Annotated in this window: 48 protein-coding genes and 4 tRNA genes (2 of these 52 cut by a window edge); 44 read left to right on the top strand and 8 right to left on the bottom strand. The window is 68.6% G+C overall.

Features of this window, described 5'->3' with window-relative positions:
- From HLB44_RS16760 to pbpG, 7 genes are all read left to right on the top strand, one after another.
- On the top strand, window positions 1-12 hold the 3' end of the coding sequence (locus HLB44_RS16760) for an acetolactate synthase 3 catalytic subunit (protein WP_173124559.1). 1,767 nt of this gene lie to the left of the window's left edge; only the last 12 of its 1,779 coding nucleotides appear in the window; the start codon falls outside the window, past its left edge; the stop codon is at window positions 10-12.
- A 163-nt stretch (window positions 13-175) separates the two neighbouring features.
- A complete protein-coding gene (gene ilvN / locus HLB44_RS16755) occupies window positions 176-667 on the top strand; it encodes an acetolactate synthase small subunit (protein WP_173124557.1) in 492 nt (163 codons plus the stop codon).
- A gap of 32 nt (window positions 668-699) precedes the next feature.
- The gene (ilvC, locus tag HLB44_RS16750; protein WP_173124555.1) at window positions 700-1,716 is read left to right on the top strand and encodes a ketol-acid reductoisomerase; all 1,017 of its coding nucleotides are present in this window, start codon (window positions 700-702) and stop codon (window positions 1,714-1,716) included.
- Window positions 1,717-1,791: 75 nt separating this feature from the next.
- Window positions 1,792-2,625: a CDP-diacylglycerol--serine O-phosphatidyltransferase gene (gene pssA, locus HLB44_RS16745; protein WP_173124553.1), complete on the top strand. Its 834-nt coding sequence runs from the start codon at window positions 1,792-1,794 to the stop codon at window positions 2,623-2,625.
- 189 nt (window positions 2,626-2,814) lie between these two features.
- Window positions 2,815-4,500: a 2-isopropylmalate synthase gene (leuA, locus tag HLB44_RS16740; protein WP_173125538.1), complete on the top strand. Its 1,686-nt coding sequence runs from the start codon at window positions 2,815-2,817 to the stop codon at window positions 4,498-4,500.
- Between the two features lie 43 nt (window positions 4,501-4,543).
- Window positions 4,544-6,085 (top strand): 2-isopropylmalate synthase, encoded by a 1,542-nt coding sequence (locus HLB44_RS16735; protein WP_173124551.1) that lies wholly within the window; start codon window positions 4,544-4,546, stop codon window positions 6,083-6,085.
- Window positions 6,086-6,199: 114 nt separating this feature from the next.
- Window positions 6,200-7,207, top strand: a complete 1,008-nt coding sequence (gene pbpG, locus HLB44_RS16730) for a D-alanyl-D-alanine endopeptidase (RefSeq protein ID WP_173124549.1) — start codon at window positions 6,200-6,202, stop codon at window positions 7,205-7,207.
- Between the two features lie 20 nt (window positions 7,208-7,227).
- On the opposite strand, the gene HLB44_RS16725 is transcribed toward pbpG, so the two are convergent.
- The 4 genes from HLB44_RS16725 to hpnC all read right to left on the bottom strand — a co-directional run bounded on the left by HLB44_RS16725 (window position 7,228) and on the right by hpnC (window position 11,080).
- Window positions 7,228-7,998, bottom strand: a complete 771-nt coding sequence (locus HLB44_RS16725; RefSeq protein ID WP_173124547.1) for an IclR family transcriptional regulator — start codon at window positions 7,996-7,998, stop codon at window positions 7,228-7,230.
- A 78-nt stretch (window positions 7,999-8,076) separates the two neighbouring features.
- The gene (gene hpnE, locus HLB44_RS16720) at window positions 8,077-9,387 is read right to left on the bottom strand and encodes a hydroxysqualene dehydroxylase HpnE (protein ID WP_173124545.1); all 1,311 of its coding nucleotides are present in this window, start codon (window positions 9,385-9,387) and stop codon (window positions 8,077-8,079) included.
- A complete protein-coding gene (gene hpnD / locus HLB44_RS16715; RefSeq protein ID WP_173124543.1) occupies window positions 9,384-10,235 on the bottom strand; it encodes a presqualene diphosphate synthase HpnD in 852 nt (283 codons plus the stop codon). Before hpnD ends, hpnE begins: the two co-directional genes overlap by 4 nt.
- Window positions 10,232-11,080, bottom strand: a complete 849-nt coding sequence (gene hpnC, locus HLB44_RS16710; RefSeq protein WP_173124541.1) for a squalene synthase HpnC — start codon at window positions 11,078-11,080, stop codon at window positions 10,232-10,234. Before hpnC ends, hpnD begins: the two co-directional genes overlap by 4 nt.
- A gap of 94 nt (window positions 11,081-11,174) precedes the next feature.
- Here hpnC and HLB44_RS16705 point away from each other — a divergent pair, with 94 nt between their 5' ends.
- The 10 genes from HLB44_RS16705 (at window position 11,175) to HLB44_RS16660 (ending at window position 22,195) form a co-directional block, all read left to right on the top strand.
- Window positions 11,175-12,335, top strand: coding sequence for an efflux RND transporter periplasmic adaptor subunit (locus HLB44_RS16705; protein WP_173124539.1), 1,161 nt, complete (start codon window positions 11,175-11,177; stop codon window positions 12,333-12,335).
- A 23-nt stretch (window positions 12,336-12,358) separates the two neighbouring features.
- On the top strand, window positions 12,359-15,511 hold the full coding sequence (locus HLB44_RS16700; RefSeq protein ID WP_173124537.1) for an efflux RND transporter permease subunit: 3,153 nt from the start codon (window positions 12,359-12,361) through the stop codon (window positions 15,509-15,511).
- An 83-nt stretch (window positions 15,512-15,594) separates the two neighbouring features.
- Window positions 15,595-15,681: transfer RNA gene (locus HLB44_RS16695), tRNA-Leu, on the top strand.
- A 31-nt stretch (window positions 15,682-15,712) separates the two neighbouring features.
- Window positions 15,713-17,029, top strand: a complete 1,317-nt coding sequence (tig, locus tag HLB44_RS16690) for a trigger factor (RefSeq protein WP_173124535.1) — start codon at window positions 15,713-15,715, stop codon at window positions 17,027-17,029.
- A 158-nt stretch (window positions 17,030-17,187) separates the two neighbouring features.
- Window positions 17,188-17,796 carry an ATP-dependent Clp endopeptidase proteolytic subunit ClpP gene (gene clpP / locus HLB44_RS16685; protein ID WP_281375182.1) on the top strand — a complete coding sequence of 203 codons (609 nt, stop codon included), beginning with the start codon at window positions 17,188-17,190 and terminating at the stop codon, window positions 17,794-17,796.
- 110 nt (window positions 17,797-17,906) lie between these two features.
- Complete coding sequence (gene clpX / locus HLB44_RS16680; protein ID WP_173124533.1) at window positions 17,907-19,178, top strand: ATP-dependent Clp protease ATP-binding subunit ClpX; 1,272 nt, start codon at window positions 17,907-17,909, stop codon at window positions 19,176-19,178.
- A 103-nt stretch (window positions 19,179-19,281) separates the two neighbouring features.
- Complete coding sequence (lon, locus tag HLB44_RS16675; RefSeq protein ID WP_173124531.1) at window positions 19,282-21,708, top strand: endopeptidase La; 2,427 nt, start codon at window positions 19,282-19,284, stop codon at window positions 21,706-21,708.
- Window positions 21,709-21,796: 88 nt separating this feature from the next.
- Window positions 21,797-21,872: transfer RNA gene (locus tag HLB44_RS16670), tRNA-Gly, on the top strand.
- A 72-nt stretch (window positions 21,873-21,944) separates the two neighbouring features.
- Window positions 21,945-22,018 (top strand) — tRNA-Cys (locus HLB44_RS16665).
- Window positions 22,019-22,104: 86 nt separating this feature from the next.
- Window positions 22,105-22,195 (top strand) — tRNA-Leu (locus tag HLB44_RS16660).
- Window positions 22,196-22,203: 8 nt separating this feature from the next.
- Here the strand turns inward: HLB44_RS16660 and murI are convergent.
- Window positions 22,204-23,121, bottom strand: coding sequence for a glutamate racemase (gene murI, locus HLB44_RS16655; protein WP_246312313.1), 918 nt, complete (start codon window positions 23,119-23,121; stop codon window positions 22,204-22,206).
- 52 nt (window positions 23,122-23,173) lie between these two features.
- On the opposite strand from murI, the gene HLB44_RS16650 reads away from it, so the two are divergent.
- Genes HLB44_RS16650 through HLB44_RS16630 form a run of 5 tightly spaced genes read left to right on the top strand, consistent with a single transcriptional unit; the run spans window position 23,174 to window position 28,971 of the window.
- Complete coding sequence (locus HLB44_RS16650; protein ID WP_173124529.1) at window positions 23,174-23,929, top strand: electron transfer flavoprotein subunit beta/FixA family protein; 756 nt, start codon at window positions 23,174-23,176, stop codon at window positions 23,927-23,929.
- A 1-nt stretch (window position 23,930) separates the two neighbouring features.
- A complete protein-coding gene (locus HLB44_RS16645; protein WP_173124527.1) occupies window positions 23,931-24,863 on the top strand; it encodes an electron transfer flavoprotein subunit alpha/FixB family protein in 933 nt (310 codons plus the stop codon).
- 55 nt (window positions 24,864-24,918) lie between these two features.
- Complete coding sequence (locus HLB44_RS16640) at window positions 24,919-26,709, top strand: acyl-CoA dehydrogenase (protein ID WP_173124525.1); 1,791 nt, start codon at window positions 24,919-24,921, stop codon at window positions 26,707-26,709.
- Window positions 26,710-26,746: 37 nt separating this feature from the next.
- On the top strand, window positions 26,747-27,703 hold the full coding sequence (locus HLB44_RS16635; protein WP_173124523.1) for a nitronate monooxygenase: 957 nt from the start codon (window positions 26,747-26,749) through the stop codon (window positions 27,701-27,703).
- Between the two features lie 20 nt (window positions 27,704-27,723).
- A complete protein-coding gene (locus tag HLB44_RS16630) occupies window positions 27,724-28,971 on the top strand; it encodes a metal-dependent hydrolase family protein (protein WP_173124520.1) in 1,248 nt (415 codons plus the stop codon).
- 70 nt (window positions 28,972-29,041) lie between these two features.
- Here HLB44_RS16630 and HLB44_RS16625 read toward each other — a convergent pair whose 3' ends face one another.
- Window positions 29,042-30,619 carry an ABC transporter substrate-binding protein gene (locus HLB44_RS16625; RefSeq protein WP_173124518.1) on the bottom strand — a complete coding sequence of 526 codons (1,578 nt, stop codon included), beginning with the start codon at window positions 30,617-30,619 and terminating at the stop codon, window positions 29,042-29,044.
- A gap of 332 nt (window positions 30,620-30,951) precedes the next feature.
- On the opposite strand from HLB44_RS16625, the gene HLB44_RS16620 reads away from it, so the two are divergent.
- From HLB44_RS16620 to HLB44_RS16600, 5 genes are all read left to right on the top strand, one after another.
- A complete protein-coding gene (locus HLB44_RS16620) occupies window positions 30,952-33,810 on the top strand; it encodes a 2-oxoglutarate dehydrogenase E1 component (RefSeq protein WP_173124516.1) in 2,859 nt (952 codons plus the stop codon).
- Between the two features lie 77 nt (window positions 33,811-33,887).
- Entirely contained in the window at window positions 33,888-35,150 is a 1,263-nt protein-coding gene (odhB, locus tag HLB44_RS16615; RefSeq protein ID WP_173124514.1) for a 2-oxoglutarate dehydrogenase complex dihydrolipoyllysine-residue succinyltransferase, read from the top strand.
- Between the two features lie 10 nt (window positions 35,151-35,160).
- Window positions 35,161-36,588 (top strand): dihydrolipoyl dehydrogenase, encoded by a 1,428-nt coding sequence (gene lpdA, locus HLB44_RS16610; RefSeq protein WP_173124512.1) that lies wholly within the window; start codon window positions 35,161-35,163, stop codon window positions 36,586-36,588.
- 1 nt (window position 36,589) lies between these two features.
- A complete protein-coding gene (gene zapE, locus HLB44_RS16605) occupies window positions 36,590-37,684 on the top strand; it encodes a cell division protein ZapE (protein WP_173124510.1) in 1,095 nt (364 codons plus the stop codon).
- 14 nt (window positions 37,685-37,698) lie between these two features.
- Entirely contained in the window at window positions 37,699-38,322 is a 624-nt protein-coding gene (locus tag HLB44_RS16600; RefSeq protein WP_173124508.1) for a hypothetical protein, read from the top strand.
- 9 nt (window positions 38,323-38,331) lie between these two features.
- On the opposite strand, the gene HLB44_RS16595 is transcribed toward HLB44_RS16600, so the two are convergent.
- On the bottom strand, window positions 38,332-39,099 hold the full coding sequence (locus HLB44_RS16595) for a PP2C family protein-serine/threonine phosphatase (RefSeq protein WP_173124506.1): 768 nt from the start codon (window positions 39,097-39,099) through the stop codon (window positions 38,332-38,334).
- Between the two features lie 86 nt (window positions 39,100-39,185).
- Here HLB44_RS16595 and HLB44_RS16590 point away from each other — a divergent pair, with 86 nt between their 5' ends.
- Window positions 39,186-39,407: a YdcH family protein gene (locus HLB44_RS16590; protein ID WP_173124504.1), complete on the top strand. Its 222-nt coding sequence runs from the start codon at window positions 39,186-39,188 to the stop codon at window positions 39,405-39,407.
- Window positions 39,404-41,398, top strand: a complete 1,995-nt coding sequence (gene yoaA, locus HLB44_RS16585) for a DNA repair helicase YoaA (RefSeq protein ID WP_425500818.1) — start codon at window positions 39,404-39,406, stop codon at window positions 41,396-41,398. The genes HLB44_RS16590 and yoaA overlap by 4 nt, the downstream gene beginning before the upstream one ends.
- Window positions 41,399-41,402: 4 nt before the next feature.
- Here the strand turns inward: yoaA and HLB44_RS16580 are convergent, their stop codons facing one another.
- The gene (locus HLB44_RS16580) at window positions 41,403-42,215 is read right to left on the bottom strand and encodes an outer membrane protein assembly factor BamD (protein ID WP_173124502.1); all 813 of its coding nucleotides are present in this window, start codon (window positions 42,213-42,215) and stop codon (window positions 41,403-41,405) included.
- Window positions 42,216-42,282: 67 nt separating this feature from the next.
- On the opposite strand from HLB44_RS16580, the gene HLB44_RS16575 reads away from it, so the two are divergent.
- The 15 genes from HLB44_RS16575 to hflK all read left to right on the top strand — a co-directional run.
- A complete protein-coding gene (locus HLB44_RS16575; RefSeq protein WP_173124500.1) occupies window positions 42,283-43,251 on the top strand; it encodes an RluA family pseudouridine synthase in 969 nt (322 codons plus the stop codon).
- A 269-nt stretch (window positions 43,252-43,520) separates the two neighbouring features.
- Entirely contained in the window at window positions 43,521-44,267 is a 747-nt protein-coding gene (scpB, locus tag HLB44_RS16570; protein WP_173124498.1) for an SMC-Scp complex subunit ScpB, read from the top strand.
- Complete coding sequence (locus HLB44_RS16565; protein ID WP_173124496.1) at window positions 44,264-46,336, top strand: pseudouridine synthase; 2,073 nt, start codon at window positions 44,264-44,266, stop codon at window positions 46,334-46,336. The genes scpB and HLB44_RS16565 overlap by 4 nt, the downstream gene beginning before the upstream one ends.
- Window positions 46,337-46,425: 89 nt before the next feature.
- Complete coding sequence (gene ndk, locus HLB44_RS16560) at window positions 46,426-46,851, top strand: nucleoside-diphosphate kinase (RefSeq protein WP_173124494.1); 426 nt, start codon at window positions 46,426-46,428, stop codon at window positions 46,849-46,851.
- 25 nt (window positions 46,852-46,876) lie between these two features.
- The gene (rlmN, locus tag HLB44_RS16555; protein WP_173124492.1) at window positions 46,877-48,037 is read left to right on the top strand and encodes a dual-specificity RNA methyltransferase RlmN; all 1,161 of its coding nucleotides are present in this window, start codon (window positions 46,877-46,879) and stop codon (window positions 48,035-48,037) included.
- The gene (gene pilW, locus HLB44_RS16550; protein ID WP_173124490.1) at window positions 48,034-48,852 is read left to right on the top strand and encodes a type IV pilus biogenesis/stability protein PilW; all 819 of its coding nucleotides are present in this window, start codon (window positions 48,034-48,036) and stop codon (window positions 48,850-48,852) included. Before rlmN ends, pilW begins: the two co-directional genes overlap by 4 nt.
- Complete coding sequence (locus HLB44_RS16545) at window positions 48,845-49,723, top strand: helix-turn-helix domain-containing protein (protein WP_173124488.1); 879 nt, start codon at window positions 48,845-48,847, stop codon at window positions 49,721-49,723. The genes pilW and HLB44_RS16545 overlap by 8 nt, the downstream gene beginning before the upstream one ends.
- A complete protein-coding gene (ispG, locus tag HLB44_RS16540) occupies window positions 49,720-51,039 on the top strand; it encodes a flavodoxin-dependent (E)-4-hydroxy-3-methylbut-2-enyl-diphosphate synthase (protein ID WP_173124486.1) in 1,320 nt (439 codons plus the stop codon). Before HLB44_RS16545 ends, ispG begins: the two co-directional genes overlap by 4 nt.
- 100 nt (window positions 51,040-51,139) lie before the next feature.
- Entirely contained in the window at window positions 51,140-52,450 is a 1,311-nt protein-coding gene (gene hisS / locus HLB44_RS16535) for a histidine--tRNA ligase (RefSeq protein WP_173124484.1), read from the top strand.
- Window positions 52,451-52,489: 39 nt separating this feature from the next.
- Window positions 52,490-53,164, top strand: coding sequence for a YfgM family protein (locus tag HLB44_RS16530; protein WP_173124482.1), 675 nt, complete (start codon window positions 52,490-52,492; stop codon window positions 53,162-53,164).
- Entirely contained in the window at window positions 53,161-54,273 is a 1,113-nt protein-coding gene (gene bamB, locus HLB44_RS16525) for an outer membrane protein assembly factor BamB (RefSeq protein WP_173124480.1), read from the top strand. Before HLB44_RS16530 ends, bamB begins: the two co-directional genes overlap by 4 nt.
- Window positions 54,274-54,387: 114 nt before the next feature.
- Window positions 54,388-55,725: a ribosome biogenesis GTPase Der gene (gene der / locus HLB44_RS16520; protein WP_173124478.1), complete on the top strand. Its 1,338-nt coding sequence runs from the start codon at window positions 54,388-54,390 to the stop codon at window positions 55,723-55,725.
- An 83-nt stretch (window positions 55,726-55,808) separates the two neighbouring features.
- Window positions 55,809-56,051 (top strand): RNA chaperone Hfq, encoded by a 243-nt coding sequence (gene hfq, locus HLB44_RS16515; RefSeq protein WP_173124476.1) that lies wholly within the window; start codon window positions 55,809-55,811, stop codon window positions 56,049-56,051.
- 52 nt (window positions 56,052-56,103) lie between these two features.
- A complete protein-coding gene (hflX, locus tag HLB44_RS16510) occupies window positions 56,104-57,345 on the top strand; it encodes a GTPase HflX (RefSeq protein WP_343051400.1) in 1,242 nt (413 codons plus the stop codon).
- Window positions 57,323-57,516, top strand: the 5' portion of a protein-coding gene (hflK, locus tag HLB44_RS16505; protein ID WP_425500814.1) for an FtsH protease activity modulator HflK. It continues 1,075 nt past the right edge of the window; the window shows 194 of its 1,269 coding nt (coding positions 1-194); the start codon lies at window positions 57,323-57,325; its stop codon lies off the right edge, out of view. Before hflX ends, hflK begins: the two co-directional genes overlap by 23 nt.

The raw sequence follows: 57,516 nt of genomic DNA, 5'->3' as shown, positions 1-57,516 counted from the left end.
GAAGACCTGTGAACGCGCGAAGGCTGCGCGGGCTCGCCGTCGTTACCGCGGCGGCGGGCGCCGGCAGCCGGAGCACGTTGACGCTTCGAACCATTTTTTGAAACGCTTCTGAGGGCGTGGCCAAGGGCCGGCGGTTACCGCCGACGGTCTGAAGAGCGCGCCAGGACGAACGACCATGAAACACATCATTGCCGTGCTGCTCGAGAACGAGCCCGGCGCCCTGTCCCGCGTGGTGGCCCTGTTCTCCGCCCGCGGCTACAACATCGAGAGCCTGACGGTCGCCCCGACCGAGGACGCGTCGCTGTCGCGCATGACGATCGTGACGACCGGCTCCGACGACGTGATCGAGCAGATCACCAAGCACCTGAACCGGCTGATCGAGGTCGTCAAGGTCGTGGACCTGACCGAGGGCCACTACACCGAGCGCGAGCTGATGCTCATCAAGGTGCGTGCCGTCGGCAAGGAACGCGAGGAGATGAAGCGCATGGCGGACATCTTCCGCGGCCGCATCATCGACGTGACCGAAAAGAGCTACACCATCGAATTGACCGGGGACGCCGGCAAGCTCGACGCCTTCATCCAGGGCGTCGACCGCACCGCGATCCTCGAAACCGTGCGCACCGGCACCAGCGGGATCGGTCGCGGCGAGCGGATCCTCCGCGTCTGAACATCCCGCAAGCATCATCTTTAGGAGCATTCATGAAGGTCTATTACGACAAGGACGCGGATCTGAGCCTGATCAAGGGCAAGAACGTCACGATCATCGGCTACGGCTCGCAAGGCCATGCGCATGCGCAGAACCTGAACGACTCGGGCGTGCGCGTCACGGTCGGCCTGCGCAAGGGCGGCGCGTCCTGGACCAAGGCCGAGAAGGCGGGGCTGAAGGTCGCCGAGATCGCGACAGCGGTGACCGAAGCCGACGTCGTGATGATCCTGCTGCCGGATGAGCAGATCGCTGCCGTCTACAACGCCGACGTCGCGCCGAACCTGAAGCCGGGCGCCTCGCTCGCCTTCGCGCACGGCTTCAACGTGCATTACGGCCAGGTCGTGCCGCGCGAGGACGTCGACGTCTGGATGGTCGCCCCGAAGGCGCCGGGCCACACGGTGCGCAACACCTACACGCAAGGCGGCGGCGTGCCGCACCTGATCGCCGTGCATGCCGACAAGACCGGCAAGGCGCGTGACCTGGCGCTGTCGTACGCCGCGGCCAACGGCGGCGGCAAGGCCGGCATCATCGAGACCAACTTCCGCGAAGAGACCGAGACCGACCTGTTCGGCGAGCAGGCCGTGCTGTGCGGCGGCACCGTCGAGCTGATCAAGGCAGGCTTCGAGACGCTGGTCGAAGCGGGCTACGCGCCCGAGATGGCGTACTTCGAGTGCCTGCACGAGCTGAAGCTGATCGTCGACCTGATCTACGAAGGCGGCATCGCGAACATGAACTACTCGATCTCCAACAACGCGGAGTACGGCGAGTACGTGACCGGGCCGAAGATCGTCACCGAGGACACCAAGAACGCGATGCGCCAGGCGCTGAAGGACATCCAGACCGGCGAATACGCGAAGAGCTTCATCCTCGAGAACCGCGCCGGCGCGCCGACGCTGCTGTCGCGCCGCCGCTTGACCGCCGATCACCAGATCGAGGTCGTCGGCGAGAAGCTGCGCGCGATGATGCCGTGGATCAAGGCCAACAAGCTGGTCGACAAGAGCCGCAATTGAGGCCGCTGCGATGCCGCTGAAGGCCGCCGCAGGGCGGCCTTTTTCGTCTTCGACACTGCGCTATCCTCGCCGCCCATGAATGAAGCCCCCGACAGTGCCCACGATGCGGATGGACCGGAGCCGCCGGTGCGCCCGCGCCGCAAGGGCATCTACATCCTGCCGAACCTGTTCACGCTGGCAGCGCTGTTCGGCGGCTTCTATGCGATCGTGATGGCGATGAACGGCCGCTTCGAGCAGGCGGCGATCGGCGTCTTCTGCGCGATGGTGCTCGACAGCCTCGACGGCCGGGTCGCGCGGCTGACGCACACGCAGAGCGCTTTCGGCGCCGAGATGGACAGCCTGTCCGACATGGTCAGCTTCGGCGCCGCGCCGGCGCTGATCGTCTATGAATGGGCGTTGAAGGGCCTTGGCAAGCCGGGCTGGATCGCCGCCTTCGTGTATTGCGCCTGCGCGGCGCTGCGGCTGGCGCGCTTCAATACCAACATCGGCGTCGTCGACAAGCGCTACTTCCAGGGCCTGCCGAGCCCCGCCGCCGCGGCGCTGGTCACCGGCTTCATCTGGATCATGGACGACCTCGGCTTCAAGGAAGGCGTGCGCGACATCGGCTGGCTGGTCTGGCTGACCTTCGGCATCACCGTCTACGCCGGGCTGACGATGGTGACCAACGCGCCGTTCTACAGCTTCAAGGACCTGAGCCTGAAGCGCTCGGTGCCGTTCATCGTCATCGTCGCGATCGTGCTGTTCATCGCGCTGATCAACCTGCACGTGCCGCTGATGCTGTTTCTGCTGTTCGTCGCCTATGGCGTGTCGGGCTATGTGCTGTATGCATACCGGCGCATGAAGGGCAAGCCGGTCAGCGTGATCGCGACCTCGACCGACGAGCCCGACGAACACGGCTTGCATCACTGAGCCCCGCGTCGTGTACTATCGCGGCCTATGACGTTCACGACGACCCTCCTGCTACTAGGCGTGCTCCCGGCGCGCTGACTCGTCCACGTCTTCACTTTCGGATCGAACGGCCCGCCAGCGCAACGCAGCGGGCCGTTTGCATTTGCATGAACGCTGCGTGGCACCCCACCCACGGAGAAACCCATGCCGATGCTTCACAACCCCGCTTCCAAGTACCGTGCCTTCGCGCCGGTGCGCCTGACCGACCGCACCTGGCCCGACGCGGTGCTCGGCAAACCGCCGGTCTGGTGCAGCGTCGACCTGCGTGACGGCAACCAGGCGCTGATCGAGCCGATGGATCCGGCGCGCAAGCTGCGGATGTTCGAGCAGCTGGTGCGCATCGGCTTCAAGGAGATCGAGATCGGCTTTCCGTCGGCGTCGCAGGCGGACTTCGATTTCGCCCGCCTGTTGATCGAGCAGAACCTGATCCCGGCCGACGTCACCGTGCAGGTGCTGACGCAGGCGCGTGATCACCTGATCGAACGCACCTTCGAGGCGCTGCAGGGCGTGCCGCGCGCCATCGTGCACCTGTACAACGCGACGGCGCCGGTGATGCGCCAGGTGGTGCTGGGTCTCGACGAGGACGGCATCGTCGAGCTCGCGACGACGCATGCGCGTTTGGTCAGCGACCTGGCCGCGCGCCAGCCGGCAACGCAATGGACCTTTCAGTACTCGCCCGAGATGTTCTCCGGCACCGAGCTGGCGTTCAGCAAGCGCGTGGTCGATGCGGTCACCGCGGTCTGGCAGCCGACGCCCGAGCACAAGTGCATCGTCAACCTGCCGTCGACGGTCGAGCATTCGACGCCGAACATCTTCGCCGACATGGTCGAGTGGATGCACCGGCACCTGGATCGGCGCGACAGCATCGTGCTGTCGGTGCACCCGCACAACGACCGCGGCACCGGCACGGCGGCGGGCGAATTCGCGTTGATGGCCGGCGCCGACCGCATCGAAGGCTGCCTGTTCGGCAACGGCGAGCGCACCGGCAATGTCGATGTCGTCAACATCGCGCTGAACCTCTACACCCAGGGCGTGCATCCGCAGCTCGACTTCTCGGACATCGACGAGATCCGCCGCTGCGTCGAGCACTGCAACCAGCTGCCGGTGCATCCGCGCCATCCCTACGTCGGCGACCTGGTCTACACCTCGTTCTCCGGTTCGCACCAGGACGCGATCAAGAAGGCCTTCGCCGCGCGCCGCGAGACCGACCTCTGGGACATGCCCTACCTGCCGATCGATCCGAAGGACCTCGGCCGCAGCTACGACGCGGTGATCCGCGTCAACAGCCAGTCAGGCAAGGGGGGCATCTCGTACCTGCTGGAGACCGAGTACGGCCTCGAGCTGCCGCGGCGGCTGCAGATCGAGTTCTCGTCGTCGGTGCAGGCGGTGATGGACGCGCAGGGGCAGGAGCTGAGCGCCGGCGACCTGTGGGGCATCTTCGAGCGCGAGTACCGGCTCGGCGCCGGCGGCGTCACCGTCGACCACCTGGCGATCAACGAGCGCGACGACGGCCGCATCGGCCTGCAGGCAACGCTGCGCCAAGGCCACCGCGCGTTGCGTGTCGCGGGGGAGGGCGCCGGGCCGGTCGACGCCTTCGTCGACGGGCTGCAGCGCGCCACCGGCCATCAGATCAGCGTGCTCGACTACCACGAGCACGCCATCGGCGCCGGCGCGCAAGCCCGCGCGGCCGCCTACCTCGAGCTGCGCATCGGCGACACTCGCACGCTGTTCGGCGTCGGCATCGATGCCAACATCGTCACCGCGTCGATCAAGGCGGTCCTGTCCGGCCTGCAGCGCTGCGGCGTCGCGTGGTTCGCGACGACGGCCACGGCCTGACTTGAAGCCCATCGAGCGCGCGCACAACAAGGAGAGCACCACCATGGCCGATCGCCTGATCATCTTCGACACCACCTTGCGCGATGGCGAGCAGTCGCCCGGCGCCTCGATGACCAAGGAAGAGAAGCTGCGCATCGCGCGCCAGCTCGAGCGGCTGCGGGTCGACATCATCGAGGCCGGCTTCGCGGCCTCGTCGAACGGCGACTTCGAGGCGGTGAAGTCGATCGCCGACCACATCAAGGAGTCGACCATCTGCTCCTTGGCACGCGCCAACGACCGCGACATCTCGCGCGCGGCTGAAGCGTTGAAGGGTGCGCCGCGCTCGCGCATCCACACCTTCATCGCGACCAGCGCGCTGCACATGGAGAAGAAGCTGCGCATGTCGCCCGAGCAGGTGTTCGAGCAGGCGAAGCTGGCCGTGCGCTTTGCGCGCAATCTGTGCGGCGACATCGAGTTCTCGCCCGAGGACGGCTACCGATCGGATCCGGACTTCCTGTGCCGCGTGCTGGAGGCGGTGATCGAGGAGGGCGCGACGACGCTGAACATCCCGGACACCGTCGGCTACGCGATCCCCGAGCTCTACGGCGAGTTCATCCGCAACCTGCGCGAGCGCATCCCGAACTCGGACAAGGCGGTCTGGTCGGTGCATTGCCACAACGACCTGGGCATGGCGGTTGCCAACTCGCTGGCCGGCGTGAAGCTCGGCGGGGCGCGGCAGGTCGAGTGCACGATCAATGGCCTGGGCGAGCGCGCCGGCAACTGCTCGCTCGAGGAAGTGGTGATGGCGGTGAAGACGCGCCGCGACTACTTCGGCCTCGAGCTCGGCATCGACACCTCGCAGATCGTGGCCGCTTCGCGCATGGTCAGCCAGACCACCGGTTTCGTCGTGCAGCCGAACAAGGCCGTCGTCGGCGCCAACGCCTTCGCGCATGCCTCGGGCATCCACCAGGACGGTGTGCTGAAGGCGCGCGACACCTACGAGATCATGCGTGCCGAGGACGTCGGCTGGACGGCCAACAAGATCGTGCTCGGCAAGCTGTCGGGCCGCAACGCGTTCAAGCAGCGGCTGCAGGACCTGGGCATCGAGCTGGAGTCCGAAGGCGAGATCAACGCCGCCTTCGCCCGCTTCAAGGACCTGGCCGACCGCAAGAGCGAGATCTTCGACGAGGACATCCTGGCGCTTGTCGGCGACGAGAGCGTCACCGCCGAGCGTGAGCATTACCGGCTGCTGTCGCTGGCCCAGCACAGCGAAACCGGCGAGCGGCCGCAGGCGGCGGTGGTGTTCGCGGCCGGCGAAGTCGAGCACCGCGCTGAAAGCGACGGCAACGGGCCGGTCGACGCGAGCCTGAAGGCGATCGAGTCCAAGGTGCAAAGTGGGGCCGAATTGCTGCTCTATTCGGTCAATGCGATCACCAGCGGCAGCACAGAATCGCAGGGCGAGGTGACCGTTCGGCTGCAGCATGGCGGGCGCGTCGTCAACGGCGTCGGGGCTGATCCCGATATCGTGGTGGCGTCGGCCAAGGCCTACTTGGCGGCATTGAACAAGCTGCATTCCAAGTTGGAGCGCGTCGCAGCACAAGGTTGAGATCCGGCTCAGGCCGAGCTTCAAAAACCCCACGCAAGCTTTTGATATTGCGTAGGTTTTTCGGTGGCTCTACACTGGCGGCCGTTTCCACCCAGCTGTCCGCGTGGTGTCGCAATGAAAAAATCGCTATCTGCGCTGACGTTGGGTTTGAGCCTGGTGTGGGCTGCGGCATCGCCGGCCATGGCGGCTGATGCCGTCCGCAAGCCCTTGGCGCGCAAGCCCGCCACGTCGGTCAAATTCGTCGTTCGCAAGCCGGTGGTCAAGACACCGGTCATGCGCCGCCTGGCCTCCGAGCCGGTGCGCCTGTCGACGGGCCATCTGCTCGGCCTGCACGACGACGAAGACGCGCTCGACCTGAAGTCCAGCGTCGCGCTGGTGGTGGATCAGGAAACCAACGAGGTCCTCTTCAGCAAGAACCCGCAGGCGGTGCTGCCGATCGCCTCGATCACCAAGCTGATGACCAGCCTGGTCGTCAGCGAAGCCCAGCAGTCGCTCGACGAGGTGCTGACGATCACGCAGGACGACATCGACACCGAAAAGGGCAGCCGCTCGCGCCTGGCCGTCGGCACGCAGCTGACGCGCGGCGAGATGATGCACCTGGCGCTGATGTCGTCCGAGAACCGGGCCGCCAATGCGCTCGGGCGCCACTATCCCGGCGGCCTCGAAGCCTTCGTCGGCGCGATGAACCGCAAGGCCGCGGCGCTCGGCATGGGCGACACGCACTACGTCGAGCCGACCGGACTGTCGAGCAAGAACCAGTCGAGCGCGCGTGATCTGGCGCTGCTGGTCCGGGAAGCCCACCAGGTGCCGCTGCTGCGCGAGCTGTCGACATCGCAGGAGACCAGGGTCGCCGTCGGCAAGCGCCTGATGCAGTTCCGCAATACCAATGGCCTGGTGCGCAACCCGTCCTGGGAAATCGGCCTGCAGAAGACCGGATACATCTCGGAAGCCGGGCGTTGCCTGGTGATGCAGGCGCAGCTCGCCGGTCGCAAGCTGATCATGGTGCTGCTGGATTCGGCCGGCTCGTATTCGCGCATCGGCGACGCCGAGCGCATCCGCAAGTGGCTGAGCCACGCTGGCGTCGAAGCCCCCGCCGCGGCCGGCGCGCGCATCGGCTCCTGAAGCGCCCCGCCGCGGGCGGCTTAAGCGCGATGACCGAGCGCGGCGGAGATCTGCGCCGCGGTCGACTTGACGCGGTCCGTCCACGACTCCTCGAGCCGGTCCGCCGGCGCTGAAATCGACAGCCCGGCGACCAGCTTGCCCTGGTCGTCGAAGATGCCGGCCGCCATGCAGCGCACGCCGAGCTCGAGCTCCTCGTCGTCGCGCGCGATGCGCGTCTGCCGCACCTGCGCCAGCTCGCGTTCGAGGCGCGGCAGCTCGGTGATGCTGTTGCGGGTGTGGCCCGACAGGCCGGTGCGCGTCGCGTAGGCCCGCACGCGCTGGGCGTCGTCATGGGCGAGGAACAGCTTGCCGACCGAGGTCAGGTGCAGCGGCGCGCGGCCACCGACGGCACGCACGACCTGCATGCCCGAGCGCTCGCTGTAGGTGCGCTCGATGTAGACGATCTCGTCGCCCTGGCGCACCGACAGGTTCACCGGCTGGTGCGTCAGCTTGTGCAGCTCGCGCATCGGTGCCAGCGCCGCGTCGCGCACGTCGAGGCGCGCCTTGACCAGGTTGCCGAGCTCGAGCAGGCGCATGCCGAGGCGGTAACTGCCGGCCTCCGGCCGATCGACGAAACGGCCGAGCGCCAGGTCGTTGAGGATGCGGTGGGCCGTCGACGGATGCAGTCCCGTGCGTTCGCTGAGCTCCTTCAGCGACACCGGATCCTGATGGGCCGCCAGCGCGTCGAGCAGCGAGAACATGCGCTCCATCACCTGGATCGCCGGCTGCTGTGCTTCTTTCCTGGTCGACATGGCTACTTCCTGTGCTTCACCTATTTTTGCATGGCGAAACGGCGTGCGGCGATGTGGTTTGCCGCGGGAAGCGAAAGACTAGGACTGGGCCTGGGCCGCGAGCGCCAGCGCCAACGCCTGTTCGGCTGCGCGAACCGAGCCTTCGAGCGTCGCCGGGTAGGGACCGTCGACATAGTCGCCCGCCGCGGACAGCCCGGGCGCCACGTTGCGCGGCGGCCGGACGAGCCCGGGCGTGCAGGCGAAGGTGGCCCGCTGCTCGGCAGCGATGTGCAGCAGAACCGCGTCGTCGTCGGCCAGGAAGGCGGTGGGAAACGCCAAGCGCGCCTGGCGCATGACTGCCACTGCCGTGGCCGCCAGTCCACGCTCGACCCACGGCGCGGCGCCGCTGACGACGAAGGCAAAACATCCCGGCGTGCGGCCGAGCGCGCCGAGGTCGAAGACGAACTGCGCCGGGGCCTCGGCGCCAGCGGCGAGCGCGAGCACCGGCGCTGCCAGCCGCAGCCGCGGATCGTGCAGGTAGGCGGTGACGATCGGCTCGTAGCGCAGCGTGGCCGCCTGGCGGCTCCACGCCGGCGCGAAGGCGCCCGTCAGGCGCGCGGCTTCGACGGCACTGCAGGCCAGCACGACGGCGTCGAAGCGCTGGCCGTCAAGCAACCACCCCGCACCCGCCGCCTGCAGCCCCATGACGCGGCGTCCGAAGTGCAGCACCGCGCCCTGCGCCTGCAGCCAGGTGACCGCCGGTTCCGGCAGCAGCGCCGACAAGGACGCGCGCGGCAGCAGCAGGTCGGCGCTGCCGGCGCCGCTGAAGAGCGCGTCCCTCAGCACGCGCAGGAAGACCTGCGCGCTGGCCGCCTGCATCGGCGTGTTCAGCGCCGCGACGCAGAGGGGTTCGACCAGGTCGTCGATCACCTTGCGCGGCAGGCGGCGACAGAGTGTCGCCACGCTGGCATCGGGCGCACAGCGAAAGCCGCGCAGCAGCCAGCCGGTGGCGGCCAGCAACAAGGCCAGCCGTTCCCGCGCTGACCAGCCGCGGGCCGTGGCCACGCCGCGTAAAAAGGACGTTAGCGGCGAACCCGCCGGCAACTCGAGACCGCGTCCGTCCGGATAGCGCAGCCGCAGCGGCATGCGGTGCAGCAGCGCAGCCGGATCGGCGCCGACCGTGCGCATCAGCGCCAGCGTGTGGTGGTAGGCGCCGATGAGGATGTGCTGACCGTTGTCGAGCTCGCCGGCGGGCGTCGGCACGCCGCGCGCGCGGCCGCCCGGCCGGCGCGCCATCTCGAACAGCGTGACGCGATGGCCTTGCTCCGTCGCGCGCACCGCGGCCGAAAGCCCGGCCCAGCCTGCTCCGACGACGGCGACCTCGCGGGGCAACCTGCTGGCCGCGCTCAACGTCCCCGCCAGTTCGTGCGCAGCGCGATCCACAGCTTGCGCACCGGCGTCAGCGAGGTGCGCTGGTGCAGCACGCGGAAGTCATCGGCCTCGATCTCACGCAGCAGCGTGCGATAGATGTTGGCCATCATCAGCCCCGGCTTCTGCGCGGCGCGATCGACCTCCGGCAGCAGCGCCAGCGCGTCGTCGTAGCAGCGGTGTGCGCGCTCGGCCTGGAAGCGCATCAGCGCGCTGAAGCGCTCGCTGTAGCCCCAGGGCGCGTCGCGCTTGAGCAGCTCGTGCGCCTTGACGTCGAAGCGCTGCAGCTCGGAGATCGGCAGGTAGATGCGGCCCCGGCGCGCGTCGTCGCCGACGTCGCGGATGATGTTGGTCAGCTGCAGCGCGAGGCCGAGCTGGTGCGCGTAGGCCAGCGTCGCCGGCTGCGTGCGGCCGAAGATGTTGGCCGCAACCTCGCCGACGATGCCGGCCACCAGGTGACAGTAGCGCTGCAGCGACGGGTAGTCGAGGTAGCGCGTCTGCTCCAGGTCCATCTGGCAGCCCTCGATGACCGACAGCAGGTGCTGCGCGGTGATCGAGAAGCGTTCGGTGCACGGCAGCAGCGCGCGCGTCACCGGGTGTGTCGGACGTCCGCCGAAGCTGCTGGCCACCTCCTGCCGCCACCAGGCCAGCTTGGTCGCCGCGACACCCGGGTCGTGCACCTCGTCGACGACGTCGTCGACTTCGCGGCAGAAGGCGTAGAAGGCGGTGATCGCCGCGCGTCGCTCGGGTGGCAGGAACAGGAAGGCGTAGTAGAACGAGGAGCCGCTCGCCGCAGCTTTTTCCTGAACGTAGTGTTCGGGCGTCGTCATAGCGGCGCCCAGCCCGGCGCGGCGAGCCGCGAGCGCATGCGCAGAGCGCGCCACAGCATCGGTGCGAAGTCGCGCCGACCGAGGGTCGGCCGCTGGCTGAAAGTGCGGAATTGCATGGCCTCGATTTTCTCCAGGATGCGCAGGCCGCCCTGGACCACGAGCCGCAGCTCCCAGCCGACGCGGCCCGGCAGTCGCAGCGCCAGCGGCGCACCCTGCTGCATCAGGCTGCCCGCCCACTGCACGAGCTCGCGCAGCAGCGCCTGGGTGGCCGCGTCGTCCCGGCCGGCGGTCAGCGCATTCAGCGCCAGTCCGTGCCGCCGGGCGTCGGTGGCCGGGAAGTAGACCCGGCCGCGTGGCAGGTCGACGCTCGGGTCCTGCCAGAAGTTGATCAGCTGCAGCGCGCTGCAGATGGCGTCGGACTGCATCAGCGATGCCCGGTCATGCACGCCGTACAGCGCCAGCAGCAGCCGGCCGATCGGATTGGCCGAGCGGCGGCAATAGTCGAGCAGTTCGGCTCGATCCTGGTAGTGCGGGTTGGCGCAGTCCTGGACGAAGGCGTCGAGCAGGTCGTCGAACGGACTCAGCGGCAATCCGTGCCGGCGCGCGCACTCGGCGAGCGGTTGAAAGACCCGTGGCCAGTCCTGCACTGCGCCAGCGAACGCCGCGTGCAGCGCAGCGCGGTAGCGCAGCAGCTCATCGCGCCGCTCGTCGGGCGAAGCGGTGCCTTCGTCGGCGATGTCGTCTGCCGTGCGCGCGAATGCATAGATCGCGCGCACCGCCGGCCGCAGCCGCGCCGGGCACAGGATCGACGCGACGGGGAAGTTTTCGTAGTGGTCGACGCTCACCGTGCAATTGTCCACGGCGCAAATTGACAAGCCGCAGGCCGGCACCTATATTACTGACCGGTCAGTCAGTAGCAACGTTTTGGAGCCTTCTCCCATGCGCACGCCCCGCCTCGCGAGCCTTTCCGTCATCCTGCTGGCCGCGCTGCTCGCGGCCTGCTCGAAGACCCCGCCGCCGGAAGAACCGGTGCGGGCCGTGCGCACGATGACCGTGCAGACCGCCCCTGTCGCCGGCAGCCACGAATATGCCGCCGAGATCCGCGCGCGCACCGAGTCGCGGCTGGCGTTCCGCGTCAACGGCAAGCTGGTCAAGCGCCTGGTCAATGCCGGAGACTCGGTCAAGGCCGGCCAGCCGCTGGCGCAGATCGATGCGCAGGACCTGCGGCTGAGCCAGGATGCCGCACAGGCCTCGCTGGCCGCGGCCCGTGCGAACCTCGAATGGAGCGAAGTCGAGTTCAAGCGCTACAAGGAGCTGCGCGAGCAGGGCTTCATCAGCGGCGCCGAGCTCGATCGGCGCGAGGCCTCGTTGAAGGCCGCGCGCGCGCAGGCCGACCAGGTCCGCGCTCAAGCCGGCGTGCAGACCAACCAGGCCGGCTACGCGCTGCTGAGCGCCGACACCGCGGGCGTCATCACCGGTGTCGATGCCGAGCCGGGCGCGGTGGTGTCGGCGGGAACGCCGGTGCTGCGCCTGGCCCACGACGGTCCGCGTGACGTGGTGTTCAGCGTGCCGGAAGACCGGGTGGCGAGCGTTCGCGCCTTGCTCGGCAAGCGCGACGCGCTGAAGGTCCGGCTGTGGGGCCAGGAAGGCGCGCTCGGCGCGACGGTGCGCGAAATGGCCGCCGCCGCCGACCCGACGACGCGAACCTTTCTCGTCAAGGCCGACGTCGGTGCCGCCGCCGCGGTGCGGCTCGGCCAGACGGCGAACGTGACGATCGAGTCCCCCGCGGTCGACGGCCTGATCCGCTTGCCGCTCGCCGCGGTGTTCGAGCAGCAGGGCAAGTCCACCGTGTGGACGCTGGATCGCGAATCGATGACCGTGCGCGCCCGCCCGGTGCAAGTCGCCGGCGCCGACGGCAACCTGGTCGTCATCGGCGGCGGCTTGCAGGCCGGCGAACGTGTCATCACCGCCGGCGTTCACGCGCTGATGCCGGGGCAACGCGTGCGGCTGTACGACGAGCCGGGCTCCGCATCGACGCCGCGCGCGATCGCTTCCGCCGAAGCCGTGCCGGTCTCGACCACCGCGATCGCCAAGCGCTGAACCGTTTTCGAAAGCCGTCGATGATGAATGCCAACCCGGGCTCGGGCAGCCCTGCCTCGCGCTTCAATATCTCGCGCTGGGCGCTGGAACACCCGGCGCTGACGCGCTACCTGATGGTGGTGCTGCTGATCCTGGGCTTCGCCGCCTACTTCCAGCTCGGCCAGGACGAGGACCCGCCGTTCACCTTCCGGGCGATGGTCGTCCAGGCACGCTGGCCGGGGGCCACCGCGCAGCAGGTCGCCGACCAGGTCACCGACAAGATCGAGCGCACGCTGCAGGAGGTGCCTTACGCCGACGTGATCCGCAGCTACACCAAGCCCGGCGAATCGGTGACGATCTTCTACATCCGCGACAGCTCGCCGCCGAAGGAGGTTGCCAACGTCTGGTACCAGGCGCGCAAGCGCATCGGCGACATGCGCCACACGCTGCCCGCCGGCGTGATCGGCCCGGTCTTCAACGACGACTTCGGCGACGTCTACGGCTCGATCTACGCGCTGTCGGCCGATGGCTTCAGCGACGAGGAACTGCGCGTCTTTGCCGAGGACGTGCGCTCGCAGCTGCTGCGCGTGCCCGACGTCGCGAAGGTCGAGGTCTTCGGCGCGCAGGCGGAGAAGATCTTCGTCGAGATCTCGCAGAAGCGGCTCGCGCAGCTCGGCCTCGACATGAACCAGGTGCTCGGCCAGCTGGCGGCGCAGAACGCGCTGGAGAGCGCCGGCGTGCTCGATGCCGGCACGCAGAACCTGCAGGTGCGGGTCGGCGGCGCGTTCGGCTCCGTAGAGGACCTGAAGCGCTTCCCGATCCGCGGCTTCAATGCCGCGAGCTCGACGGCCGGGACGCTCCAGTTGTCCGATATCGCCGAGGTGCGGCGCGGCTTCACCGATCCGCCGGCCGTCAAGGTGCGCCACCAGGGCAAGGCGGTGGTCGCGCTGGGCATCTCGATGGCCAAGGGCGGCGACATCATCGCGCTCGGCGATGCGCTGAAGGCGCGCACCGACAAGATTCGCGCGCAGCTGCCGGCCGGCATCACGCTGCAACAGGTGCAGGACCAGCCGCAGGCGGTGTCACGCTCGGTCGGCGAGTTCGTGCGCGTGCTGATCGAGGCGGTGGTCGTCGTGCTGGCGGTCAGCTTCATCAGCCTCGGGCTGCACCTGCGGCCGTTCCGGATCGACATCTGGCCGGGCCTCGTCGTCGGCATCACGATCCCGCTGGTGCTGGCGATCACCTTCGTGACGATGTACTACTGGGGCGTCGGCCTGCACAAGATCTCGCTCGGTTCGCTGATCATCGCGCTCGGCCTGCTGGTCGACGATGCGATCATCGCGGTCGAGATGATGGTGCGCAAGCTCGAAGAGGGCTACGACAAGATGCGTGCCGCCAGCTTCGCCTACGAGGCCACGTCGATGCCGATGCTGACCGGCACCTTGATCACCGCGGCCGGGTTCCTGCCGATCGGCATGGCGAAGTCGACGGTCGGCGAATACACCTTCGCGATCTTCGCGGTCACGTCGGCCGCGCTGGTGATCTCGTGGCTGGTGTCGGTGTACTTCGTGCCCTTCCTCGGCGCGAAGCTGCTGCGCACGCGCAGCCGCGCGGGCGGTGAGAGCCACGAGCTCTTCGACACGCCGTTCTATGGACGCTTCCGCCGCGTCGTCGACTGGTGCGTGCAGCATCGCTGGGCAACCATCGGCGCGACGCTGCTGTTGTTCGGGCTCGGCATCGCCGGCATGGGCAAGGTGCAGCAGCAGTTCTTCCCCGATTCGAGCCGGCCGGAGATCCTGGTCGATCTGTGGCTGCCCGAAGGCTCGACGGTGCGCGAGAGCGAGGCGGTGGCCAAGCGCTTCGAGGCCCGGATGATGAAGGAGCCGGGCATCGAAACGGTCAGCACCTGGATCGGCAGCGGCGTGCCGCGCTTCTACCTGCCGCTGGACAACATCTTCCCGCAGAGCAACGCCAGCCAGGCCATTCTGCTGCCGAAGGACCTGGCGACCCGCGAGCGCCTGCGCAAGTCGCTGCCGGCGCTGCTGGCGAGCGAATTCCCCGAGGCGCGCGGGCGCGTCAAGCTGCTGCCGAACGGCCCGCCGGTGGCCTATCCGGTGATGTTCCGCGTCGTCGGACCCGATCCGAAGCAGGTACGGCTGTGGGCCGACCAGGCCAAGGACATCGTGCGCGCGAACCCGAAGATGCGGGGCGTCAACGACAACTGGAACGAGCAGGTCAAGGTCCTCAAGCTCGATGTCGACCAGGACAAGGCGCGCGCGCTCGGCGTCAGCAGCCAGTCGGTGGCGCAGGCCTCGCGTGCGATCTTCACCGGCATCACCGTCGGGCAGTACCGCGAGGGCGACAAGCTGGTCGACATCGTGCTGCGCCAGCCGCAGGAAGAGCGCAACGCGATCACCGACGTCGGCGACGGCTACCTGCCGACCGCCGGCGGCCGCTCGATCCCGCTGCTGCAGGTCGCCAAGGTGGACTTCGTCTGGGAGCCCGGCGTGCTGTGGCGTGAAGGCCGCAAGTACGCGGTGACGGTGCAGGGCGACGTCGTCGACGGCGTGCAGGGGCCGACCGTCACGAAGGAGGTGTGGCCGAAGCTCGCCGAGCTGCAGGCGCGCATGCCGGCCGACTACGGCATCCAGATCGCCGGGGCGCAGGAAGAGAGCAACAAGGGCACCGGCTCGATCGCCGCCGGCGTGCCGGTGATGCTGTTCATCATCTTCACGCTGCTGATGCTGCAGCTGCAGAGCTTCTCGCGCGCCATGCTGGTGTTCCTGACCGGTCCGCTCGGCCTGGCCGGCATCGCCGCGGCGCTGCTGCTGCTCGACCGGCCCTTCGGCTTCGTCGCGCTGCTCGGCGTGATCGCGCTGATGGGCATGATCATGCGCAACTCGGTGATCCTGATCGACCAGATCGAGCAGGACCGCAAGCAGGGCCGGCCGGCCTGGGATGCGATCGTCGAGGCCGCGGTGCGCCGCTTCCGCCCGATCGTGCTGACCGCGGCCGCGGCCGTGCTGGCGATGATCCCGCTGACGCGCAGCGTCTTCTGGGGGCCGATGGCGGTGGCGATCATGGGCGGGCTGATTGTTGCCACGGCGCTGACGCTGCTGGCGCTGCCCGCCATGTACGCAGCGTGGTTCCGCGTCAAGCGGCCCGACCCGGGCAGCGCGCCGGCGCCGCAGGGCTAGAATCGCGGGTTTACCGGATCGCCGAGGGGGCGCCGGAGGTCCGGCGCCCCCTGTCCCTTTCAGGCACTTCAAAGTGCGCACCAGCGCGGGTGGCGAAATTGGTAGACGCACCAGGTTTAGGTCCTGACGCCTTCACGGGCGTGCCGGTTCGAGTCCGGCCCCGCGCACCAGATCCTCAATTGCCAAGCAGCAGAGTCCAACATGGCCGTGACCGTTGAAACCCTCGAAAAGCTCGAACGCCGAATCACCCTGACGATTCCGGCGACCGACATCAGTGCCGAAGTCGAGAACCGGCTGAAGAAGCTGTCGCGCACCGTCAAGGCGGACGGCTTCCGCCCCGGCAAGGTGCCGATGTCCTTCGTTGCCCAGCGCTATGGCTACTCGGTGCAGTACGAGGTGATGAACGACAAGGTCGGCCAGGCCTTCGCCAGCGCCGCCAACGAGGCCCAGCTGCGTGTCGCCGGCACCCCGAAGATCACGCAGAAGGACGAAGCGCCCGAGGGCCAGCTCGCCTTCGACGCCACCTTCGAGGTCTACCCCGAAGTCAAGCTCGGCGACCTGGCCGGTGCCGAGGTCGAGCGCGTGACCAGTGACGTCAGCGACGCGGCGATCGACCGCACCGTCGACATCCTGCGCAAGCAGCGCCGCACCTTCGCGCAGCGCCCGGCCGCCGAGGGCGCCGCTGAAAGCGACCGCGTGACGATCGACTTCGAGGGCAAGATCGACGGCGAGCCGTTCTCCGGCGGCAAGGCCGACGGCTTCCAGTTCCTGATCGGCGAAGGCCAGATGCTGGAGCAGTTCGACAAGGCCGTGCGCGGCATGAAGGTCGGCGAGTCGAAGACCTTCCCGCTGCAGTTCCCCGAGGACTATCACGGCAAGGACGTGGCCGGCAAGGAGGCCGACTTCCTCGTCACGATGAAGAAGATCGAAGCCCAGCACCTGCCGGACATCGACGAGGCCTTCGTCAAGTCGCTCGGCATCGCCGACGGCACGATCGACGCGATGCGCGCCGACGTCAAGAAGAACCTCGAGCGCGAGATCAAGTTCCGCGTGCTGGCCCGCAACAAGGCCGCCGCGATGGAGGCGCTGGTCAAGGTGGCCGAGCTCGACGTGCCGAAGGCGCTGGTCGATGCCGAGGTCGAACGCATGGGCGAGGCCGCGCGCGAGGACCTGAAGCAACGTGGCGTCAAGGATGCCGACAAGACGCCGATCCCGAACGACATGCTGCAGCTGTTCCGCCCGCAGGCCGAGCGCCGCGTGCGCCTGGGCCTGGTGGTGGCCGAGCTGGTGCGTGCCAACAACCTGCAGGCCAAGCCCGAGCAGCTGCAGGCGCACATCGAAGAGCTGTCGCAGAGCTACGAGAAGCCGGCCGAAGTGATGCGCTGGTACCTGTCGGACCGCCAGCGCATGGCCGAGGTCGAGGCCGTGGTGATCGAGAACAACGTCACGCAGTACGTGCTCGAGCGCGCCAAGGTCAGCGACAAGGCGCTGCCGTTCGACGAGCTGATGGCCGCTTGATGTTTCGCTGCGCCGCCTCATCTGCAGGCGGTTCGAAGCGAGAAGGGCGCCACGGGCGCCCTTTTTCATCGCCCCGTCATCCGACACCTCGCCCGTGGGCCCAAAGGGGCGCGGGACATAATCGACCCAACCCCTTACGAGAACGTCCGAGGACATCCATGAGCGCATTGGAGACGCAAGCCCTGGGCATGGTGCCCATCGTCATCGAGCAGTCGGGGCGCGGCGAGCGCGCCTACGACATCTACAGCCGCCTGCTGCGCGAGCGCATCGTCTTCCTGATCGGCCCGGTCAACGACGCGACGGCCAACCTGGTGGTCGCGCAGCTGTTGTTCCTGGAGAGCGAGAACCCGGACAAGGATATCTTCCTGTACATCAACTCGCCCGGCGGCAGCGTCTCGGCCGGCCTGTCGATCTACGACACGATGCAGTTCATCAAGCCGGACGTCTCGACGCTGTGCATGGGCATGGCGGCCAGCATGGGGTCGTTCCTGCTGATGGCCGGTGCCAAGGGCAAGCGCTCGGCGCTGCCGAACTCGCGCATCATGATCCACCAGCCCTCGGGCGGTGCGCAGGGCCAGGCCACCGACATCGAGATCCATGCCCGCGAGATCCTCAAGACGCGCGAGCAGCTGAACCGCATCTACGCCGAGCGCACCGGCCAGACGCTGGAGAAGATCACCGCCGACATGGAGCGTGACTTCTACATGTCGCCCGACGAAGCCCAGGCCTACGGCCTGATCGACCAGGTCCTGCATTCACGCCCCTGATCGACACATCCCCTTGCGGTCGGTCCAAATCCGGGTCCTTTTCGAGGGAATTCCGGTCTGCCCGCTTGGACTATCATTGATTCGCAGCTATCGCATCACGCGCGTTACACATGGCCGACAAGAAGGGCGCCTCCGGCGAAAAAGTCCTGTACTGCAGCTTCTGCGGCAAGAGCCAGCACGAGGTGAAGAAGCTCATTGCCGGCCCGTCGGTCTTCATCTGCGACGAGTGCATCGAGCTGTGCAACGACATCATCCGCGACGAGGCACCCGCTGAGGGTGCCTCCGCGAAGGCTTCGCGCTCCGATCTTCCGGCACCGGCCGAGATCAAGGCGATCCTCGATCAGTACGTGATCGGACAGGACCCCGCCAAGCGCACGCTGGCGGTGGCCGTCTACAACCACTACAAGCGCCTGAAGCACATGGGCGCCAGCGGCAAGGAAGAGGTCGAGCTGACGAAGAGCAACATCCTCTTGATCGGGCCCACCGGCTCGGGCAAGACGCTGCTCGCGCAGACGCTCGCCAAGCTGCTGAACGTGCCGTTCGTGATCGCCGACGCGACGACGCTGACAGAAGCCGGCTACGTCGGCGAGGACGTCGAGAACATCATCCAGAAGCTGCTGCAGAACTGCAACTACGACGTCGAGCGGGCGCAGCGCGGCATCGTCTACATCGACGAGATCGACAAGATCAGCCGCAAGGCCGACAACCCGTCGATCACGCGCGACGTCTCGGGCGAAGGCGTGCAGCAGGCGCTGCTGAAGCTGGTCGAAGGCACGATGGCCTCGGTGCCGCCGCAGGGCGGGCGCAAGCATCCGAACCAGGACTTCCTGCAGATCGACACGACGAACATCCTGTTCATCTGCGGCGGTGCATTCGATGGCCTCGAGAAGGTCATCCAGAACCGCACCGAGAAGTCCGGCATCGGCTTCGCCGCGTCGGTGCACAGCAAGACTGACAAGCGTGCAGCCGACCTGTTCCGCGAGGCCGAACCCGAAGACCTGATCAAGTTCGGCCTGATCCCCGAGCTGGTCGGCCGCCTGCCGGTGGTGGCGACGCTCGGTGAGCTCACCGAGGACGCGCTGGTGCGCATCCTCACCGAACCGCGCAACGCGCTCGTCAAGCAGTACCAGAAGCTCTTCGGCATGGATGGCGTCGAGCTCGAGGTGCGGCCATCGGCGCTGGCAGCCATCGCCCGCAAGGCCTTGCAGCGCAAGACCGGCGCACGCGGCCTGCGTTCGATCATGGAGCATTCGCTGATCGACACGATGTTCGACCTGCCGACGCTCGACGGCGTGGCGAAGGTCGTGATCGACGATCACATCGTCGAAGAGGGTGCCAAGCCCCTGCTGGTGTACCGGGAGCAGGCCAAGGCCAGCGCCTGAACCTGCTCACTGACGGTCCGACGGGGCGCCACCCAGCCCGTCGCACCTCCCTTGCATTCGATTGCTCGGTCCCCATGTCGGTCCGAGAAAGAGAGGTTTCTCCATGTCAGGACATCCCGTTCTCCCGCCCGATCCGATCACGCTGCCGCTGCTGCCGCTGCGCGACGTGGTCGTGTTCCCGCACATGGTTATTCCGCTGTTCGTCGGCCGGCCGAAGTCGATCAAGGCGCTCGAAGCCGCGATGGAAGCCGGTCGCCAGATCATGCTGGTCGCGCAGAAGGCCGCCGGCAAGGACGAGCCCAAGCCGGAGGACATGTTCGAGATCGGCTGTGTCTCGAGCATCCTGCAGATGCTCAAGCTTCCCGACGGCACGGTGAAGGTGCTGGTCGAAGGCGTGCAGCGCGCCGAGACGCGCGAGATCCACGACAACGGCGAGCACTTCACCGCCGAGGTCGCACCGGTTCAGCCGGCCGGCATCACCTCGCCGGAAGTCGAGGCCCTGCGCCGTGCGGTCACGCAGCAGTTCGACCAGTACGTCAAGCTGAACAAGAAGATCCCGCCCGAGATCCTGACCTCGATCGCCGGCATCGATGACCCGGGCCGCCTGGCCGACACGATCGCGGCGCACCTGCCGCTGAAGCTCGAAGCCAAGCAGTCGGTGCTCGATCTGTTCGAGGTCGCCAAGCGGCTGGAGAAGCTGCTCGAGCTGCTCGAGCACGAAGTCGACATCCTGCAGGTCGAAAAGCGCATCCGCGGCCGCGTCAAGCGCCAGATGGAGAAGAGCCAGCGCGAGTACTACCTGAACGAACAGGTCAAGGCGATCCAGAAGGAGCTTGGCGACGGCGAGGAAGGTGCCGACCTCGAAGAGCTCGAGAAGAAGATCAAGGCCGCGCGCATGAGCAAGGAAGCGCGCAAGAAGGCCGATGGCGAGCTGAAGAAGCTCAAGCTGATGTCGCCGATGTCGGCCGAGGCCACCGTCGTGCGCAACTTCATCGACACGCTGATCGGCCTGCCGTGGAGCAAGAAGAGCAAGATCAAGCACGACCTGCCGCTGGCCGAGCAGGTGCTCAACGAAGACCACTACGGCCTCGAGAAGGTCAAGGAACGCATCCTCGAGTACCTCGCGGTGCAGCAGCGCGTCGACAAGGTCAAGGCGCCGATCCTGTGCCTGGTCGGCCCCCCGGGGGTCGGCAAGACCTCGCTCGGCCAATCGGTCGCGCGGGCGACCGGTCGCAAGTTCGTGCGCATGGCGCTCGGCGGCGTGCGTGACGAGGCCGAGATCCGCGGCCACCGCCGCACCTACATCGGCTCGATGCCGGGCAAGGTGCTGCAGAGCCTGACCAAGGTCGGCGTGCGCAACCCGCTGTTCCTGCTCGACGAGATCGACAAGCTCGGCATGGACTTCCGCGGCGATCCGTCGTCGGCGCTGCTCGAGGTGCTCGATCCCGAGCAGAACCACACCTTCAGCGACCACTACGTCGAGGTCGACTTCGATCTGTCCGACGTGATGTTCGTCGCGACGTCGAACTCGATGAACATCCCGCCGGCGCTGCTGGACCGGATGGAAGTGATCCGCCTGTCGGGCTACACCGAGGACGAGAAGGTCAGCATCGCCCAGCGCTACCTGATGCCGAAGCAGCAGAAGAACAACGGCGTCAAGGACGAGGAGATGGAAGTCACCGAGTCCGCGATCCGCGGGATCATCCGCTACTACACGCGCGAGGCCGGTGTGCGCTCGCTCGAACGCGAGATCTCGAAGATCTGCCGCAAGACCGTCAAGGGCATCCAGCTCAAGCAGACCGAAGGCAAGGTGGTCGTCACCGAGGACAACCTCAACGACTACCTGGGTGTGCGCAAGTTCGACTTCGGCCGTGCCGAGAAGAAGAACCAGGTCGGCCAGGTCGTGGGTCTGGCCTGGACCGAGGTCGGCGGCGACCTGCTGACGATCGAGGCGGCGACGATGCCTGGCAAGGGCGGCACGATCCGCACCGGCTCGCTCGGCGACGTGATGAAGGAATCGGTCGAGGCGGCCCGTTCGGTGGTGCGCAGCCGCTCGCGGCGCCTGGGCATCAAGGACGAACTGTTCGAGAAGCGCGACGTCCACATCCACGTGCCCGATGGCGCGACGCCGAAGGATGGCCCGAGCGCGGGCATCGCGATGACGACCGCCTTCGTCTCGGCGTTGACCGGCATTCCGGTGCGCGCCGATGTCGCGATGACGGGCGAGATCACGCTGCGCGGCGAGGTCACCGCGATCGGCGGCCTGAAGGAGAAGCTGCTGGCGGCGCATCGTGGCGGCATCAAGACGGTGCTGATCCCGGAAGAGAACGTCAAGGACCTGCAGGACATCCCCGAGAACGTCAAGAACAGCCTCGAGATCGTGCCGGTGCGATGGATCGAGCGGGTGCTCGAGAAGGCGCTCGAAACGATGCCTGCGGAGCTGCCTGAGGATGATCCGGCGGCGAAGGTCGAAGCGCCGAAACCCGAAGTCGCAGCGCCCGCGGCCACCGGCGACGCGCTGCCGCATTGATGGCCGTTTTCGCCGCTCCGCTTGCTGGGCGGCGAAATTACGGTATATACTGCGAGCTTCGCTGAACAGCAATGAACAGCGAAACAATGCGGGAGTAGCTCAGTTGGTAGAGCGCAACCTTGCCAAGGTTGAGGTCGCGAGTTCGAGACTCGTCTCCCGCTCCACATTCATCGAAAAGGGAAGCTGACCGCTTCCCTTTTTTGTCAGAATGCCCGGCGTTCCTCTTGCCGGTCCGTGGCGCGATAGCAAAGCGGTTATGCACCGGATTGCAAATCCGTTCAGCCCGGTTCGACTCCGGGTCGCGCCTCCAGGAACATCACGCCAACAAGGGCCTCACCGATCGGTGAGGCCCTTTTGCTTCGGCCTCCATAATGCGCGCGGCGGCTCACGCGCAGCGCCCGGATGGCGAAATCGGCAGACGCAGCGGACTTAAAATCCGCCGCCCTTTGATCGGGGCATGCGGGTTCGAGCCCCGCTCCGGGCACCACTCGTCGCTCAGACCGCGCTATGCGCGACCGTGACCGGCTCGTCCAGCCAACGCCGCGCGGCGCGCGCCACCAATTCGACATCACCACTGGCCGCGATCGAGAGCGCGCCACGCGGTTCGGCTTGCGCGCCGATGCGGACCGGCAACAGCGACTCGACGCGCCGGCACACGGCTTCCGCCGTGTCGACCAGCGCTACGCCGGGCCCGAGCCGCCTGGCGATGCGATCCGCGATCAATGGGTAGTGCGTGCAGCCGAGCACCACCGTGTCGGCCTGGGTCGCCTCGATGCGCGCGCAAGCGTCTTCGATCAGCGTTTCGAGCGCATCGTCCGCGGCCCGCTCGATGGCATCGGCCAGGCCCGGACAGGCGAGCAAGTGAACCTCCGCATCCGCACCGTGCGTCCCGACCAACGAGCGCATGCGCTCGCTTTGCAACGTCGCTTCGGTCGCCAGCACGGCGATGCGGCGTGAACGGCTGGCCGCGATGGCCGGCTTGACGCCGGGTTCGACGCCGACGAACGGCAACGATGGCCAGCGCTGGCGCAACGCGGCGATGGTGTGGGTGGTCGCGGTATTGCAGGCGACGAGCACCAGCGCGCTGCCTTGGCTGACCAGGACCTGCGTCAGCGTTGCACAGCGTTCCACCAGCCACTCGGGCGACTTCGCGCCGTAGGGCAGGTGGCGGTTGTCGGCAAGGTAGCTGATCGCGCAATCCGGCAGCCGGCGGCGCAGGCCCCGCAACACCGACAACCCACCGACGCCGGAATCGAACACGCCGATCTGCGGTGAGGGGGAGGGGCGGGCGGTCATCCGCGCGCAGTGTAGAGGTGGCCCGCAACGGTCACCTGGATGACAGCCGCGCGCAGCCGAGCACCTAAAATAGAACGATCGTTCGATTTTGTCGGTCGCCCGGCAACCCGGCGGCATAGAATTCTTCGGTTTACGTAAACGTCAATTCAACTCGCAGGAGCCACGCGACATGAAGGTACTGGTACCCGTCAAGCGCGTCGTCGACTACAACGTGAAAGTTCGCGTGAAGTCCGACGGCACGGGGGTCGACATCGCCAACGTCAAGATGAGCATGAACCCGTTCGACGAGATTGCCGTCGAAGAGGCCGTGCGGCTGAAGGAGAAGGGCGTCGTCACCGAAGTCATCGCCGTGTCCTGCGGCGTCACGCAATGCCAGGAGACGCTGCGCACCGCGATGGCGATCGGCGCCGACCGCGCGATCCTCGTCGAGACGCCGGCCGACCTGGACCTGCAGCCGCTGGCCGTCGCCAAGCTGTTGAAGGCGCTGGTCGACAAGGAGCAGCCGGGCCTGGTGATCCTGGGCAAGCAGGCGATCGACGACGATTGCAACCAGACCGGCCAGATGCTCGCCGCGCTGGCCGACCTGCCGCAGGCCACCTTCGCCAGCAAGGTCGAGATCGCCGATGGCAAGGCGAAAGTAACGCGTGAAATCGATGGCGGCCTGGAGACGATCTCGCTGTCGATCCCGGCGGTCATCACCACCGACCTGCGCCTGAACGAGCCGCGCTACGTGACGCTGCCGAACATCATGAAGGCGAAGAAGAAGCCGATGGAGACGCTGAAGCCGGCGGACCTCGGTGTCGACGTCACGCCGCGCATCAAGACGCTGAAGGTCAGCGAGCCGCCCAAGCGCGGCGCGGGCGTGAAGGTGGCGGACGTGGCGACGCTGGTCGCCAAGCTGAAGAACGAAGCGAAGGTGATCTGAGATGGCTGCACTCGTCATTGCTGAACACGACCACGGCACGCTCAAGGGCGCGACGCTGAATACCGTGACGGCCGCTGCCGCTTGCGGCGGCGACGTTCACGTGCTCATCGCCGGCCACAACGCCGCCGGCGCCGCACAGGCGGCGGCGCAGATCGCCGGCGTCACGAAGGTGCTGCATGCCGATGGCGCCAGCCTCGCCGAGCAGCTCGCCGAGAACGTCGCGGCGCAGGTGCTGGCGATCGCGTCGAACTACGCGCACCTGCTGTTCCCGGCCACCGCGCACGGCAAGAACGTCGCGCCGCGTGTCGCCGCGAAGCTCGACGTCGCGCAACTGAGCGACGTCACCAAGGTGGTCAGCGCCGACACCTTCGAGCGCCCGATCTATGCCGGCAACGCGATCGCGACGGTGCAGTCGGCCGATGCGACGAAGGTGCTGACCGTGCGCACGACCGGCTTCGATGCCGCGGCGGCCAGCGGCGGCAGCGCGGCGATCGAATCGATCGCCGCGGTGGCCGACAGCGGCAAGAGCGCCTTCGTCGGCAGCGAGATCGCCAAGAGCGACCGGCCCGAGCTGACCGCCGCGAAGATCATCGTCTCGGGCGGCCGCGCGATGGGCTCGTCGGACAAGTTCAACGAGGTGCTGACGCCGCTGGCGGACAAGCTCGGCGCCGCACTCGGCGCCAGCCGGGCCGCTGTCGATGCGGGTTATGCACCGAACGACTGGCAGGTCGGCCAGACCGGCAAGATCGTCGCGCCGACGCTGTACATCGCCTGCGGCATCTCCGGCGCGATCCAGCACCTGGCCGGCATGAAGGATTCGAAGGTGATCGTCGCGATCAACAAGGATCCCGAAGCGCCGATCTTCAGCGTCGCCGACTACGGGCTGGAAGCGGATCTGTTCACCGCGGTGCCGGAGCTGGTCAACGCGCTCTGATCCAAGCAATCCAGGGCGCCGAGGTGGCGCCCTTTTTTTATCCGGAGAAGGTTTCATGAGCTATCGCGCCCCGGTCAAGGACATGCTGTTCGTGATGAAGGAACTGGCCGGCATCGATGCCGTCGCGCAGTTGCCCGGTCACGCGGAGGCCGGCTACGACACCGCCGCCGCCGTGCTGGAAGAGTGCGCGAAGCTCAACGAGGACGTGATCGCGCCGCTGAACCGCCCCGGGGACCTGAACCCGTCGAGCTTCGCGAACGGCGAGGTGCGCACGACGCCCGGTTTCAAGCAGGCGTTCCGCCAGTTCGCCGACGGCGGCTGGCAGGGGCTGCAGCATCCGGTCGAGCTCGGCGGCCAGGGGCTGCCGAAGCTGATCCATGCCGCTTGCGCCGAGATGGTCAACAGCGCGAACCTGAGCTTCGCGCTGTGCCCGCTGCTGACCGACGGCGCCATCGAGGCGCTGCTGACCGCCGGCAGCGACGAGCAGAAGACGACCTACATCCCGAAGATGGTCGATGGCACGTGGACCGGCTCGATGAACCTGACCGAGCCGCAGGCGGGCTCGGACCTGTCGATGGTGCGCACGCGGGCCGAGCCGCAGCCCGACGGCAGCTACAAGATCTTCGGCACCAAGATCTTCATCACCTACGGTGAGCACGACCTGGCCGAGAACATCGTGCACCTGGTGCTGGCGCGTGTCGTCGGTGCGCCGGAAGGCGTCAAGGGCATCTCGCTGTTCATCGTGCCGAAGTTCCTGCTCAACGCCGATGGTTCGCTCGGCGCGCGCAACGACGTGCACTGCGTATCGATCGAGCACAAGCTCGGCATCAAGGCGAGCCCGACCGCCGTGCTGCAGTACGGTGACCACGGCGGCGCGATCGGGTATGTCATCGGCCAGGAGAACCGCGGCCTCGAGTACATGTTCGTGATGATGAATGCCGCGCGCTTCGGCGTCGGCGTGCAGGGCATCGCGGTCGCCGAGCGGGCGTATCAGCAGGCGGTGGCCTATGCGCGCGACCGCGTGCAGAGCCGGCCGGTCGACGGCTCGCTGCCCGCTGCGGCGGCGATCATCCACCACCCCGACGTCAAGCGCATGCTGATGACGATGCGCGCCCACGTCGAAGGCTGCCGCGCGATGGCGCTGGTCGCCGCCGCCGCATTCGACGCCGCCCATGCGCACCCGGATGCCGACGTGCGCAAGCAGAACCAGGCCTTCTACGAGTTCATGGTGCCGCTGGTCAAGGGCTTCTCCACCGAGATGAGCCTGGACGTCGCGTCGCTCGGCGTGCAGGTGCATGGCGGCATGGGCTTCATCGAGGAGACCGGCGCGGCGCAGCACCTGCGCGACGCCAAGATCCTGACGATCTACGAGGGCACGACGGCGATCCAGGCCAACGACCTGGTGGGCCGCAAGACGGCACGCGACGGCGGTGCGATGGCGCGCGCGGTCGCCGGCCAGATCGAGGCCACCGAGCGGGCGCTGGCGGGCCGCGACAGCGTCGCCGCGCGCGCGATGCTCAAGCGCCTGGCGGCCGCGCGGCAGGCCTTCGTCGATGTCGTCGGCTTCATCGCCGGCCAGACCAAGGCGAGCCCGAACGCCGCGTTCGCCGGCAGCGTGCCCTACCTGCTGCTGGCCGGCAACCTGGTCGGCGGCTGGCAGATGGCGCGTGCGCTGATCGCCGCCGAGGACCGGCTGGCAGACGACGTCGACGCCGACTTCATGCGCGCGAAGATCACCACCGCGCGTTTCTACGCCGACCACATCCTCAGCAAGGTGCCGGGCCTGCGCGACAGCATCGTCGACGGTGCCGCCGGTGTCACCGAGATGGCAGTCGAAGCCTTCTGATTGCACCACCATCACGACCACACTCCGGAGTCGAGCCGTGCCGCTGCCACCCGTCCTTGCCAACCTGCCGCTGCCGATCATCGGCTCGCCGCTGTTCATCGTCAGCAACCCCAAGCTCGTGATCGAGCAGTGCAAGGCCGGCGTCGTCGGCTCGATGCCGGCACTGAATGCGCGGCCGGCGTCGCTGGTCGATGAATGGCTGGCCGAGATCACCGAGACGCTGGCCGCCTGGGATCGCGACCATCCGGAGCAGAAGTCCGCGCCGTTCGCGATCAACCAGATCGTGCACAAGACCAACGAGCGGCTCGAGCACGACATGGAGGTCTGCGCCCGCTACAAGGTGCCGATCGTGATCACCAGCCTCGGCGCGCGCACCGACATCAATGATGCGGTGCACGGCTGGGGCGGTGTCGTGCTGCACGACATCATCAACAACAAGTTCGCGAAGAAGGCGATCGAGAAGGGCGCCGACGGCCTGATCGCGGTGGCCGCCGGTGCCGGCGGCCATGCCGGCACGCGCAGCCCGTTCGCGCTGGTGCAGGAGATCCGCCAGTGGTTCGACGGGCCGCTCGCTTTGTCGGGCAGCATCGCCAGCGGCGGCGCGGTGCTCGCGGCGCAGGCGATGGGCGCGGACTTCGCGTACATCGGCTCGGCCTTCATTGCCACCGAGGAAGCGCGCGCGACAGAAGGCTACAAGCAGATGATCGTCGAGTCGACCAGCGACGACATCGTCTACAGCAGCCTGTTCACCGGCGTGCACGGCAACTACCTGCGCGGCTCGATCGTCAACGCCGGTCTCGACCCCGACAACCTGCCCGAGAGCGACCCGAGCAAGATGAGCTTCGGCGGCGGCGAGGCGAAGAAGGCCTGGAAGGACATCTGGGGTTGCGGCCAGGGCATCGGCGCGGTCGGGGCCGTGCTGCCGGCGCGCGAGCTGATCGCGCGGCTGAAGCGCGAGTACGACGAAGCGCGGCGCCGGCTGGCGATCGGCTGACTTCGGCTGACAATCGGCGGATGCGAACGCTCCGCCAGGTCATCGTCAACGCCCGGCCCTTCGACGCCGCGAAGGGCGTCATCGGGCCGCCCTCGCGCATCGTCATCGAGGACGATGCCATCGCGGCGGTCAGCGCCGAGCCGATCCAGGTCGACGACGCGCGGGTCATCGATGCCGGCGGCCGCGTCGTGCTGCCGGGGCTGATCGATGCGCACGTGCACGTCGTCGCCTCGTCGCACGATCTGATCGGGCTGACGCAGCAGGTGCCCTCGCTGCTGGTCGCCGAGAGCACGCGCATCATGCGCGAGATGCTGCACCGCGGCTTCACGTCGGTGCGCGATGCGGCCGGCGCCGATTACGGGCTGCAGGAAGCGGTGCAGCGCGGGTTGTTCGAGGGCCCGCGGCTATCGATTGCCGGCTTCCCGATCTCGCAGACAGGTGGCCATGCCGACATGCGGCCCAAGGGCGTGCGCAGCCGCGAGATGTTCTGCTCTTGCGCGGGCATCGGGCTCATCGGTGCGATTGCCGATGGCGTCGGCGAAGTCCGGCGCGCGGTGCGCGAGCAGGTCCGCAATGGCGCGAACCAGATCAAGATCATGGCCGGCGGCGGCATCTCGAGCCCCACCGATCCGCTCGAAGGCACGCAGTTCTCGCTCGACGAATTGCGCGCGGCCTGCGAGGAAGCCGAGGCGGCCAACCTCTACGCGATGGCCCATGCCTACTCGCCGCGCGCGGTGACGCGGGCGGTGCAGGCCGGCGTGCGCTCGATCGAACACGGCAACCTGATCGACGAAGCGACCGCGCGGGTGATGAAGGAACACGGCGCATTCCTCGTGCCGACGCTGTCGACCTATGCCGCGCTGGCCGACGAGGGCGAGCGCCTCGGCTGGTCGCCGGCGATGCTGGAGAAGCTCGAGCGCGTGAAGTCGCGCGGCATCGACGCGGTGCGTTTCGCGCGTGCCGAAGGCGTGCCGGTCGTCTTCGGCACCGACCTGCTGGGCCACATGCATGCGCGCCAGAACGGCGAGTTCGACCTGCGGCTGCAGGCGATGGACGCCGTGGAGGCGCTGCAGAGCGCGACGATCGTCGCCGCCCGCCTGCTGCGCCAGGAAGGCCGCATCGGCGAGCTGCGCGCCGGCGCCTGGGCCGACCTCCTGATCGTCGACGGCGATCCGACGAAAGAGCTGTCGATGCTGACGCGGCCCGACGAGGGCATCCGACTGGTGATGCAGGGCGGGCGCACGGTGCGCAGCAGCCTGACGGACTGAAAGGCTGCGGCGTCCGGCAAGAAAAAGGGGCCCCGCGGGGCCCCTTCGTACTGCGGCACAGCTCAGGCGTTCACTTCACCGACGTGAAGCGCGCCTCCGGCCGGTCATCCGAACGGTGCACGGTCGACACGCCGGCCTTCATCGCCCACGGCCGCATCTGGTGGTGCAGTTGCAGCAGCAGGTGCTCGTCGCGGGTGCGCAGCAGCGCTTCCTTGATCATCGCGTTGCGCTTGGGCAGGTCGGTCTCGGTCTTCATCGCATCGACCAGCTGGTCGATCTTGGCGTCGCTGATCTTGTTGAAGTTGAAGTTGCCGTCGGCGCCACTCGTCTTCGTGCGCACCAGCGACTGCAGCATGTACTGCGCGTCGTAGGTGGCGACGCCCCAGCCCAGCATGTAGGCCGACGCGTCGAAGTTCTGGAACTTCAGGCTGTGCTGCGCCATCGGCTCGGCGATCAGCTTGTTCTTGATCCCGATGCGGGCCCACATCGACATCAGGGCCTGGCAGATTTCCTCGTCATTGACGTAGCGGTTGTTCGGACAGTTCAGCTGGAACTCGAAGCCGTCGGGGTAGCCGGCTTCGGCGAGCAGCTTCTTCGCACGTTCCGCATCGGGCTTCGGCGCGACGTCGATGTCCGGCGTATTGCCGTTGACGCCCGGTGCCACCATCACGCCGGCCGGGATCGACAGCCCGCGCATGATGTTGCGCTTGATCGCCTCGCGGTCGATGGCAATCGACAGCGCCTCGCGCACGCGCTTGTCCTTGAACGGGTTCTTGCCCTTGACGCTGGCGTACTTCAGCTCGTCGCTGCCCTGATCGAGCGCGATGAAGATCGTGCGCACCTCGGGGCCGTCGACGATCTTCAGCTTCGAGTCCTGGCGCAGCTTGGCGACGTCCTGCGTCGGCAGGTCGGTCAGCATGTCGACGTCGCCGGCCATCAGCGCGGCGACGCGGGTCGAGTCCGACTTGATCGGCGTGAAGACGACTTCGGTGACGTTGCCCAGGTTGGCCTTGTCCCACCAGTTCGGGTTGACCTTCATCGTCACGCGCTGATCCGGCGACCAGCCGAGGATCTGGTAGGGACCGGTGCCGTTGACGTTGCGCGACGCGAAGTTCTCTTCCTTGGCCTTGTAGTCCTGCACGTTGGTCGTGCGGTTCTTCTCCGCCCAGATCTTGCTCATCATCCGGAAGTCGATGATGTTGCGCAGCAGGATCGGATTCGGCGCGGCGAGGATCAGGTCGACGGTGTAGTCATCGATCTTCTTGACCTCGTTGATGCCGGTCACGTAGATCTGCATCGTGCCCTGCGGCTGCTTGATGCGGCCGAAGGTGAAAACGACGTCGTCGGCGGTGAACGGCGAGCCGTCGTGGAATTTCACGCCCTTGCGCAGCTCGAAGCGCACCTGCGTCGGCGAGATGTAGGTCCACTTCGTCGCCAACCCCGGCTCGACCTCGTACTTGGCCGAGTAGCGGGTCAGGCCCTCGTAGGAGTGCATCAGGATCGCGTTCGTCGTCGCGTGGTTCTGCGAGTGCGGATCGAGCGTGAGGATGTCGTTCTGCGCTGCCCAGCGCAGCGTTGTCGCCTGTACCGGCGTCAGGGCAAGGCTACCCAGCACGGCGGCTGTGGCCAGCATGACCTTGGGATTCATCGAAACAGCTCCTGTGGAGACGGAAAGCAGGAATGCTAGTCGCTCGTCTAGACATGGCGTCACCGGAGAAGCCCGTGGGCGCGCTGTCGCCGATGTGTCGCGCAGGTGTCACGTGGTGTCGCTTGGCGGCCACGGCGGCATGAGTGGGACTACGCACGGGCATTGGTTACACCGGTGGTACAGTCGCGCCCGAGACTTCAGGTCCTTCCCGTCCCCTTGCTGGTATGTGCCAGTCAAGGCGGGTCGCAATCCGCCAACCGGTCGAGCCGGGAACGCGGAAGGTTTTCAACCCATCGTGAGTCCCGGAAACCGGGGCCAAAGGTGAGCGAGCGATGATGCAGCAGCACAGGTCCAACTCGTACCTGTTCGGGGGCAATGCCCCGTATGTCGAGGAACTCTACGAGGCCTACCTCGACAACCCGGGCAGCGTGCCGGACAACTGGCGCGCCTACTTCGACAACCTGCAGAACGTGCCCGCGACCGACGGCACCGACAGCCGCGACGTCGCCCATGCACCGGTCGTCGAATCCTTCGCCCAGCGGGCCAAGGCCAACGCCTTTGCGCTCAAGACCAGCTCCGCCGACCTGGCGGTCGCGCGCAAGCAGGTCCATGTCCAGTCGCTGATCGCCGCCTACCGCTTCCTCGGCTCGCGCTGGGCCGACCTCGATCCGCTCAAGCGCACCGAGCGTCCGAAGATCCCCGAGCTGGAGCCGGCGTTCTACGACCTGACCGAAAGTGACATGGACATCACTTTCAGCGCGGCGAACACCTACTTCTCCAAGGCCGAGAACATGACCCTGCGCGAGATCGTGCAGGCCTTGCGGGAAACGTACTGCGGCACGATCGGTCCGGAGTTCATGCATGTGACCGATCCGACCGAGAAGCGCTGGTGGCAGGAGCGCGTCGAGTCCGTGCGCAGCAAGCCGAACTTCAGCGCGGACGAGAAGAAGCACATCCTCGATCGCCTGACCGCCGCCGAGGGCCTCGAGCGCTTCCTGCACACGAAGTACGTCGGCCAGAAGCGCTTCTCGCTCGAGGGCGGCGAGAGCTTCATCGCCTCGATGGACGAGGTCGTGCAGCGCGCTGGCGCCAAGGGCGTGCAGGAGATCGTCATCGGCATGGCCCACCGCGGCCGCCTGAACGTGCTGGTGAACACGCTCGGCAAGATGCCGAAGGACCTGTTCGCCGAGTTCGAGCACACCGCGCCCGAGCACCTGCCTGCCGGCGACGTCAAGTACCACCAGGGCTTCTCGAGCGACATCTCGACCGCCGGCGGCCCGGTGCACATCAGCCTGGCGTTCAACCCGTCGCACCTGGAGATCGTCAACCCGGTCGTCGAGGGCTCGGTGAAGGCGCGCATGGACCGTCGCGGCGACGCGCAAGGCGACCAGGTGCTGCCGGTGCTGGTGCACGGCGACGCGGCCTTCGCCGGCCAGGGCGTCGTGATGGAAACGCTGGCGCTGGCGCAGACGCGCGGCTACTTCACCGGCGGCACGGTGCACCTGGTGATCAACAACCAGATCGGCTTCACCACCAGCGACCCGCGCGATGCGCGCTCGACGCTGTACTGCACCGACGTCGTCAAGATGATCGAAGCGCCGGTGCTGCACGTGAACGGCGACGATCCCGAAGCCGTGGTCCTGTGCACGCAGTGGGCGCTCGACTACCGGCAGCAGTTCAAGAAGGACGTCGTCCTCGACATCATCTGCTTCCGCAAGCTTGGCCACAACGAGCAGGACACACCGAGCCTGACGCAGCCGCTGATGTACAAGGTCATCGGCAAACACCCGGGCACGCGCCGGCACTACGGCGAAAAGCTGGTGGCGCAGGGCGTGCTGCCGCCCGAGGGCCCGGACCAGATGGTCAAGGACCTGCGCGCCGCGTTCGACGCCGGCAAGCACACCGTCGACCCGGTGCTCACGAACTTCAAGAGCAAGTACGCGGTCGACTGGGCCCCCTTCCTCGGCAAGAAGTGGACCGATGCGGCCGACACCGCGCTGCCGCTGGCCGAGGTCAAGCGCCTGGCCGAACGCATCACGACGGTGCCGGCGAACTTCAAGGTCCATCCGCTGGTCGAGAAGGTGCTGGCCGACCGCGCGGCGATGGGCCGCGGCGAGCTGAACGTCGACTGGGGCATGGGCGAGCACCTCGCGTATGCCTCGCTGGTCGCCTCCGGCTACGGCGTGCGCCTGTCGGGCGAAGACTGCGGCCGCGGCACGTTCACGCACCGCCATGCGGTGCTGCACGACCAGAACCGCGAGAAGTGGGATGCCGGCGTCTACACGCCGCTGGAGAACATCGCCGACAACCAGGCGCCGTTCGTCGTCATCGACTCGATCCTGTCGGAAGAGGCGGTGCTCGGCTTCGAATACGGCTACTCGTCGGCCGAGCCGAACACGCTGACGATCTGGGAAGCGCAGTTCGGCGACTTCGTCAACGGCGCGCAGGTGGTCATCGACCAGTTCATCGCCTCGGGCGAGGTCAAGTGGGGCCGCGCCAACGGCATCACGCTGATGCTGCCGCACGGCTACGAAGGCCAGGGTCCGGAGCACAGCTCGGCGCGCCTGGAGCGCTTCATGCAGCTGGCCGCCGACAACAACATGCAGGTCGTGCAGCCGACCTCGGCGAGCCAGATCTTCCACGTGCTGCGGCGCCAGATGGTGCGCATGTTCCGCAAGCCGCTGGTGATCATGACGCCGAAGTCGCTGCTGCGCGCGAAGGACGCGACCTCGCCGCTGTCGGAGTTCACGAAGGGCGAATTCAAGACGGTGATCGGCCCGACCCGCACCGAGGTCGAACCGGACAAGGTCAAGCGGGTGATCGCCTGCTCGGGCAAGGTCGCCTACGACCTGATCAGGAAGCGCGACGAGAAGAAGGCCTGGGACGTCGCGATCATGCGCGTCGAGCAGCTCTACCCGTTCCCGCACAAGGCCTTCGCGGCCGAGATGAAGCGCTTCCCGAACTGCACCGAGGTCGTGTGGTGCCAGGACGAGCCGCAGAACCAGGGCGCCTGGTTCTTCGTGCAGCACTACATCCACGAGAACATGACCGACGGCCAGAAGCTGGGTTATGCCGGCCGGCCGGCATCGGCCTCGCCGGCGGTGGGTTATGCCCACCTGCACCAGGAGCAGTTGAAGGCGCTGCTCGACCAGGCTTTCGGCAAGCTCAAGGGCTTCGTCCTCACCAAGTAACTCCTCGCATCGCGTCGCGGCTGCTCGAGCGCCGCGACGCGCGCTCGCGCGCGCAACGAACAAAGCAGAGACCCGACATGGCAATCATCGAAGTCAAGGTTCCGCAGCTCTCAGAATCGGTGGCCGAAGCCACCCTGCTGCAGTGGAAGAAGCAGCCCGGCGAAGCCGTGGCGATGGACGAGATCGTGATCGAGATCGAGACCGACAAGGTCGTGCTCGAAGTGCCGGCGCCGGCCGCCGGCGTGCTGGCCGAACACGTCGTGGCCAGCGGCGGCACGGTGGTCAGCGACCAGCTGATTGCGAAGATCGATACCGAGGCCGCCGCCGGCGCCAAGCCCGCTGCGGCGGCGCCTGCCGCCGCGGCCGCGGCACCCGCCGCGGCGCCGGCCTCCACGAGCAAGTCCGACATCGCGATGCCGGCTGCCGCCAAGCTGATGGCCGATAACAGCCTGGCCGCCGGCTCGGTCGCCGGCACCGGCAAGGACGGCCGCGTCACCAAGGGCGACGTGCTCGGCGCGCTCGCCACGGGTACCGCTGCGGCGAAGCCTGCTGCCGCCCCGGTGGCCCCGCCCGCCGCCGCGCCGGCCGCTGCGAGGCCGCTGCCGACCGTCGCCGCGCCGGTCGCGCCGAACCTGGGCGACCGCCCCGAGCAGCGCGTGCCGATGTCGCGCCTGCGTGCCCGCGTGGCAGAGCGCCTGCTGCAGTCGCAGGCCACCAACGCGATCCTGACCACCTTCAACGAGGTCAACATGGCCCCGTTGATGGAGATGCGCAAGAAGTTCCAGGAGAAGTTCGAGAAGGAGCACGGCGTCAAGCTCGGCTTCATGAGCTTCTTCGTCAAGGCGGCGGTCGCGGCGCTGAAGAAGTACCCGGTGCTCAACGCGTCGGTCGACGGCACCGACATCGTCTACCACGGTTACTTCGACATCGGCATCGCCGTCGGCTCGCCGCGCGGCCTGGTGGTGCCGATCCTGCGCAATGCCGACCAGATGACCTTCGCCGAGATCGAGAAGAAGATCGCCGAGTACGGCCAGAAGGCCAAGGACGGCAAGCTCGGCATCGAGGAGCTGACCGGCGGCACCTTCTCGATCAGCAACGGTGGCACCTTCGGCTCGATGCTGTCGACGCCGATCATCAACCCGCCGCAGTCGGCGATCCTCGGCGTGCATGCGACCAAGGACCGCGCGGTGGTCGAGAACGGCCAGGTCGTCGTGCGCCCGATCAACTACCTGGCGATGAGCTACGACCACCGCATCATCGACGGCCGCGAAGCGGTGCTCGGCCTGGTGGCGATGAAGGATGCGCTGGAAGACCCGGCGCGCCTGCTGTTCGACATCTGAGGACGTCACGATGAGCAAATCATTCGACGTCGTCGTCATCGGCGGCGGCCCCGGCGGCTACATCGCGGCGATCCGCGCCGCGCAGCTCGGCTTCAACGTCGCCTGCATCGACGAGTGGAAGAACGACAAGGGCGGTCCGGCCCCCGGCGGCACCTGCACCAACGTCGGCTGCATCCCGTCGAAGGCGCTGCTGCAGTCGTCCGAGCACTTCGAGCACGCGGGCAAGCACTTCGCCGACCACGGCATCGGCTTGTCGAACCTGTCGATCGACGTCGCCAAGATGACGGCGCGCAAGGACACCGTCGTCAAGCAGAACAACGACGGCATCCTGTACCTCTTCAAGAAGAACAAGGTCACGTTCTTCCATGGCCGCGGCTCGTTCGTGAAAGCGGGCGAGGGCGGCTATGAGATCGCTGTCGCCGGCGCCGCGAACGAGACGCTGGTGGGCAAGCACGTGATCGTGGCCACCGGGTCGAACCCGCGTGCGCTGCCCGGCGCGGCTTTCGACGAGGAGCGCATCCTGTCGAACGACGGCGCTCTGCGCATCCCGTCGGTGCCGAAGACGCTCGGCGTCGTCGGCTCCGGCGTGATCGGCCTCGAGATGGGCTCGGTCTGGCGCCGCCTCGGGTCGGAGGTGACGATTCTCGAAGCGCTGCCGGCCTTCCTCGGCGCCGCCGATGAACAGGTCGCCAAGGAAGCGCACAAGGCCTTCGTCAAGCAGGGCCTGAAGTTCGAGTTCGGCGTCAAGATCACCGGCGTCGAGTCGGGCAAGGGCGGCGTCAAGGTCGCCTACACGAATGCCAAGGGCGAGGCCGTGTCGCTGGCGGTCGAGCGCCTGATCGTCTCGATCGGCCGCGTCGCGAACACGATCGGGCTGAACCCGGAAGGCGTGGGCCTGAAGCTCGACGAGCGCGGCGCGATCGTCGTCGACGGCGATTGCAAGACCAACCTGCCCAACGTCTGGGCGGTGGGTGATGTCGTGCGCGGCCCGATGCTGGCGCACAAGGCGGAGGAAGAGGGCGTCGCGGTGGCGGAGCGCATCGCCGGCCAGCATGGCCACGTCAACTTCAACACCGTGCCGTGGGTCATCTACACCTCGCCGGAGATCGCCTGGGTCGGCCAGACCGAGGCGCAGCTGAAGGCCGAAGGCCGCGCCTACAAGACCGGCAGCTTCCCGTTCATGGCCAACGGCCGCGCCCGCGCGCTCGGCGACACGACCGGCTTCGTCAAGTTCATCGCCGACGCGAAGAGCGATGAGATCCTCGGCGTGCACATCGTCGGACCGTTCGCCTCGGAGCTGATTTCGGAAGCCGTCGTCGCGATGGAGTTCAAGGCCTCGGCCGAAGACATCGCACGCATCTGCCACGCCCATCCGAGCTTGAGCGAAGCGACCAAGGAAGCCGCGCTGGCCGTCGACAAGCGCACGCTGAACTTCTGACGTGGGGGTCCGCCAGCTCTTTCAAGCCACGCTCGCCGAACGCGGCTACACCGCGGACCCGGCGCAGCTGATGGCGATCGACGCGCTCGAGCGCTGCGAGAACGAGTGGGCGGACTACAAGGCGCGGCGCAGCAGCGTGCTGTCCATCCTGCTGCGCCCGCCGATTCCGCGCGGCGTCTACATGCACGGCGGCGTCGGGCGCGGCAAGAGCTTCCTGATGGATTGCTTCTTCCAGTCCGTGCCGCTGAAGCGCAAGACACGGCTGCACTTCCACGAGTTCATGCGCGAGGTGCACCGCGAGCTGCAGGAGCTCAAGGGCCAGCAGAACCCGCTCGACGAGCTCGGCAAGCGCATCGCGCGGCGCTTTCGTCTCATCTGTTTCGACGAGTTCCATGTCTCGGACGTCACCGATGCGATGATCCTGCACCGGCTGCTGGACGCCATGTTTGCCAATCGCGTCTCGATCGTCACGACCTCGAACTTCCAGCCCGATGCGCTGTACCCGCACGGCCTGCATCGTGATCGCATCCTGCCGGCGATCGCGCTGTTGAAGGACAAGCTCGAGGTGATCAGCGTCGACCACGGCGTGGACTACCGGCGCCGCACGCTCGAGCAGGTTGAGCTCTACCACTGGCCGCTCGACGACAAGGCCGACGCCGCGGTGCAACGCGCCTTCGAAGAGCTGGCCGAGGCGCGCGACGAGGACCCGCTGCTGCACATCGAACATCGCGAGCTGCGTGCGCTGCGCCGCGCCGGCGGTGTCGTGTGGTTCAACTTCGCGACGCTGTGCGGCGGCCCGCGCTCGCAGAACGACTACCTCGAGATCGCGCAGCAGTTTCACACCGTGATCCTGTCGAACGTGCCGCAGATGCCGCCGCGCCTGGCCAGCGAGGCGCGGCGCTTCACGCTGCTGGTCGACGTGCTGTACGACCGCCGCGTCAAGCTGGTCATCTCGGCCGCGGTGCCGGCGGATCATCTGTACATCGAAGGGCCGCTCGCGCACGAGTTCCCGCGCACGGTTTCGCGGCTGCAGGAGATGCAATCGGCCGCGTACCTGGCGCTCGAGCGGCGCGATGTCGATACGCGGATCGCCTGACCGGAGCTTGGCCGATGCCGCTGCTGACCCGACGCCTGTTCGCACTGTTGATTGCTGGCGCGGCCTCTTTCCCGGCCGCGGCCCAGCCGGCGTCGACGCCGCCGCCGGCCGCATCAACCAATGCGTCGGATCAAGCCCGCCAGCGTGCCCGCATCGCCACCGAGAAGCGCGCCGCCGAGGCGCGCTACGACACGGCCCGCAAGGCCTGCGAGGAGCGCTTCGCAGTGACCACCTGCGTCGAAGAGGCGCGCCGCGAACGCCGCCGCACGCTGGAGCAGCTGGCGGCGCAGCAGGCGGTGCTCGACGACCAGCAGCGGCGGCAGCGCGCCGCGGAGCGGCTGCGCGGCATCCACGAGAAGACGCGCGAGGCCGATGCGCGGGCCGTGGCGCCGGCCGCATCGGCGGTGGTGCGCGGCGCGCGCGCGCCGCTGGCGCCGCGGCCCGCCGCTTCGGCACCCGCGCCGCGCCCGGCCGTCACGCCCGAAGAAGCCGCGCAGCGCCGCAACGAGCGCGCGCAACGCGAGCAGGAGGTGCAGACGCACCGGGACGCGGTGAACCGCCGCAATGCCGAGCGCGACGCCCGCAAGCCCGTGCCTGCGCCGCTGCCGGTACCGTCGGCGGCCAGCGCGGGCCGCTGACAATGCGCGTCAGCTGATCGCGTCCACCCGCACCAGCGCGAGCGACAGGTTGTCGCCGCCGCCGCGGGCGCGCTGGCGCGCCTTGGTCACCAGCATCTCGCTTGCTTCGCGCGGCGGCAGCCCGTGCACGATGGCGCCCAGCTCGCGCGGCGTGAAGTAGTGCCACAGGCCGTCGCTGCAGGCCAGCAGCGAGTCGCCTGGCTTGACGGCATCGATCTGTGTCACCGTCAGCGGCGGGTCGGCCTGCGTGCCGAGGCAGCCGGTCAGCAGGTTGGCCTGCGGGTGCGCATTGGCCTGTTCCTCGCTGAGCTTGCCTTCGTCGATCAGCCGCTGCACGTACGAGTGGTCGGTCGTGCGGCTGACCATCTCGGAGCCGCGGAAGTGGTACACGCGCGAATCACCGGCATGGGCGACCGCGCAATCGAGCAGCGGTCCGAGCAGGAACGAGGCGACCGTGCTGTGCGGTTCTTCCTCGGCGGTGATCGCCGTCAGCTTGATCATCAGGTGCGATTCCATCACCAGCTGCTTCAGCGTCTCGGCGGGATCGTCCTTCGCCGGCAGGTAGCGCTCGAAGATCTGGCGCGCGGTCATCACCACCTGGTCCGAGGCCTTGCGGCCGCCGCTCTTGCCGCCCATGCCGTCGGCCAGCACCGCCAGCACGCAGCCGGGCACGCGCCCGTGGGCGAGGATCTCGACCTGGTCCTGCTGGTAGGCACGATCGCCGCGGTGAAGCGCGGTGGCCGCCGTCAGGCGGTGGGCAGTGGAAGGCGCGGTCATCAGTACCCTTCGGGCTCCGCCCTCCGGCATTCGCCCTTGGGGCGGCCCGGCGGGCTCATGACTCGGGACTATAAACTCGCCCGATCATGGCGCCGGACGTATCAGACGAGGACAACCTGCATTCGCCGCAGCGGCGATTGATCGAGCTGCGCATGGAACATGCCGATCTCGACAGCCTGATCGACCGCGCGGCCGAGCAGACGCCGGTCGACGAGCTGAGCTTGCGGCGCATGAAGAAGCGCCGGCTCGCGCTGCGCGACATGATCAGCCGGCTCGAGTGCGAAGTCGATCCGCCGGAGCCTGCGTGAGCCCTGCGCTGGCCGAACGCTGCGCCCTGGTCGACGCCACGCTGGAAGCCCTCGGGCCCGGCGGCGCGCTGGCGCAGGCCGATCCGGGTTTCGTCGACCGCGCGATGCAGCAGCGCCTGGCCCAGGCGATGGCCGAGGCGATCGAAGACCGTGCCGCGCTCGTCGCCGAGGCCGGCACCGGCGTCGGCAAGACCTTCGGCTACCTGGTGCCGCTGCTGCTGTCGCAGCGCCGCGCGCTGGTCAGCACGGCGACGAAGAGCCTGCAGGACCAGCTCTTCCTGCGCGACCTGCCGCGGCTGCGCGATGCGCTGCGCGTGCCGGTGCGCATCGCGCTGCTGAAAGGCCGCGCGAGCTATCTGTGCCTGCACCGGCTGGAGCAGGCGCGGTCGAGCGCGACCTTGCCGGACCGCTTCGCGGTGCGGGCGCTGGCGCGCATCGAGACCTGGGCCGCCGGCACCGCCAGCGGCGACCTGGCGGAGATCGACGGCCTCGACGACCGCTCGCCGGTGATCCCGCTGGTGACCTCCACGCGCGACAACTGCCTCGGCACCGATTGCCCGTCGTACCAGCGCTGCCATGTCGTCAAGGCGCGGCGCGAAGCGATGGCCGCCGACCTGGTGGTCGTCAACCACCACCTGTTCTTCGCCGATGTCTCGCTGCGCGACAGCGGCGTCGCCGAGCTGCTGCCGACCGTCGATGCGGTGGTCTTCGACGAGGCGCACCAGCTCGTCGAGACCGGCCTGCAGTTCCTCGGCACCACGCTGGCGACCGGCCAGGCGCTCGACCTGGCGCGCGACATCGTCGCTGCCGGCCTGGCCCACGCACGCGGGCTGGCGCCGTGGCAGGAGCTGGCCGGCGCGCTCGATCGTGGCACGCGCGACCTGCGCCTGGCCTGCGCCGGACCGCTGCGCGAGGTGCGCGGCGTGATCAAGCTGCGCTGGGACGAACGGGCCCGGCAGCCGGCGTTCGTCGACGCGGTGCGCTCGCTCGGCGTCGCCGCCGACGCTGCCGCCGCAGCGCTCGCCGAGGTCGAGGCCGTGGCGCCCGACTTCACGCGGCTGCTGCAGCGGGCGCAGGCGATGAAGGACCTGGCCGACCGCTTCGTCGCCGAGACCGCGCCGGACCGCGTGCGCTGGATCGACCTCGGCTCGCGCGACGCGCGCCTGATCGAGTCGCCGCTGCACATCCGCGAGCTGTTCAACGAGCAGCGCAACGCCGCGCCGCGGGCCTGGATCTTCACCTCGGCCACGCTCGGCACCGACGACGAGCTGGCCTGGTTCTGCGAGGCCGCGGCGCTGGAGGATGCACGCAAGCTGCGCGTCGGCAGTCCGTTCGACTACGCCGCGCATGCGCGAACCTGGGTGCCGCCGCGTTTCCCGAAGCCGAACGAGCCCGGCCATCCGGCGGCGGTCGGTGCGCTCGCGGCCCGGCTGGCCGGCCGCCTCGGCGGCCGCAGCTTCGTGCTGACGACGACCTTGCGCGTGCTGCCGCTGATCGCCGAGGCGCTCGAAGCGGCGAGCGCCGCCGCCGGCGACGGCCTGCAGGTGCTGGTGCAGGGCAGTCATCCGAAGCGCACGCTGCTGCAGCGCTTCCTCGACACGCCGCGCAGCGTGCTGGTCGGCTCGCAGAGCTTCTGGGAGGGCATCGACGTGCCCGGTGATGCGCTGCAGTGCGTGATCATCGACAAGCTGCCGTTCCCGCCGCCGAACGATCCGCTGGTGCAGGCGCGCACGCGCGAGCTCGAGCGCCAGGGCCGCTCGCCGTTCGACGACTATTTCCTGTCGGAGGCGGCGATCTCGCTGAAGCAGGGCGCCGGCCGGCTGATCCGCAGCGAGAGCGATCGCGGGCTGCTGGTGATCACCGATCCGCGGCTGCGCCAGATGGGCTACGGCCGCAAGCTGCGCCAGGCGCTGCCGCCGATGGGCACGCTGGACACCGAGGACGACGCGCTCGCCTGGCTCGATGTACTGGCCGCGTCACACACGGCCTAGGCGCTCACCAGAATTTCCACCAGGGGCGATCCGAGACGCGCTCGCCGCCCTCCACGAAGCGGCTCTTCGGGAAGTTCTTCTTCAGCACGCGGTCGGCGTCGTCGCGCAGCGCCGTCAGCCCGAGGCGCTCATAGCTGACGGCCATGAGGTAAAGCGCTTCCTCGTTGGCCGGCGCCTGCGGGTAGTCGCGCACGACCTGCTGTGCGCGGTTGGCCGCCGCCAGGAAGGCACCGCGCCGGAAGTAGTAGCGCGCCACATGCACTTCGTGCTCGGCGAGCGAGTTGACGATGTAGTCCATGCGCAGCTTCGCGTCGGCGCTGTACTTCGACGCCGGAAACTGCTCGACCAGTTGCCCGAAGGCCTGGTAGGCATCGCGCGAGGCCTGCTGGTCGCGCTCGGACAGGTTCTGGCGCGCGAGCGTGCCGAGCATGCCCATGTTGTCGTTGAAATTGACGATGCCCTTCAGGTACAGCGCGTAGTCCAGCGCCGGGCTCGACGGGTTCAGCTTGATGAAGCGGTCGAGCGTGGCGATCGCCTGCACGCGTTCGGCGGTGCGCCACTGCGCGTAGGCCATGTCGAGCATCGCCTGCTGGGCCAGCAGCGTGCCGGCGGCGCGGCCCTCGATGCGCTCGAGCGTCTTGATCGCCTTGTCGTAGCTGCCCGAGTTCAGGTCGTCGCGCGCGTCTGCATACAATTTCTCGACGTCATCGCGCCCGTCCCGCTTGGGGTCGGAGCCGCAGCCGGCCGCGAGGGCCATCGCGGCCACCAACAGCGGGGTGAGCAGCGCCTTCAGGCGCACAAGCTGGAAGAAGCTCATCGTTGGCAGCGGCGGCGCTGCAGACGCGCGCCGCCTTCCTGGCGTAGAAGCAAAGCATGGGATTCTAATGTCCGATACCGAAGCGCCCGACCCGCTGCCCGGCGAGGCCGGCGAGCCCGAAGAAGCGGCTGGCGAGTGGCGCGAAAGCGTGATCGATGCGTCGCTGCACGGCCAGCGGCTCGACAAGGGGCTGGTCGCGCTGGCGCCGGAGTTCTCGCGCAGCTACCTGCAGCAGCTGATCGCCGGCGGTCACGTGCAGCTCGATGGCGCGGCGCAGAGCGTACCGGCCCGCAAGCTGCGCGCCGGCCAGCGCCTGCGCTTCGAGCTCGTGCCGACCGCGCAGAGCCAGGCCTTCCGCCCCGAACCGATGGCGTTGGCGATCGTGCACGAAGACGAGCATCTGCTGGTGGTCGACAAGCCGGCCGGCCTGGTCGTGCATCCGGCCGCGGGCAACTGGTCCGGCACGCTGCTGAACGGCCTGCTCGCGCATCACGCGGGCGCGGCGAATCTGCCGCGTGCCGGCATCGTGCACCGGCTCGACAAGGACACCAGCGGGCTGATGGTGGTCGCGAAGACGCTGCCGGCGATGACCGGGCTGGTGCGCAGCATCGCGGCGCGCGAGGTCAAGCGCGTCTACCTGGCGCTGGCCCATGGCAGTGCAGCGTGGACGCAGCTGCGCATCGAGGCGCCGATCGGCCGTGATCCGGTCTCGCGCGTGCGCATGGCCGTCGTCGCCGGTGGCAAGCCGGCGCGCACCGATGTCGAGCGCCTCGCGCTGCAGGACGGCTTCAGCGCGTTGCGTTGCCGCTTGCACACCGGGCGCACGCACCAGATTCGTGTGCACCTCGCGCACCAGGGTTTGCCGCTGGTCGCCGATGCGGTCTACGGCGGGCGGCCGGCGCTGGGCATGCAACGCCAGGCGCTGCACGCCGCCGAGCTGGCGTTCGCGCATCCCGTTGCTTCGAGCGTGCTGGCTTTCACGGCACCGTTGCCGGCGGATCTCGCCGCCGCGTGGCGGCAGATCCACGGCACATGAGCGGCGCGCGACGTTGAGGCTACAATGCCGCGACGAGCTTAGCGCTTCACGGCCGGAGTCCCGAGGGCTCTGGTCCATCAAGCCAGGCCGCCCGGAAGACGCCAGGATTTGGCGCAGGGCCATCGGGGCCCGCAGCGAAGCTGCCGCCCCATCTGCCATCAGATACCGCAGTCGTGCAGGGGCTTCGCAGTCGGGCCCGCACCCATTCGATCCGCAACTTGCGATGAAGTCCGCCGCGCGTGAGCGCCGGCACCGATGAACAGAGGTTCATGAATACCCTGCAGGCCAAGCGTGTCCTCGAGACCGCGCTGATCTGCGCGCAGCAGCCGATGCCCCTGCGCGAAATGCGCGGCCTGTTCGACGAGCAGGTCGGCGCCGACACCATTCGCAGCCTGCTCGACGAGTTGGTGCGCGACTGGGAAGACCGTGGCGTCGAGCTCGTCGCGCTGTCCACGGGCTGGCGTTTCCAGAGCCGGCCCGAGATGCGCGTCTTCCTCGATCGCCTGCATCCCGAGAAGCCGCCGCGTTATTCCCGCGCGACGATGGAGACGCTGGCGATCATTGCCTACCGCCAGCCGGTGACGCGCGGCGACATCGAGGACATTCGCGGCGTCACCGTCAGCAGCCAGATCGTCAAGCAGCTCGAGGAGCGTGGCTGGATCGAAGCGATCGGCTACCGCGAAGCGCCGGGCCGACCGGCGCTGTACGCCACGACGCGCCAGTTCCTCGACGACCTGGGCCTCGCCAGCCTCGACCAATTGCCGGCCATCGAAGGGCCGCCCACCGCCGCAGCGCTCGCAGCGACGCCCGAAGGCCAGGCGATGCTGCTGCCCGAGGTGGCCGATGGACAGGCCGCGCTGCCGCTCGATGCGGCGCCCGCCGACAGCGATGCGGCGCCCGCCGACAGCGATGCCGCTGCGGCCACCGATCCCTCCGCGTCCGCCGACGACACGGCGCCCCCGTCCGACGACACCGTCGCTCCGCCCGAAAATCTTTCCCCCGCCTCGCACGCATGAACCCGCAAGACACCGATCCGCTTCAGCCCGAGGAACCCGGCACGCCGGCCGATACCGCGGCCGACACCCCCGCGGCACCGAAGCCGCGCCGCCGTCGCGCCGCGCCCAAGCCCGACGCCGAGCCCGAGGCCATCGCGGCCGAAGCGGCGACCGACGTCGCCGAGAATCCGACGCCACCCGTGGCCGACGAGGCGCCGGCGAAGCCCAAGCGCACGCGCCGCAAGGCCGCGGTGGTCGAGGATTTTCCGCCAGCGGCCGAAGCCGCCGCGCCCCCGGTGGTGGAGGCGATGCCTGCGCCAGTGGTGTTCGAAGCGCCGCTGCCCGCTGCGCCGGCCGAGGTCCCGCCCACGGTGTCGGTGGCCGATGCCGTCGCTGCCCCGAGCGATGCCGGCCCGCGCGACGAGGCGTCGACCGAAGCGGCTGACTCCGCGCCGGGCGAGGGTGCCGAGGGCGACGAAGGTGGCGACGGTGCGCGCCGTCGCAATCGCGGTCGCCGCCGTGGCCGTCGCGGTGGTGCCGATCGCGCGTTGCCGGAAGGCGTGGCCGAGGGCGCGGCAGAGCCGCCGGCCGCCGTCGCACTCAGCGACGCCGACGCCGATGCGGACGACGACGAGGACGATGCCGACGAAGCTGCTGCGGCACCGGCGGCGCCGCTGCCGCCCGTCGACGCCGGCGAGACCTTCGCCGATGTGTTGTCAGGGGCCTACGACGCGCTGCCGTCCGAGGACATCGAAGCGATCCCCGAGCGCCGCGTGCTGGCCGCCGAGCCGGATGCGCCGAAGCTGCACAAGGTGCTCGCGCAGGCCGGCATCGGCTCGCGGCGCGACATGGAGCAGCTGATTGCCGACGGCCGAGTCACCGTCAACGGCCAGCCGGCGCATGTCGGCCAGCGCATCTCCTTCGGCGACCAGATCAAGGTCGCCGGCAAGCCGGTCAAGGTGCGCATCGTGCCGCCGCTGCCGCGCGTGCTGGCCTATCACAAGCCGGTCGGCGAGGTCGTCACGCACGACGACCCGCAGCATCGGCCGACGGTCTTCCGCCGCCTGCCGCGGCTGCCGCAAGGCAAGTGGCAGTCGGTCGGGCGCCTCGACATCAACACCGAGGGCCTGCTGCTGTTCACCAGCTCGGGCGAGCTGGCGAACCAGCTGATGCATCCGCGCTTCGGCGTCGAGCGCGAGTACGCCGTGCGCGTGCTCGGCACGCTCGACGAGGAAGCGCGCGAGACGCTGCTCGAAGGCATCGAGATCGACGGCCTGCGCGCGGCATTCAAGTCGATCGCCGACGGCGGCGGCGAGGGCGCGAACCATTGGTACCGCGTCGTCATCAGCGAAGGGCGGAACCGCGAAGTGCGCAAGCTTTTCGACAGCGTCGGGCTGACCGTCAGCCGGCTGATCCGCATCCGCTACGGCTGCGTCGTGCTGCCGCGCGGCCTGAAGCGTGGCGTGTGGGTCGACCTGAACGAGGCCGAGGTGCGCGAGCTGCGCCGCATGGCCGGTGGCCGCGACGGTCAGCCTGCACAAGGTCAGGGCCAGGGTCAGGGCCAGGGTCAAGGCCAGGGTCAAGGCCAGGGTCCGCGCCAGGGCGACGGCCCCGGCAAGCCGCGCCGCAACCGCCGCGGTGGCCGCAATGACCGCAATGACCGCAACGAGCAGCGCGTCGACCGTCCGGATCGCGGCGAGCGGATCGACCGCGGCGGCGATCGGATCGTCGAGCGCCGTGAGCCGGGCGAGGGCGGACCGATTCCCAACCCGCTGCAGCAGACCTTCGACAAGCGGGCGATCAAGGAGGCGCGCCAGCCGCGCCGCGAGTATTCCGAGGATGGGCCGATCCCGAACCCGCTCGAGCAGACCTACGACAAGCGCTTCGTGCAGAAGCAGCGTGGCTTCGGCGGCGGCGGTGGCGGCGGCGGCGGGGGTGGCCGCAACAAGCAAGGTGGCGGCGACGGCGGCGGTCAGCCCGATCCGATGAAGACCTCGGTCGGCTACATCGGCGCCGATGCCTTCGTGCGCAAATTCCAGCAGCAGGGCGGCGGCGGCGGCCGCGGCAAGCGGCGCGGCGGCGGGCGCTGACAGGGCCTTCAGTCGCGCCGCCACCGGTGCAGTCATCCGCGCCGGCTAGAATATTGGGTTTACCCAAGTCATTGATTCAGGAGAACTTTATGGCCCTCGAACGCACGCTCTCGATCATCAAGCCCGACGCCGTGGCGAAGAACGTGATCGGCCAGATCTACGCCCGCTTCGAAGGCGCCGGCCTGAAGATCGTCGCGGCCAGGATGGCTCACCTGTCGCGCGGCGAGGCCGAGGCCTTCTACGCCGTGCACAAGGCGCGTCCGTTCTTCAAGGACCTGGTCGAGTTCATGATTTCGGGCCCGGTGATGATCCAGGCGCTCGAAGGCGACAACGCGATCGCCAAGAACCGCGACCTGATGGGCGCGACCGATCCGAAGAAGGCCGAGAAGGGCACCATCCGCGCCGATTTCGCCGACAGCATCGACGCCAACGCCGTGCACGGTTCGGACGCCCCGGAGACCGCCGCGATCGAAGTGGCGTTCTTCTTCCCGGGCATGAACGTCTACAGCCGCTGAAAGCATCCGCGGCACTGAAGCGGTCGTGAATCCCGTCAACCTGCTCGATTTCGATCTCGACGGACTCGCCGCGTACTGTGAAGGGCTGGGCGAGAAGCGCTTTCGCGCCGTCCAGCTCTTTCGCTGGATCCACCAGAAGGGCGCGGCCGACTTCACGCAGATGTCGGACCTCGCGAAGTCGTTGCGCGACAAGCTCGCCGGCGCGGCGGTGATCCGGCCGCTGTCGATGCTGAGCGAGCAGGCTTCGGCCGACGGCACGATCAAGTGGCTGTTCGATGTCGGCGCGGGCGATGCGGTCGAAACCGTCTTCATCCCGGAAGACGATCGCGGCACGCTGTGCATCTCGTCGCAGGCCGGCTGCGCGGTCGGCTGCCGCTTCTGCTCGACCGGCCACCAGGGCTTCAGCCGCAACCTCTCGACCGGCGAGATCGTCGCCCAGCTCTGGCATGCCGAGCACCACCTGCGCCAGCGCCTGAAGTTGGCGGCGGGCGAACGGGCGATCGACAACGTGGTGATGATGGGCATGGGCGAGCCGCTGCAGAACTACGCGGCGCTGGTGCCCGCGCTGCGCACGATGCTCGACGACCACGGCTATGGCCTGTCGCGCCGCCGCGTGACGGTCTCGACCTCCGGCGTCGTGCCGATGATCGAGCGGCTGCGCACCGACTGCCCGGTGGCGCTGGCGGTATCGCTGCATGCGCCGAACGATCCGCTGCGCGACCAGCTGGTGCCGCTGAACAAGAAGTACCCGCTCGCCGAGCTGCTGGCGTCCTGCGCACGCTACCTCGATGCCGCGCCGCGCGACTTCATCACCTTCGAATACTGCATGCTCGACGGCGTCAACGACACGCCGGAGCACGCGCGCGAGCTGCTCGCGCTGGTCGCCGGGCCGCGTGCCGCGCACCCGGTGCCTTGCAAGTTCAACCTGATCCCGTTCAACCCGTTCCCGGCCTCGGGCCTGAAGCGCTCCGCGCGCGAGCGCGTGACGGCCTTCGCGAAGGTGCTTCAGGACGCCGGCGTCGTGACGACCGTGCGCAAGACGCGCGGCGACGACATCGACGCCGCCTGCGGCCAGCTGGCCGGCGAAGTGCAGGACCGAACGCGGGCTAACGAGCGTTTGACGCGGCCGGTGATCCGCATCGCCGAGGCGCCTTCCACCACGAGCAAGCGGGGTTCGCCGTCATGATCCGAAGTCCGCTGCGCGGCATCGCCGTCTGGCTCGTCTGCGTGGCCGGTTCGGGCAGCGTGCTACTCGGCTGCGTGTCCACCTCCACACCCAACCCGTCGGTCGAACGGCGCGGCACGGCGGCCCCCGATCCGCAGGAAGCCGAGCGCCGCGCGCAGGTCCGGCTGCAGCTGGCCAGCGCCTACTACTCGCAGGGTCAGTACGACACCGCGCTCGAGGAGGTCAGGCGCTCGCTCGCGTCGATCCCGAACCACGCGCCGGCGTACAACCTGCGCGGGCTGATCCATGCCGCGCTCGGCGACGAGCGCCAGGCCGAGGAGAGTTTCCAACGCGCGCTGCAGATCAACGGCCGCGACGCCGACGCGCTGCACAACTACGGCTGGTTCCTGTGCCAGCGCCAGCGCTTTGCCGACGCGGTCGGGCAGTTCAACCAGGCGCTCGCGCAGCCGCAGTACCGCGATGCGCCGCGCACGTATGCCGCGCGCGGCGTCTGCCAGGCGCGTGCCGGCCAGTGGCTCGAGGCCGAGGCCTCGCTGATGCGCTCGTACGAGCTCGACCCGGCGAACCCCGGCACGGCGCTGAACCTGAGCGACGTGCTGCTGCGCCGCGGCGAGCTGACGCGCGCGCGCTTCTACATCGGCCGCGTCAACGCGGTGCCCGACAACACCAACGCGCAGACGCTGTGGCTCGCGGCGCGCATCGAGCACAAGCTCGGCAACCCGATGGGCGTGCGCGAGTACGGCGAGCGCATGCGTGCGCGCTTCCCGCAGGCGCCCGAGCTGGTGCTGCTCGACCGGGGGCGTTTCGATGAGTGAGCCGTCCCTCGATCAAACCGAAGCGCCGGCCGTCGGCGCCGGGGCCTTGATCCGTGCGGCACGGCAGCGCCAGGGCCTGCACATCGCGGCGCTGGCCGCCTCGATCAAGGTCGCGCCGGCCAAGCTCGAGGCGCTCGAAGCCGGGCGCTACGACGAATTGCCCGATGCGACCTTCGCGCGCGCGTTGGCGCAAAGCGTCTGCCGCGTGCTGAAGATCGATGCCCAGCCGGTGCTGGCCCAGCTGCCGTCGAGCGCGCCGGCCGCGCTGGACAAGGTCGACAACGGGCTGAACACGCCCTTCCGCGAGCGCCCCGCGCGCATGGTGCCGACCGAATGGCTGCTGCCGCGCCAGCCGGCGCTGTGGCTCGCGCTGCTGCTGCTGGTGGCCGCTGCCGCGTTCGTGTTGGCGCCAAACGCCTGGTGGGGCCGCTGGCTGCCCGGCGGGGGCGACGAAACCCAGATCGCCGCGCCCACGACGACGGTGATCGAGACGCCATCGACGACGCCGGCCACCTCCGCGATCGTGCCCGCCGCGCCAACCGTCGTGGACGAGGTCCCGGCCAGCGCCGTCGCGCTGCCGCCGAACCCGCTGCCGGGCGCATCGGTTCCGGCCAGCGTGCCGCCGGCCGTCGCCGGCGCCGGTGCACAGGTGCGCGCCGTCCAGGCCAGCTGGATCCAGGCGGTCGATGGCCGGGGGCAGACGCTGCTCGCGCGCACGCTGCAGGCCGGCGAGACTTTCGAGCTGGTGGGCCCGCGCCCGTACCGCCTGCGCATCGGCAACGTGCGCGGCACCGAGCTGCTGGACCGTGGCCAGTCGGTCGACCTGGCCTCGCGCACGCGGGACAACGTGCTCAACATCGAGTTGCCATGACACGACCGGAAGCTTCCACCGATTCGCGGAACCCCGCGCTGCGCGACGACGACGACGCGCAGCCGATCGTTGCCGCCGCCGTGCCGCCGCGCCGCACGCGCCAGGCCCGCGTGCGCTGGGGTGATCGCCTGGTGACGATCGGCGGCGACGCGCCGGTGCGCGTGCAGTCGATGACCAACACCGACACCGTCGACGTCATCGAGACCGCGATCCAGGTCAAGGAACTGGCGATCGCCGGCTCGGAGCTGGTGCGCATCACGGTCAATACGCCCGAGGCAGCGAAGGCCGTGCCGGCGATCCGCGAGCAGCTCGACCGCATGGGCATCGATGTGCCGCTGATCGGCGACTTCCACTACAACGGCCACACGCTGCTGACCGAGTATCCGGACTGCGCGGCCGCGCTGTCGAAATACCGCATCAACCCGGGCAACGTCGGCAAGGGCGCGAAGCGCGACCGCCAGTTCGCGCAGATGATCGAGGCGGCGGTCCGCCATGACAAGGCGGTGCGCATCGGCGTCAACTGGGGCTCGCTCGACCAGGAGCTGCTCGCCGCGCTGATGGACGACAACGCGCGCCGCGCGACGCCGTGGGATGCCAAGCAGGTGATGTACCAGGCGCTGGTGCAATCGGCGCTGCAGTCGGCCGGCTGGGCCGCCGAGCTCGGCCTCGATCCGAACCAGATCATCATCAGCTGCAAGGTCAGCGGCGTGCAGGACCTGGTCACCGTCTACCAGGCGCTGAGCCAACGCTGCGACTACGCGCTGCACCTCGGGCTGACCGAGGCCGGCATGGGCACCAAGGGCACGGTGGCGTCGGCGGTCGCGCTCGGCCAGCTGCTGCAGCAGGGCATCGGCGACACGATCCGCGTCTCGCTGACGCCGCAGCCGGGCGAGGCGCGCACGCAGGAGGTGGTGGTCGCGCTGGAGATCCTGCAATCGCTCGGCTTTCGGCATTTCAACCCCAGCGTCACCGCGTGCCCCGGCTGCGGCCGCACCACGAGCACCACCTTCCAGGAGCTCGCCAAGCAGATCGACGACCACCTGCGCGCGATGATGCCGGTGTGGAAGGCGCGTTATCCGGGCGTCGAGAACCTGAAGGTCGCGGTGATGGGCTGCATCGTCAACGGCCCCGGCGAGAGCAAGCACGCCGACATCGGCATCAGCCTGCCGGGCACCGGCGAGGCGCCGGCGGCGCCGGTGTTCATCGACGGCGCAAAGGCGCTGACGCTGCGCGGCGAGGGGATCGCCCAGGAGTTCCACCGCATCGTCGAGGACTACATCGAGCGCCGCTTCGGCTCGGTCACCGCGGCCCATTGACGGCCGCGCCGATGCCACGTTAGCAGCCTGCGCGCCGACCGGCGCGCATCCCGACCCTTCACCGCGTGCCGCCCCTGGCGGCACGGACTCCCACGCGAACATGAGCAACGTCCTGAAAGCCATCAAGGGCATGAACGACATCCTGCCGGGCAGCGTCCCGCGCAAGGACAAGCTGCCCGACAGCGCCCTGTGGTCCTGGTTCGAGACCACCGTGCGCTCGGTGCTCGGCCGCTACGGCTACCAGTACCTGCTGACGCCGACCGTCGAGCCGACCGCGCTCTTCGTGCGCGGGCTCGGCGAGGTGACCGACATCGTCGAGAAGGAGATGTACTCCTTCGTCGATGCGATGAACGGCGACCAGCTGACGCTGCGCCCCGAGGCCACCGCCGGCATCGTGCGCGCGATGGTCGAGCACAACGCGCTGTACAACGGCCCGCTGCGCCTGTGGACGATGGGCGCGATGTTCCGCCATGAGCGGCCGCAGAAGGGCCGCTACCGCCAGTTCCACCAGCTCGACGTCGAGGCGCTGGGCTTCGCCGGGCCGGATGTCGACGTCGAGCTGATCCTGATGGTGCGCCGGCTGTGGCAGGAGCTGGGCCTGGTCGTTGGCCAGCATGTGCGTCTGGAGCTCAACAGCCTGGGCCAGCCGGCCGAGCGCCTGGCGCACCGCAACGCGCTGGTCGCCTATTTCGAGGCCCACGCCGGGCAGCTCGACGAGGACGCGCGGCGCCGCCTGCACAGCAATCCGCTGCGCATCCTCGACACCAAGAATCCGGCGATGCAGGCACTGGTCGATGCAGCGCCGCGGCTGATGGATTTCCTGGGGCCCGAGACCCTGGCGCACTTCGATGCCGTCAAGGCGGCGCTCGACGCGGCCGGCCTCGCGTACCGCGTCAATACGCGCCTGGTGCGCGGCATGGACTACTACAACCTGACCGTCTTCGAGTGGGTCACCGACCAGCTCGGCTCGCAAGGCACGGTGTGCGGCGGCGGGCGCTACGACGGGCTCTTCGAGCAGCTCGGCGGAAAGCCGACGCCGGCGGTCGGTTTCGGGCTCGGCATCGAGCGCCTGCTGCTGCTGATCCAGGAGCTCGGCCTGGCCGTCCCCGACGCCGCGCCGGACGCGTACGCGGTGATCGGCGATGCCTCGGCGCTGCCGCGCGCGCTGGTCACGATCGAGGCCTTGCGGGCGCAGGGACTCGCGGTGCTGATGCACGCGGGCGGTGGCAGCATCAAGGCGCAGTTCAAGAGAGCCGATGCCAGCGGCGCGCGTTTTGCATTGGTCTTCGGCGCCGACGAGCTGGCGCAAGGCATGGTCGCGATCAAGCCCTTGCGCGAGGCCGGCCTGGCGCAGACGCTGCGGCCGCTGGCCGAGGTGGCAGCCTGGGCGCGCGAACTGCGCAACGCATAATCCTTCCCTTTCCGAGAACGGCCTCCACAGGGGCGCGCCATGGCGAAACAACTCGACCTGCAAGAGCAGGAACAACTCGACGAACTGAAGGCCTTCTGGAAGCAGTACGGCAACCTGATCACCGGCGTGCTGACGCTGGCGATGCTGGCCTTCGCGGCGTGGAACGGCTGGAACTGGTACCAGCGCGAACAGGGCAAGAAAGCCGGCGCGCTGTACGAGGCGCTCGAGCAGGCGGTCGCTTCCGGCGATGCCGCGCGCGGCGGCCAGGCCTTCAATGACCTGAAGGAACGTTATCCGCGCACCGCGTTCGCGCAGCAAGGCGGCCTGCTGGCCGCGAAGCTGCTGAGCGAGAAGGGCCAGGCCGACCCGGCCCGCGCCGCGCTGGCCTGGGTCGCCGAGCACGCGAGCGAGGACGAGTACCGCACGATCGCCCGGCTGCGCCTGGCCGGCGTGCTGTTCGAGTCCAAGCAGTACGACGAAGCGCTGAAGCAGCTCGCCGGCGCTAGCGCGCCGGAGTTCGCGGCGCTGGTCGCCGACCGCCGCGGCGACGTGCTGCTCGCGCAGGGCAAGAAGGACGAGGCCAAGGCCGCCTACCAGGCCGCCTACAAGGCGATGGACGAGAAGCTCGACTACCGGCGCCTGGTCGATGCCAAGTTGACCGCGCTCGGCGCCGCGCCGGCGGCGTCCGCCGCCGCTTCGGGAGCGGCTCGATGACCCGTCTGGTCCCGCTGGTCCTGATCGGCGCGGCGTTGCTGGCCGCCTGCTCGAGCACCGACAAGCCGAAGCCGACGCCGCTCGAAGCGGTGACGCCGCAGATCGCCGGCCGGCAGGTGTGGAGCGCGCGCCTGGATGGCGTGCAGTTCCCGATGCAGGTGACGGTGCGCGATGGCGCCTTCGTCGTCGCATCGACCGGCGGCAGCGTGGTCGCGCTCGACGCGCAGAGCGGCCGCGAGCTGTGGCGCGGCGAGGCCGGCAGCCGCGTTGCGGCCGGCGTCGGCAGCGACGGCCGCTTTGCCGCGGTGGTCACGCAGAACAACGAGCTCGTCGTGCTCGAGCGCGGCAAGCGGCTGTGGACAGCCGCGCTGTCGTCGCGCACGACGACCTCGCCGCTGGTCGCCGGCGAACGGGTCTTCGTGATCGGCGTCGACCGCGTCGTGCATGCCTTCGATGCGCTCGACGGCCGGCGCCTGTGGACCTATCGCCGCACCGGCGAGCCGCTGACGCTGGCGCAGCCCGGTGTGCTGGCGGCCTACAAGGACACGTTGCTGACGGGGCAGGGCGCCTCGCTGGTCGGGCTCGACCCGCTGAAGGGCACGCTGCGCTGGGACGTGCCGGTCACCTCGCCCCGCGGCACCAACGAGGTCGAGCGCCTGAACGACCTGGTCGGGCCGGCGCTGCGCGTCGGCGACACGGTCTGTGCGCGCGCCTTCCAGTCCGCCGTCGGCTGCATCGCCGCGAACACGACCTCGCTGCGCTGGAGCCGCCTGGGCGGCGGCCAGAACGGCGTCGGCGGCGACGCCGATCTGGTCTTTGGCGCCGATGCGTCGGACCGCATCACCGCGTGGCGCACCGCCAGCGGCGATACCGCGTGGACCAACGAGCGGCTGCTGCACCGCGACTTGAGCGCCCCGTTGAGCACCGGCCGCACCGTCGTCTTCGGCGACGGCGAGGGCCAGGTGCACTTCCTCGCCCGCGAGGACGGCAAGACGCTGCTGCGCCTGCCGACCGACGGTTCGCCGATCGTCGGCGCACCGGCACTGGCCGGCACGACGATGCTCGTCGTCACCCGCAACGGCGGACTGTTCGCCTTCCGGCCCGAGTGACGGCAGGATGAAAGCCCCCACGCTCACTTCGTTCGCTGCCCCCACGGATCCGAAGGATCCCTTGCGGGATCCCTGGGGCGCGTCACCGCCTTCGGGCGGCCGGGCGGCACTGACATGAAACCCGTCATCGCGCTCGTCGGCCGGCCGAACGTCGGCAAGTCGACGCTGTTCAACCGGTTGACCAAGTCGCGCGACGCGATCGTTGCCGACTTCGCCGGGCTGACGCGCGACCGCCACTACGGCGACGGGCGCCAAGGTGGGCGCGAGTACATCGTCATCGACACCGGCGGCTTCGAGCCCGAGAAGCCGACCGGCATCGTCGCCGAGATGGCCAAGCAGACGCAGGCCGCGGTCGCCGAGGCCGACGCGGTGGTCTTCGTCGTCGATGCGCGCACCGGCGTCTCGGGCCAGGACCATGACATCGCCCGCTACCTGCGCAGCGCCGGCAAGCGCGTGCTGCTGGCGGTCAACAAGGCCGAGGGCATGAGCGAGTCGCCGGCGCTCGCCGAATTCCACGAGCTCGGGATCGGCGACCCGATTCCGGTCTCGGCGGCGCACGGCCAGGGCATCCGCAGCCTGGTCGAGATCGCGCTGCAGGACTTCCCGGAAGACGAAGAAGCCGCCGAGCCGGACGAGGGTGCACCGATCCGCCTGGCGGTCGCCGGTCGCCCGAATGTCGGCAAGTCGACACTGATCAACACCTGGCTCGGCGAGGAGCGCCTGGTGGCCTTCGACCAGCCCGGCACGACGCGCGACGCGATCCACGTGCCCTTCGAACGCAACGGGCAGCGCTTCGAGCTGATCGATACCGCGGGCCTGCGCCGCAAGGGCAAGGTCTTCGAGGCGATCGAGAAGTTCTCGGTCGTCAAGACACTGCAGGCGATCGCCGATGCCAACGTCGTCGTGCTGCTGGTCGACGCGACGCAGGGCGTCAGCGAACAGGATGCGCACATCGCCGGCTACATCCTCGAGTCCGGCCGCGCGGTGGCGATCGCGGTCAACAAGTGGGATGCGGTCGACAGCTACCAGCGCCAGATGTTCGAGCGCTCGGTCGAACAGCGCTTGCCGTTCCTGAAATTCGCGCCGGTGCTGCCGATCTCGGCGCTGAAGCGGCAAGGCCTGGGGCCGCTGTGGAAGGCCATCGGCGACGCCCATGCGTCGGCGACGCGCAAGCTGCCGACGCCGGTGCTGACGCGGCTGCTGCGCGAGGCGGTGGAGCACCAGGCGCCAAAGCGCGCCGGCATGTTCCGGCCCAAGCTGCGATACGCGCACCAGGGCGGCATGAACCCGCCGATCGTCGTCGTGCACGGCAATGCGCTGGAGCACGTGACCGATGCCTACAAGCGCTACCTCGAAGGCCGCGTGCGCGACCACTTCAAGCTGGTCGGTACGCCGTTGCGCATCGAATTGAGGTCCTCGCACAATCCGTTCGACGAGGACAAGGAGCGCTGAGTGAATGCGCTCTCACGCGGCCCCCATGAATACCCTGATGTGTTAAGGTGCGGCGTATCTTGACTCTTAACACGGAGCATATCGTGTCGAACAAAGGGCAACTCCTACAAGACCCCTTCCTGAATCTGCTGCGCAAGGAGCATGTACCGGTCTCGATCTACCTCGTCAACGGCATCAAGCTGCAGGGGCACATCGAGTCTTTTGACCAGTACGTCGTTCTCCTGCGCAACACCGTGACGCAGATGGTCTACAAGCACGCGATCTCGACCGTCGTGCCGGGCCGTCCGGTCAACTTCCACGCCAACGACCAGGCCGACCAAGGCTGATGCCCACGCCGGCTCGAGTCCGACCTCCGACACCTTGAACCTCGACGAGAGGGTGGATGCGGCGCCGCCCGCGGACCGGCCGGATGGGCCGGCGCGCGCCGTGCTGGTCGGTGTCGACTTCGGCACCGGGCATTCCTTCGATCCGACGCTCGACGAGCTCGCGCTGCTGGCGGAATCCGCCGGCGACGAGACCGTCGCGCGCGTCATCGCGCGCCGCAATGCGCCCGACGCCGCGCTCTTCGTCGGCAGCGGCAAGGCCGATGAGATCAAGGCGCTGGTGATCGCGCACGGTGCCGACGGCGTGATCTTTGACCAGGCGCTGTCGCCGGCGCAGCAGCGCAACCTCGAACGCCACCTGGGCGTGCAGGTTGCCGACCGCACCGCGCTCATCCTGGAAATCTTCGCGCGGCGCGCGAAGAGCCATGAAGGCAAGCTGCAGGTCGAGCTGGCGCGGCTGCAGTACGTCGCGACGCGCCTGGTGCGGCGCTGGTCACACCTGGAACGCCAGCGTGGCGGCGTCGGCCATCGCGGCGGGCCGGGCGAGGCGCAGATCGAGCTCGATCGCCGCATGCTGGGCGACCGCATCAAATCGGTGAAGGCGCGCCTCGCGAAGGTCAAGCGCCAGCGCAATACGCAGCGCCGTGCGCGCCAGAAGAGCGGCAGCTTCCGCATCTCGCTGGTCGGCTACACCAACGCCGGCAAGTCCACGCTGTTCAACGCGCTGGTCAAGGCGCGCGCCTATGCCGCCGACCAGCTTTTCGCCACGCTCGACACGACGACGCGTTCGCTGTACCTCGAAGCGCTCGGCACCACGGTGGCGCTGTCCGACACCGTCGGCTTCATCCGCGACCTGCCGCACAAGCTGGTCGAGGCCTTCCAGGCCACGCTGCAGGAGGCCACCGATGCCGACCTGCTGCTGCACGTCGTCGACGCCGCGAGCCCGCTGCTGCAGGAGCAGCGCGACGAAGTCGAGCGCGTGCTGGCCGAGATCGGTGCCCAGGACATCCCGCAGGTGTTGGTCTACAACAAGCTCGACCTGGTGCAGCCGCCGCCGCGCGCGCTGAGCGACTGGGTCGAGCGCGAGCCGGGGCTGTGGGTGCCGCGCGTCTTCGTCAGCGCGCTCGAAGGGCAGGGACTCGACGAGCTGCGCGCGTTGCTGGCGCGTGCCGCCTCGCCGGAAGGCTTGATTCCACCTGCGCTGGCCCCAGTTGTGGCCGCATCCATCGGCGCTTCGGCGCAAGACCCCGGGTTACCATCGCCGCCCAATGAGCATGCCTTCACCCCACTCCGCTGACCCCGTTGCCGCGCCGCGCGGCGTCCGCGCATTGCTGCGCCGGCGCTTTGCCGGGCTGTGGATGAGCAACGGCCGCAACGAAGGCCCGCCCGATCTCGACGAGCTGTGGCGCGACTTCAATCGCAAGCTCGGTGGCCTGTTCGGCGGCCGCGGCGGCGGCAAGCAGCCACC

It is taken from the genome of Pseudaquabacterium terrae (genome assembly GCF_013266755.1).
Classification (GTDB): domain Bacteria; phylum Pseudomonadota; class Gammaproteobacteria; order Burkholderiales; family Burkholderiaceae_C; genus Pseudaquabacterium; species Pseudaquabacterium terrae.
Note: the sequence above shows the minus strand (reverse complement) of the source record. Positions and strands in the feature narration are given on the sequence as shown.

What these genes read in the sequence shown, in the direction of transcription:
- pssA (WP_173124553.1), top strand. Translation starts at nt 1,792, where the DNA reads ATGAATGAAGCCCCCGACAGTGCCCACGATGCGGATGGACCGGAGCCG.
- HLB44_RS16650 (WP_173124529.1), top strand. Translation starts at nt 23,174, where the DNA reads ATGAAGGTACTGGTACCCGTCAAGCGCGTCGTCGACTACAACGTGAAA.
- HLB44_RS16545 (WP_173124488.1), top strand. Translation starts at nt 48,845, where the DNA reads ATGAGTGAGCCGTCCCTCGATCAAACCGAAGCGCCGGCCGTCGGCGCC.
- HLB44_RS16580 (WP_173124502.1), bottom strand. Translation starts at nt 42,215, where the DNA reads ATGAGCTTCTTCCAGCTTGTGCGCCTGAAGGCGCTGCTCACCCCGCTG.
- HLB44_RS16705 (WP_173124539.1), top strand. Translation starts at nt 11,175, where the DNA reads ATGCGCACGCCCCGCCTCGCGAGCCTTTCCGTCATCCTGCTGGCCGCG.
- hpnD (WP_173124543.1), bottom strand. Translation starts at nt 10,235, where the DNA reads ATGACGACGCCCGAACACTACGTTCAGGAAAAAGCTGCGGCGAGCGGC.
- tig (WP_173124535.1), top strand. Translation starts at nt 15,713, where the DNA reads ATGGCCGTGACCGTTGAAACCCTCGAAAAGCTCGAACGCCGAATCACC.
- lon (WP_173124531.1), top strand. Translation starts at nt 19,282, where the DNA reads ATGTCAGGACATCCCGTTCTCCCGCCCGATCCGATCACGCTGCCGCTG.
- HLB44_RS16630 (WP_173124520.1), top strand. Translation starts at nt 27,724, where the DNA reads ATGCGAACGCTCCGCCAGGTCATCGTCAACGCCCGGCCCTTCGACGCC.
- HLB44_RS16625 (WP_173124518.1), bottom strand. Translation starts at nt 30,619, where the DNA reads ATGAATCCCAAGGTCATGCTGGCCACAGCCGCCGTGCTGGGTAGCCTT.
- hisS (WP_173124484.1), top strand. Translation starts at nt 51,140, where the DNA reads ATGAGCAACGTCCTGAAAGCCATCAAGGGCATGAACGACATCCTGCCG.
- odhB (WP_173124514.1), top strand. Translation starts at nt 33,888, where the DNA reads ATGGCAATCATCGAAGTCAAGGTTCCGCAGCTCTCAGAATCGGTGGCC.
- HLB44_RS16600 (WP_173124508.1), top strand. Translation starts at nt 37,699, where the DNA reads ATGCCGCTGCTGACCCGACGCCTGTTCGCACTGTTGATTGCTGGCGCG.
- HLB44_RS16700 (WP_173124537.1), top strand. Translation starts at nt 12,359, where the DNA reads ATGAATGCCAACCCGGGCTCGGGCAGCCCTGCCTCGCGCTTCAATATC.
- HLB44_RS16575 (WP_173124500.1), top strand. Translation starts at nt 42,283, where the DNA reads ATGTCCGATACCGAAGCGCCCGACCCGCTGCCCGGCGAGGCCGGCGAG.
- pilW (WP_173124490.1), top strand. Translation starts at nt 48,034, where the DNA reads ATGATCCGAAGTCCGCTGCGCGGCATCGCCGTCTGGCTCGTCTGCGTG.
- HLB44_RS16530 (WP_173124482.1), top strand. Translation starts at nt 52,490, where the DNA reads ATGGCGAAACAACTCGACCTGCAAGAGCAGGAACAACTCGACGAACTG.
- HLB44_RS16590 (WP_173124504.1), top strand. Translation starts at nt 39,186, where the DNA reads ATGGCGCCGGACGTATCAGACGAGGACAACCTGCATTCGCCGCAGCGG.
- HLB44_RS16640 (WP_173124525.1), top strand. Translation starts at nt 24,919, where the DNA reads ATGAGCTATCGCGCCCCGGTCAAGGACATGCTGTTCGTGATGAAGGAA.
- HLB44_RS16595 (WP_173124506.1), bottom strand. Translation starts at nt 39,099, where the DNA reads ATGACCGCGCCTTCCACTGCCCACCGCCTGACGGCGGCCACCGCGCTT.
- HLB44_RS16725 (WP_173124547.1), bottom strand. Translation starts at nt 7,998, where the DNA reads ATGTCGACCAGGAAAGAAGCACAGCAGCCGGCGATCCAGGTGATGGAG.
- leuA (WP_173125538.1), top strand. Translation starts at nt 2,815, where the DNA reads ATGCTTCACAACCCCGCTTCCAAGTACCGTGCCTTCGCGCCGGTGCGC.
- ispG (WP_173124486.1), top strand. Translation starts at nt 49,720, where the DNA reads ATGACACGACCGGAAGCTTCCACCGATTCGCGGAACCCCGCGCTGCGC.
- lpdA (WP_173124512.1), top strand. Translation starts at nt 35,161, where the DNA reads ATGAGCAAATCATTCGACGTCGTCGTCATCGGCGGCGGCCCCGGCGGC.
- HLB44_RS16645 (WP_173124527.1), top strand. Translation starts at nt 23,931, where the DNA reads ATGGCTGCACTCGTCATTGCTGAACACGACCACGGCACGCTCAAGGGC.
- ilvN (WP_173124557.1), top strand. Translation starts at nt 176, where the DNA reads ATGAAACACATCATTGCCGTGCTGCTCGAGAACGAGCCCGGCGCCCTG.
- bamB (WP_173124480.1), top strand. Translation starts at nt 53,161, where the DNA reads ATGACCCGTCTGGTCCCGCTGGTCCTGATCGGCGCGGCGTTGCTGGCC.
- ndk (WP_173124494.1), top strand. Translation starts at nt 46,426, where the DNA reads ATGGCCCTCGAACGCACGCTCTCGATCATCAAGCCCGACGCCGTGGCG.
- der (WP_173124478.1), top strand. Translation starts at nt 54,388, where the DNA reads ATGAAACCCGTCATCGCGCTCGTCGGCCGGCCGAACGTCGGCAAGTCG.
- HLB44_RS16735 (WP_173124551.1), top strand. Translation starts at nt 4,544, where the DNA reads ATGGCCGATCGCCTGATCATCTTCGACACCACCTTGCGCGATGGCGAG.
- murI (WP_246312313.1), bottom strand. Translation starts at nt 23,121, where the DNA reads ATGCCGCCGGGTTGCCGGGCGACCGACAAAATCGAACGATCGTTCTAT.
- pbpG (WP_173124549.1), top strand. Translation starts at nt 6,200, where the DNA reads ATGAAAAAATCGCTATCTGCGCTGACGTTGGGTTTGAGCCTGGTGTGG.
- scpB (WP_173124498.1), top strand. Translation starts at nt 43,521, where the DNA reads ATGAATACCCTGCAGGCCAAGCGTGTCCTCGAGACCGCGCTGATCTGC.
- HLB44_RS16620 (WP_173124516.1), top strand. Translation starts at nt 30,952, where the DNA reads ATGATGCAGCAGCACAGGTCCAACTCGTACCTGTTCGGGGGCAATGCC.
- clpP (WP_281375182.1), top strand. Translation starts at nt 17,188, where the DNA reads ATGAGCGCATTGGAGACGCAAGCCCTGGGCATGGTGCCCATCGTCATC.
- ilvC (WP_173124555.1), top strand. Translation starts at nt 700, where the DNA reads ATGAAGGTCTATTACGACAAGGACGCGGATCTGAGCCTGATCAAGGGC.
- HLB44_RS16565 (WP_173124496.1), top strand. Translation starts at nt 44,264, where the DNA reads ATGAACCCGCAAGACACCGATCCGCTTCAGCCCGAGGAACCCGGCACG.
- clpX (WP_173124533.1), top strand. Translation starts at nt 17,907, where the DNA reads ATGGCCGACAAGAAGGGCGCCTCCGGCGAAAAAGTCCTGTACTGCAGC.